54 protein-coding genes and 1 pseudogene are annotated in these 57465 nt (G+C 51.2%); 13 read left to right on the forward strand and 42 right to left on the reverse strand.

The window, feature by feature from the left end:
* The coding region (locus ACGG90_RS01380; RefSeq protein WP_390404897.1) for a hypothetical protein at positions 1 to 197 on the forward strand (197 nt) is incomplete at its 5' end.
* A 248-nt stretch (positions 198 to 445) separates the two neighbouring features.
* On the opposite strand, the gene ACGG90_RS01385 is transcribed toward ACGG90_RS01380, so the two are convergent.
* Together ACGG90_RS01385 and ACGG90_RS01390 are read right to left on the reverse strand one after the other, a co-directional pair.
* Entirely contained in the window at positions 446 to 823 is a 378-nt protein-coding gene (locus ACGG90_RS01385) for a CvfD/Ygs/GSP13 family RNA-binding post-transcriptional regulator (protein ID WP_390404899.1), read from the reverse strand.
* A 15-nt stretch (positions 824 to 838) separates the two neighbouring features.
* Positions 839 to 1429, reverse strand: coding sequence for a peptidylprolyl isomerase (locus ACGG90_RS01390; RefSeq protein WP_390405424.1), 591 nt, complete (start codon positions 1427 to 1429; stop codon positions 839 to 841).
* A 126-nt stretch (positions 1430 to 1555) separates the two neighbouring features.
* Here ACGG90_RS01390 and ACGG90_RS01395 point away from each other — a divergent pair, with 126 nt between their 5' ends.
* The 3 genes from ACGG90_RS01395 to ACGG90_RS01405 all read left to right on the forward strand — a co-directional run bounded on the left by ACGG90_RS01395 (position 1556) and on the right by ACGG90_RS01405 (position 3775).
* Entirely contained in the window at positions 1556 to 2536 is a 981-nt protein-coding gene (locus ACGG90_RS01395) for an NAD(P)/FAD-dependent oxidoreductase (protein WP_390404900.1), read from the forward strand.
* An 11-nt stretch (positions 2537 to 2547) separates the two neighbouring features.
* Complete coding sequence (locus ACGG90_RS01400; protein ID WP_390404903.1) at positions 2548 to 3051, forward strand: phosphatidylglycerophosphatase A family protein; 504 nt, start codon at positions 2548 to 2550, stop codon at positions 3049 to 3051.
* Between the two features lie 73 nt (positions 3052 to 3124).
* Positions 3125 to 3775, forward strand: a complete 651-nt coding sequence (locus ACGG90_RS01405) for a VTT domain-containing protein (protein ID WP_390404905.1) — start codon at positions 3125 to 3127, stop codon at positions 3773 to 3775.
* A 46-nt stretch (positions 3776 to 3821) separates the two neighbouring features.
* Here ACGG90_RS01405 and ACGG90_RS01410 read toward each other — a convergent pair whose 3' ends face one another.
* The 8 genes from ACGG90_RS01410 to ACGG90_RS01445 all read right to left on the reverse strand — a co-directional run bounded on the left by ACGG90_RS01410 (position 3822) and on the right by ACGG90_RS01445 (position 8965).
* Entirely contained in the window at positions 3822 to 4442 is a 621-nt protein-coding gene (locus tag ACGG90_RS01410; RefSeq protein ID WP_390404906.1) for a TIGR01906 family membrane protein, read from the reverse strand.
* A 1-nt stretch (position 4443) separates the two neighbouring features.
* Complete coding sequence (locus tag ACGG90_RS01415) at positions 4444 to 5220, reverse strand: TIGR01457 family HAD-type hydrolase (RefSeq protein ID WP_390404908.1); 777 nt, start codon at positions 5218 to 5220, stop codon at positions 4444 to 4446.
* A 19-nt stretch (positions 5221 to 5239) separates the two neighbouring features.
* Positions 5240 to 5779 carry a YutD family protein gene (locus ACGG90_RS01420; RefSeq protein WP_390404910.1) on the reverse strand — a complete coding sequence of 180 codons (540 nt, stop codon included), beginning with the start codon at positions 5777 to 5779 and terminating at the stop codon, positions 5240 to 5242.
* A gap of 170 nt (positions 5780 to 5949) precedes the next feature.
* Complete coding sequence (locus ACGG90_RS01425) at positions 5950 to 6186, reverse strand: hypothetical protein (protein WP_390404913.1); 237 nt, start codon at positions 6184 to 6186, stop codon at positions 5950 to 5952.
* Between the two features lie 65 nt (positions 6187 to 6251).
* The gene (locus tag ACGG90_RS01430; RefSeq protein ID WP_390404915.1) at positions 6252 to 6851 is read right to left on the reverse strand and encodes a metallophosphoesterase; all 600 of its coding nucleotides are present in this window, start codon (positions 6849 to 6851) and stop codon (positions 6252 to 6254) included.
* Positions 6848 to 7585 (reverse strand): YibE/F family protein, encoded by a 738-nt coding sequence (locus ACGG90_RS01435; RefSeq protein WP_390404918.1) that lies wholly within the window; start codon positions 7583 to 7585, stop codon positions 6848 to 6850. Before ACGG90_RS01435 ends, ACGG90_RS01430 begins: the two co-directional genes overlap by 4 nt.
* A complete protein-coding gene (locus ACGG90_RS01440) occupies positions 7582 to 8682 on the reverse strand; it encodes a YibE/F family protein (protein ID WP_390404921.1) in 1101 nt (366 codons plus the stop codon). The genes ACGG90_RS01435 and ACGG90_RS01440 overlap by 4 nt, the downstream gene beginning before the upstream one ends.
* Positions 8651 to 8965 carry a hypothetical protein gene (locus tag ACGG90_RS01445; protein ID WP_390404924.1) on the reverse strand — a complete coding sequence of 105 codons (315 nt, stop codon included), beginning with the start codon at positions 8963 to 8965 and terminating at the stop codon, positions 8651 to 8653. Before ACGG90_RS01445 ends, ACGG90_RS01440 begins: the two co-directional genes overlap by 32 nt.
* Before the next feature lie 51 nt (positions 8966 to 9016).
* Here ACGG90_RS01445 and ACGG90_RS01450 point away from each other — a divergent pair, with 51 nt between their 5' ends.
* Positions 9017 to 10357 carry a glycerophosphodiester phosphodiesterase family protein gene (locus ACGG90_RS01450; RefSeq protein ID WP_390404926.1) on the forward strand — a complete coding sequence of 447 codons (1341 nt, stop codon included), beginning with the start codon at positions 9017 to 9019 and terminating at the stop codon, positions 10355 to 10357.
* Positions 10358 to 10399: 42 nt separating this feature from the next.
* The gene (gene pepV / locus ACGG90_RS01455) at positions 10400 to 11782 is read left to right on the forward strand and encodes a dipeptidase PepV (protein WP_390404929.1); all 1383 of its coding nucleotides are present in this window, start codon (positions 10400 to 10402) and stop codon (positions 11780 to 11782) included.
* Positions 11783 to 11868: 86 nt separating this feature from the next.
* Here the strand turns inward: pepV and ACGG90_RS01460 are convergent, their stop codons facing one another.
* Positions 11869 to 12552 carry a YjjG family noncanonical pyrimidine nucleotidase gene (locus ACGG90_RS01460; RefSeq protein ID WP_390404931.1) on the reverse strand — a complete coding sequence of 228 codons (684 nt, stop codon included), beginning with the start codon at positions 12550 to 12552 and terminating at the stop codon, positions 11869 to 11871.
* 168 nt (positions 12553 to 12720) lie between these two features.
* Between ACGG90_RS01460 and ACGG90_RS01465 the strand changes: the two are divergent.
* Positions 12721 to 15162: pseudogene (locus ACGG90_RS01465) on the forward strand (transglycosylase domain-containing protein); the annotation flags it as partial.
* Positions 15163 to 15238: 76 nt separating this feature from the next.
* Here ACGG90_RS01465 and ccpA read toward each other — a convergent pair.
* Entirely contained in the window at positions 15239 to 16240 is a 1002-nt protein-coding gene (gene ccpA / locus ACGG90_RS01470; RefSeq protein WP_390404933.1) for a catabolite control protein A, read from the reverse strand.
* A gap of 202 nt (positions 16241 to 16442) precedes the next feature.
* On the opposite strand from ccpA, the gene ACGG90_RS01475 reads away from it, so the two are divergent.
* The gene (locus tag ACGG90_RS01475) at positions 16443 to 17546 is read left to right on the forward strand and encodes a M24 family metallopeptidase (RefSeq protein WP_390404936.1); all 1104 of its coding nucleotides are present in this window, start codon (positions 16443 to 16445) and stop codon (positions 17544 to 17546) included.
* 268 nt (positions 17547 to 17814) lie between these two features.
* Here the strand turns inward: ACGG90_RS01475 and ACGG90_RS01480 are convergent, their stop codons facing one another.
* Both ACGG90_RS01480 and ACGG90_RS01485 read right to left on the reverse strand, forming a co-directional pair.
* Positions 17815 to 18315, reverse strand: coding sequence for a YtxH domain-containing protein (locus ACGG90_RS01480; RefSeq protein ID WP_390404939.1), 501 nt, complete (start codon positions 18313 to 18315; stop codon positions 17815 to 17817).
* A 12-nt stretch (positions 18316 to 18327) separates the two neighbouring features.
* Entirely contained in the window at positions 18328 to 18744 is a 417-nt protein-coding gene (locus ACGG90_RS01485; RefSeq protein WP_390404942.1) for a DUF948 domain-containing protein, read from the reverse strand.
* Positions 18745 to 18901: 157 nt separating this feature from the next.
* Here ACGG90_RS01485 and ACGG90_RS01490 point away from each other — a divergent pair, with 157 nt between their 5' ends.
* Positions 18902 to 19777 (forward strand): mechanosensitive ion channel family protein, encoded by an 876-nt coding sequence (locus ACGG90_RS01490; protein WP_390404945.1) that lies wholly within the window; start codon positions 18902 to 18904, stop codon positions 19775 to 19777.
* A 176-nt stretch (positions 19778 to 19953) separates the two neighbouring features.
* Here the strand turns inward: ACGG90_RS01490 and cbpB are convergent, their stop codons facing one another.
* A complete protein-coding gene (gene cbpB, locus ACGG90_RS01495; RefSeq protein WP_390404948.1) occupies positions 19954 to 20451 on the reverse strand; it encodes a cyclic-di-AMP-binding protein CbpB in 498 nt (165 codons plus the stop codon).
* Positions 20452 to 20619: 168 nt separating this feature from the next.
* Here cbpB and ACGG90_RS01500 point away from each other — a divergent pair, with 168 nt between their 5' ends.
* Positions 20620 to 21351, forward strand: a complete 732-nt coding sequence (locus ACGG90_RS01500; RefSeq protein WP_390404950.1) for an MIP/aquaporin family protein — start codon at positions 20620 to 20622, stop codon at positions 21349 to 21351.
* A gap of 65 nt (positions 21352 to 21416) precedes the next feature.
* On the opposite strand, the gene ACGG90_RS01505 is transcribed toward ACGG90_RS01500, so the two are convergent.
* From ACGG90_RS01505 to racE, 3 genes are all read right to left on the reverse strand, one after another.
* Positions 21417 to 23327, reverse strand: a complete 1911-nt coding sequence (locus ACGG90_RS01505) for a heavy metal translocating P-type ATPase (protein WP_390404952.1) — start codon at positions 23325 to 23327, stop codon at positions 21417 to 21419.
* 144 nt (positions 23328 to 23471) lie between these two features.
* Complete coding sequence (locus ACGG90_RS01510) at positions 23472 to 23987, reverse strand: YfcE family phosphodiesterase (RefSeq protein WP_390404955.1); 516 nt, start codon at positions 23985 to 23987, stop codon at positions 23472 to 23474.
* Positions 23987 to 25438: a glutamate racemase gene (gene racE, locus ACGG90_RS01515; RefSeq protein ID WP_390404958.1), complete on the reverse strand. Its 1452-nt coding sequence runs from the start codon at positions 25436 to 25438 to the stop codon at positions 23987 to 23989. Before racE ends, ACGG90_RS01510 begins: the two co-directional genes overlap by 1 nt.
* Positions 25439 to 25545: 107 nt before the next feature.
* Between racE and ACGG90_RS01520 the strand changes: the two genes are divergently transcribed.
* Positions 25546 to 26019 (forward strand): DUF2507 domain-containing protein, encoded by a 474-nt coding sequence (locus ACGG90_RS01520; protein ID WP_390404960.1) that lies wholly within the window; start codon positions 25546 to 25548, stop codon positions 26017 to 26019.
* 76 nt (positions 26020 to 26095) lie between these two features.
* Here ACGG90_RS01520 and trxA read toward each other — a convergent pair whose 3' ends face one another.
* The 8 genes from trxA to alaS all read right to left on the reverse strand — a co-directional run bounded on the left by trxA (position 26096) and on the right by alaS (position 33926).
* Complete coding sequence (gene trxA, locus ACGG90_RS01525) at positions 26096 to 26410, reverse strand: thioredoxin (protein WP_390404963.1); 315 nt, start codon at positions 26408 to 26410, stop codon at positions 26096 to 26098.
* Between the two features lie 396 nt (positions 26411 to 26806).
* Complete coding sequence (locus tag ACGG90_RS01530; protein ID WP_390404964.1) at positions 26807 to 29161, reverse strand: endonuclease MutS2; 2355 nt, start codon at positions 29159 to 29161, stop codon at positions 26807 to 26809.
* 54 nt (positions 29162 to 29215) lie between these two features.
* On the reverse strand, positions 29216 to 29755 hold the full coding sequence (locus tag ACGG90_RS01535) for a CvpA family protein (RefSeq protein ID WP_390404967.1): 540 nt from the start codon (positions 29753 to 29755) through the stop codon (positions 29216 to 29218).
* Positions 29755 to 30000, reverse strand: a complete 246-nt coding sequence (locus ACGG90_RS01540; RefSeq protein WP_390404969.1) for a cell division protein ZapA — start codon at positions 29998 to 30000, stop codon at positions 29755 to 29757. Before ACGG90_RS01540 ends, ACGG90_RS01535 begins: the two co-directional genes overlap by 1 nt.
* A 101-nt stretch (positions 30001 to 30101) precedes the next feature.
* Entirely contained in the window at positions 30102 to 30419 is a 318-nt protein-coding gene (locus ACGG90_RS01545) for a DUF1292 domain-containing protein (RefSeq protein ID WP_390404971.1), read from the reverse strand.
* 10 nt (positions 30420 to 30429) lie between these two features.
* A complete protein-coding gene (gene ruvX / locus ACGG90_RS01550) occupies positions 30430 to 30864 on the reverse strand; it encodes a Holliday junction resolvase RuvX (RefSeq protein WP_390404974.1) in 435 nt (144 codons plus the stop codon).
* On the reverse strand, positions 30864 to 31124 hold the full coding sequence (locus ACGG90_RS01555) for an IreB family regulatory phosphoprotein (RefSeq protein WP_390404977.1): 261 nt from the start codon (positions 31122 to 31124) through the stop codon (positions 30864 to 30866). The genes ruvX and ACGG90_RS01555 overlap by 1 nt, the downstream gene beginning before the upstream one ends.
* Positions 31125 to 31283: 159 nt before the next feature.
* The gene (gene alaS, locus ACGG90_RS01560; protein WP_390404979.1) at positions 31284 to 33926 is read right to left on the reverse strand and encodes an alanine--tRNA ligase; all 2643 of its coding nucleotides are present in this window, start codon (positions 33924 to 33926) and stop codon (positions 31284 to 31286) included.
* Between the two features lie 494 nt (positions 33927 to 34420).
* Here alaS and ACGG90_RS01565 point away from each other — a divergent pair, with 494 nt between their 5' ends.
* Positions 34421 to 35398, forward strand: coding sequence for an aldo/keto reductase (locus ACGG90_RS01565; protein WP_390404982.1), 978 nt, complete (start codon positions 34421 to 34423; stop codon positions 35396 to 35398).
* A 210-nt stretch (positions 35399 to 35608) separates the two neighbouring features.
* Here the strand turns inward: ACGG90_RS01565 and ACGG90_RS01570 are convergent, their stop codons facing one another.
* The 13 genes from ACGG90_RS01570 to ruvA all read right to left on the reverse strand — a co-directional run bounded on the left by ACGG90_RS01570 (position 35609) and on the right by ruvA (position 51500).
* Positions 35609 to 36502 carry a hypothetical protein gene (locus ACGG90_RS01570; protein WP_390404984.1) on the reverse strand — a complete coding sequence of 298 codons (894 nt, stop codon included), beginning with the start codon at positions 36500 to 36502 and terminating at the stop codon, positions 35609 to 35611.
* 268 nt (positions 36503 to 36770) lie between these two features.
* Complete coding sequence (locus ACGG90_RS01575; protein ID WP_390404987.1) at positions 36771 to 38111, reverse strand: DEAD/DEAH box helicase; 1341 nt, start codon at positions 38109 to 38111, stop codon at positions 36771 to 36773.
* 8 nt (positions 38112 to 38119) lie between these two features.
* Complete coding sequence (locus ACGG90_RS01580) at positions 38120 to 39067, reverse strand: DHH family phosphoesterase (protein ID WP_390404989.1); 948 nt, start codon at positions 39065 to 39067, stop codon at positions 38120 to 38122.
* A 17-nt stretch (positions 39068 to 39084) separates the two neighbouring features.
* Positions 39085 to 40404: a DRTGG domain-containing protein gene (locus tag ACGG90_RS01585; protein WP_390404992.1), complete on the reverse strand. Its 1320-nt coding sequence runs from the start codon at positions 40402 to 40404 to the stop codon at positions 39085 to 39087.
* Between the two features lie 88 nt (positions 40405 to 40492).
* Entirely contained in the window at positions 40493 to 41599 is a 1107-nt protein-coding gene (gene dinB / locus ACGG90_RS01590) for a DNA polymerase IV (protein ID WP_390404994.1), read from the reverse strand.
* Positions 41600 to 41675: 76 nt separating this feature from the next.
* Positions 41676 to 43160, reverse strand: a complete 1485-nt coding sequence (gene zwf / locus ACGG90_RS01595) for a glucose-6-phosphate dehydrogenase (protein WP_390404996.1) — start codon at positions 43158 to 43160, stop codon at positions 41676 to 41678.
* Positions 43161 to 43314: 154 nt separating this feature from the next.
* On the reverse strand, positions 43315 to 43977 hold the full coding sequence (locus tag ACGG90_RS01600) for a metal-dependent transcriptional regulator (RefSeq protein ID WP_390404998.1): 663 nt from the start codon (positions 43975 to 43977) through the stop codon (positions 43315 to 43317).
* Positions 43978 to 44085: 108 nt separating this feature from the next.
* Positions 44086 to 46704: a bifunctional acetaldehyde-CoA/alcohol dehydrogenase gene (adhE, locus tag ACGG90_RS01605; RefSeq protein ID WP_390405001.1), complete on the reverse strand. Its 2619-nt coding sequence runs from the start codon at positions 46702 to 46704 to the stop codon at positions 44086 to 44088.
* A gap of 487 nt (positions 46705 to 47191) precedes the next feature.
* Positions 47192 to 47578 (reverse strand): preprotein translocase subunit YajC, encoded by a 387-nt coding sequence (gene yajC, locus ACGG90_RS01610; protein WP_390405427.1) that lies wholly within the window; start codon positions 47576 to 47578, stop codon positions 47192 to 47194.
* A gap of 84 nt (positions 47579 to 47662) precedes the next feature.
* Positions 47663 to 48805: a tRNA guanosine(34) transglycosylase Tgt gene (tgt, locus tag ACGG90_RS01615; protein ID WP_390405004.1), complete on the reverse strand. Its 1143-nt coding sequence runs from the start codon at positions 48803 to 48805 to the stop codon at positions 47663 to 47665.
* An 18-nt stretch (positions 48806 to 48823) separates the two neighbouring features.
* Positions 48824 to 49858: a tRNA preQ1(34) S-adenosylmethionine ribosyltransferase-isomerase QueA gene (gene queA / locus ACGG90_RS01620; protein ID WP_390405007.1), complete on the reverse strand. Its 1035-nt coding sequence runs from the start codon at positions 49856 to 49858 to the stop codon at positions 48824 to 48826.
* 15 nt (positions 49859 to 49873) lie between these two features.
* The gene (gene ruvB, locus ACGG90_RS01625) at positions 49874 to 50881 is read right to left on the reverse strand and encodes a Holliday junction branch migration DNA helicase RuvB (protein ID WP_390405010.1); all 1008 of its coding nucleotides are present in this window, start codon (positions 50879 to 50881) and stop codon (positions 49874 to 49876) included.
* Positions 50882 to 50915: 34 nt separating this feature from the next.
* Complete coding sequence (ruvA, locus tag ACGG90_RS01630) at positions 50916 to 51500, reverse strand: Holliday junction branch migration protein RuvA (RefSeq protein WP_390405013.1); 585 nt, start codon at positions 51498 to 51500, stop codon at positions 50916 to 50918.
* A gap of 184 nt (positions 51501 to 51684) precedes the next feature.
* Here ruvA and ACGG90_RS01635 point away from each other — a divergent pair, with 184 nt between their 5' ends.
* Positions 51685 to 52278, forward strand: a complete 594-nt coding sequence (locus ACGG90_RS01635) for a TVP38/TMEM64 family protein (RefSeq protein WP_390405016.1) — start codon at positions 51685 to 51687, stop codon at positions 52276 to 52278.
* Between the two features lie 58 nt (positions 52279 to 52336).
* Here the strand turns inward: ACGG90_RS01635 and ACGG90_RS01640 are convergent, their stop codons facing one another.
* Genes ACGG90_RS01640 through mutS form a run of 3 tightly spaced genes read right to left on the reverse strand, consistent with a single transcriptional unit; the run spans position 52337 to position 57371 of the window.
* A complete protein-coding gene (locus tag ACGG90_RS01640; RefSeq protein ID WP_390405018.1) occupies positions 52337 to 52888 on the reverse strand; it encodes a Maf family protein in 552 nt (183 codons plus the stop codon).
* Complete coding sequence (gene mutL, locus ACGG90_RS01645) at positions 52889 to 54790, reverse strand: DNA mismatch repair endonuclease MutL (protein WP_390405021.1); 1902 nt, start codon at positions 54788 to 54790, stop codon at positions 52889 to 52891.
* Between the two features lie 4 nt (positions 54791 to 54794).
* Positions 54795 to 57371, reverse strand: a complete 2577-nt coding sequence (mutS, locus tag ACGG90_RS01650; protein ID WP_390405024.1) for a DNA mismatch repair protein MutS — start codon at positions 57369 to 57371, stop codon at positions 54795 to 54797.
* Positions 57372 to 57465 lie beyond the last annotated feature (94 nt).

Genomic DNA, 57465 nt, shown 5'->3' on the forward strand with positions numbered 1-57465 from the left:
TCACTAAAGCCGAAGCTTTAGATCCGAGATTTACTAGCGAATTGACTTCGCTCATGTTTAATTCTTTTCATTTAAGAAAAGCCCTATCACATTTACGAAACTTTGTTCAGTTTTCAAAGGACTACCTTGTTGATAAGACACAACCAACGTGTTTAAGTTTATCATATCTCATCGTGCGTTGTCAAGAACTTTTTTGAAGTGCTCATTTGGTGAAGCGCTTCATAACTGCTCGCGACAACTTTTAAATCATACCAAGCTTTTCTGAAACTGTCAACAAGTTTTTTGCTGACGCTTTGGAAACGCCGGTGTTATCTAAAAGACAACTTTGATATCATACCAACTATCGCCGATATCGTCAACTGAAAATCTGAGAATATTTTTAGTTTTCATTTTTCCCGAACAAGTACATTCAATTCACCATGATCGTTAATAAAAAACCGCCACATTAGCGTGACGGCTTGCCCATACGGTGCAAATATTCGGCTACCCAACTATCTAAATGGGCAGCGATTGGGGCAAAGCCCGTGTGGACTTTGCGCGTGGTCCAATAATGCTTGCGTCGTCGATAGCTGGATTGCTCCGGAGCCGGCATCAACGCCCGCAACGACAAGCTGATCTTCTTGGAGTATTCATCGATATCCAAAATCACCACTTGCAGCTCTTGGCCGATGTGAAAATGTTCATTGAGTGCTTTGACAAAGCCATGCTGGCATTCAGAGATATGCACCAAGCCTTGGGTGTGGTCATCCAGCAGCACAAACACGCCATAAGGCTGAATCCCAGTTACTTTACCTGTGAGAATGTCACCTATCCGATAATTCATGATGCCACTTCGTTTCTATTGGGCGTCGATCACATCTACAGATTGAATCAAGATGTCGTTAACCGGCTTGTCACCAGGCAGCGTCTTGGTCTTGGAGATCTTGTCAACGACGTCTTGGCCGGCTAATACGTGACCAAATACGGTATGACGATGATCTAACCAAGGCGTGCCGCCTTGCTTATAAGCGTCAATGATGGCTTGCGGGTAACCCGCAGCTGGCATTTGGGCCAACATGTCTTGGTTGATGTGCTCATTAGAGACAATGAAGAACTGGCTGCCGTTGGTGTTAGGACCAGCGTTGGCCATAGACAAGGCCCCTTTAAGGTTAAAGACTTCATTGGAGAATTCATCTTCAAACGCGTGACCAAAGAAGCTTTCACCACCGGCACCGGTGCCAGTAGGATCGCCGCCTTGGATCATGAAGTCGGCGATTACACGGTGGAAAGAAACGCCATCATAATAGCCTTGCTTGGCTAAACCGATGAAGTTCTCGACGGTTTTAGGCGCTTGGTCTGCAAACAAAGCAAAAGTGATGTCACCAACGTTGGTGTGCATCACGGCTTTAGGACCGGTAAATGAATCAAGGTTTAATTGTGGGTACATAATTGCCTCCTGTAAGTTTAATCTTTCCTATTGTACCTGAATCACGGCAACAATGCGACGCAACATAGTGCTCTTGGTCAAAATATGTTAAGGTTACGCTGTAGTTTGAATTAAAGTGAGGATAAATCATTGACGACACATACCTATGAAATTACCGTGATCGGTGGCGGCCCAGTCGGCATGTTTGCCGCGTTCTATGCCGGACTGCACAACGCCGACGTTTTATTATTGGAAAGTTTGGCCAGCTTAGGCGGCCAACCTGGCAACTTGTATCCCGCCAAGATCTTATATGATATTGGCGGCTACCCCCATGTCTCTGGACAAGCCTTGATTGAAGCACTTCAGGAACAAGCGGAACACTTTCACCCGAATATCCAAACCGCGACCAATGTCCAAGCCATCACACAAACACCTGAAGGCTTCACCTTGGCTACTACCAATGGTGAGTTCCATACCAAAGCTGTGGTGATTGCCACTGGCGGCGGCGCCTTCACCCCGCGCAAACTTGCGGTGGATTACGATCCGGCATTAGACGATCATCAAATCAACTACTTCGTGCGCGATCTCAACAGCGTCAAAGGTCTGGACATCGCCATTGCCGGCGGCGGCGATTCAGCAATCGATTGGGCCTTAGCCATGGCCCCGATTGCCAAAAGTGTCCACTTGATCCACCGGCGCAATCAATTCCGCGGATTGGAATCAAGTGTTGAACAGCTTAAAGCCTCCACGGTTGAATGCCTGACGCCGTATTTGATCGATGGCGTCAAAGCGCAAGACGAACGCTTGGATATTTCATTGAAAGAAGTGCGCGGCGACACCACCAAAGTGCTGAACGTGGACAAGCTCTTGGTCAATTACGGCTTCATGAGTGAAAACAAGCAGCTGCGCCAATGGGGTGTGGCCCTTGAACACAATGCTGTCGTAGTTGACACCAAGATGCAAACCAGCGTGCCTGGGATCTACGCCATTGGCGATGCAGTGACCTACCCTGGCAAAGTCAAACTGATTGCCAACGGCTTTGGCGAAGCACCAATCGCCATTAATGAAGCATTGTCTTATTTGTATCCGGATCGGCGCCAAGCCACGCACAGTACCCAACTTTATCACTAAGAAGGTCAGTTATGACAAATGAAGAACGGTTGTATCAACATACTTTAGACTTATTGAAAGAACGCGGTGTCTCCCCAGAAGCAATCGGTGAGCTGGTGATGTTCTTGCAAGAGAAATACATCCCCAATTTGACGCTTGAAACCGCCGTGGAGAATGTCTTGATCGTCTTGCGCAAACGCGAAGTACAAAATGCAGTGATGACTGGCGTCCAATTGGACAAGCTCGCTGAAGCTGGTCAACTTGAAGCACCGCTGCAAAGCATTATCGCCGAAGACGAAGGCTTATATGGCATCGACGAGATTTTGGCGTTTGCCATTGTCAACGTCTATGGTTCCATTGGCTTTACCAATTACGGGTATATCGACCGGGTAAAACCTGGGATCCTGGCGAAGCTCAACGCCCATGAACCTGGGATCATCCACACATTCTTAGACGATTTAGTCGGCGCCATTGCCGCAGCGGCAGCCAGCCGCTTGGCACACGCTCACCCAGAGCTTGAAGACGATAATTACTGATCTTAACCGATTCTTCACCTCTACCCGCGCCAAAACCCGTATAATGTAATTAATTTGAAAAAGGAGCCTGGGCATGCAACTGATCGATTTTATCTTACACATCGACACACACCTCATCACCATCGTTAACAGCTTCGGGAATTGGACTTACTTGATCTTGTTTGTGATGGTGTTTATCGAAACTGGCGTCGTGATCTTCCCGTTTCTGCCAGGCGACTCGCTGCTATTTGCAGCTTGCGCCTTGGCCGCCAATTCAGCTTACAACCTCAATGTCTGGCTGTTTTACGGGCTGTTCTTGCTCGCAGCAGTGGCCGGCGACACCGTCAATTACGAAATTGGCAAACACTTGGGACTGGCTGCATCTAACAATGGTTTCTTCTCCAGGTTGATCAATCGCGACAAGCTGGCCTCAGCTGAAGCGTTCTTCAACAAACATGGGGGCAAAACCATTGCCATTGCCCGCTTCATCCCCTTGATCCGCACCTTTGCCCCATTCGTCGCTGGCGGATCCAACATGCATTACGGCAAATTTATCCATTTCAACTTCCTAGGCGGTTTCTTGTGGGTATCGATGTGTTGCATCGCCGGCTTCTTCTTCGGCAATGTGCCTTTTGTCAAAGCCCACTTTTCCGCGGTGGTATTGGGCATCATCGCTATTTCCTTGATTCCTGTATTGATCGGCGCCTTGCGTTCGCGCAAAACAGCGCAACCGACTAAAGACTAAGCCAAAAAAGTCACCGGCTTCCAAATTTGGAAGCCGGTGACTTTTTTTACTTCAAGCGGGCGTCTTGGCGGCCGCGCCAAATGCCATAAGCCATTACCAGCTCAAAAAGCACTAAGAACAACGCGAAGCAGGCCATAAAGAAGTCTTCGGGCAAAACATTGATGATTGGATCTTTGGCCGGATCAAACAACCAATCGTCGTTGCGAAACAACACTTGATGAAAGCGAACAAACACTGCATCGAAATTCATCGCCATTAACGCACCTAATACCAAAGGTAAGATGGCACCAACTTGAAAACTGGCCACCAAATGCCAACGCCGCTTGGTGCGCCGCAAGTGCAGCCAGCTGTTGATGGCCGGCCAAGCCGTCAACAGGCAGACCACAATTGCCAAGATGAACAGCTTGCGCACATCGGCAAAGTGCTGAGCGCCTGATGGGGAACTCCCAAAATCACTCATGTGCAGCTGGCTCAGCCATGGCAATTGCAAATACGCCAGCAACTGCAAGTAGTTGTGATACAAGCGGCCAAACGCCAAGCCGCACACTTGCGGCAAACCATCTTTAAGCATAAACACTGGATACAAGCCATACGTCAACAAAATCGTCGCCCACACACAGGCGCTGATAATAAATAACCATAAACACAGCCAACGCCACCACCGCATCTTATACCTCCCAGTCCGCCAGGCTTTCCACTTGATGCGTCGGTTGGATCGCTTGAGCGGCAACAAATTCATGCGTCGAGATCCCGGTATAAACCAGCAATTGATCGATACCCGCATTGATCCCGGCTTGTATATCCGTTTTGTAATTATCCCCGACCATCACGACTGAACCGCGCTTGAGTCCCATACGCTTCAAACCTTGAGTCATGATGATGGCTTCAGGCTTGCCGATGTAGAAGGCTTTTTGTTGCGTCGAACATTCCACCAAAGCAATCACCGAACCGGCACCTGGCACATGGCCGCGTTCATTGGGCAGATTCGTGTCAGCATTGGTACCAATGAACTTGGCACCGCGTTGGATCGCCAATGTGGCCAGCTCGAACTTGTGGTAGGTGACGTCATAGTCCAAGCCAACAACGACATAGTCCGGATCGAATTCATTGAAAGTCAAGCCCACATCAAGCATCGCCTGCTTCAAGCCGATTTCACCGATCACATACACGCTATGGCCATGCGCATCACCACCGCAATCTTCTTGGATCCAAGCGGCAGTGGCCAAACTCGGCGTGTATACTTGCTCAGGCGTGACGTGAATGTCGTGGTTTTGGGCAAGATTCTTGCACACGGCTTCCGGCGACTTGGTCGTGTTGTTGGTCAAAAATAAAAACGGGATCTGCTTGCGCTGCAGCCGCTTAATGAAATCCCGTGCTTCAGGGATGCGCTCGCGTCCGCGGTAAACCGTCCCGTCTAAATCGATCATGTATCCTTTATAACTCAAGAAAAAATACTCCTAACTTCTATTTAGAATCTTGTTGGCGAATCGTGAAATGCCGCTTGTTGGGCTTGTCACGACTGGCTGTGGTGGCATGCCCGCTAGGCTTAGCCGCCACAGTACTGGTTTTTTCGACGTATGGTTTATTACCGCCGCGATGGCCGCGCCGGCGCCGGTTGCTCGGCTTAGCCGGCCGGCGCTTAGGTTTGGCCACCGGCGCATCCAAGCGCTGCAAAACAAAGTACGCACAGCCGAAATTACAATATTCATTCAGGTAATCTTGCAACGTCGTAATGGTTTGGCCTTTGGTCGCCCGCCGATTATCCGGCGCGTAGAATCCCTTCAGCCGCAATTGCTCATAACCCCAGTCGCCGACGATATAATCGTACTTGTCTAGGATATCCGTGTAGCGCAACGCAAAAGCCGCCCGATCAAAAGGCTGCTTGTGCACCAACACAATTTGATAACGGCGCTTATCCACTGTCACCATGTCTTCTGCCACCTGCACCACATCTACTAACGGTTGAGGCGTCGGTTTAGTGACGGCTTCAGCTTGTTTGTGCATCACGATCGCTCCTTTCAGCCAATGTCTAAGTATAACACACGCTGATAAGCGAACAAACGCGTGTGCCTCAAGCTGGCTGCTAAATCCAGGACTTTCTTGAACGACGCAAAACGCCTCTACCCCGCGATTTATTCATCGCAGCATAGAGACGCATTACCTAAACGCCAGCATCAAGTTTGGACCAAAGCCGCAAAGCGCGTGGCCAGTTGTGTGGTCGCGGCGGGTTGTAACCATGGCGCAAGCTGCGGCCAGAAGCTAAATTGAAAATATGCCGCGGTGAAGCCGTGTGCTTCTAATTTACGAAAGCCTAACGTGATCAAGCCATTCACTTGTGCCAATGCGCCTGGCTCGGTACTGGCCAAGACGTCACGGCGCAAGGCTTGCAAAGCATCCACATCTACTGCCATGATGACACCCCCGGATCGTGTATAATGACAGTTTATCGAGAATTACATTAAAAATCAATGTGAATTTACTTATTTTTTAATATTTTTTGTTTAGCGGCGAAGAGTTGATGAATCTCATCGGCGCGCAAAGGACTGCCCCAAGGCACTTGCGCGTCCAGCCATGCCCGTTCTGGGGCATCAACGCCAACGTTGATATTTTCAGCGATTGGCACCATGTTGTGATGAATATGCCCATGCAAGTTCAGCGTCTGCTTGGTGATCCCCAGCAGCAGCGGATAATGCGTCATGATAAATTGCGTATGATCATCTTTGATGATCGTCCCAACCGCATGAAAGCTGAATTTAGGCTGGCCATGCAAACCGGGGTCATTGTTGCGCAAATATTTGAACAGGCTTTGGTAATCGTGATTGCCCTTGATAAACGCAATGCGGCCATGCAGCTGCAGCAAGATCGAAAGCACCGCCGCATCACTGGGCACCGCTTCTGGGTTCATGGCGATGTCACCGAGGTGATACACCACATCGTTATCGTCCACGCGCGCATTCCACGCGGCGATCATGGCTTGATCCATCGCGTCCACTGAATCAAACAGGCGCGGCGCGAAGTCATTGGCGCCTAACAAGTCGCGATGGAAAAAATGTGTGTCTGCAATAAAGAAATTCATGAATGTGCCCCCAATTTCTGGCGTCGGCGCACCACCCACATGGTCACCGGCACGGTTAGCGCCACGGCAATCACGGAAAACAGCACCTGGATCAGCTCGCCAACAAAGATCTGATTATTGATCACCTCACTAAACGGGTACTTCAGCTGCGCAAACCAGATAAATAACGCTGAAAAACCCCCGAAGAAACCGAAGAACAAGGTGTTCAACGCCGTACCGATGATCGTTGTTTGGATTTCGCGCAAACCGCCGCTAGTCGCGTCATCAGCCAACTCGATCACCCCTGCTGCCACGGCACAAGCCGCCTCAGCAATCGCCCCTAATGTCCCTAACAAACCAGTAGCGATCAACACTTTGGCAAACGACACCCCGATGTACACCGAAAAGCCTTCCAATTCCTCTGAATCTTCCGGGCCAAAGCCTGCCGTAGCGCTGAGCTGGACACCGACTAACACCACTGCCAACACCGCGACCATCACCATTAATGACGCCACAAACGCCGGGCCGGCCACAGCTGTGTTACTGGTACTCATGAAAATCGTCACCGCCAGCACCAACAAGCCGATCACCGCAGCCACCACCACAGGATCAAACCCACCAGCCATCAACACCACTGCGGTGATCATCAATCCGGTATTAAACAACAACGCCAAGAAATTGCTGACGCCTTGCCTGCCGCCGACTAAGACCATCAACCCCAACAAGACCAAACCCAACACTAGGATCGTGTTCATGCCGCACGCCTCCTTGTATCTTGCCACCATGCTGCAGCCGCAGCCAAACCGCTGGTTAATGGCACTGCCAACACAATGCCAAACGCCGAGATCAAAGACTGCGCAAAGCCCAGCCCCATCACCCAGCTAACAGTGGTGCTGATCGCATTGCCATTGCGCAACCATAATACCGCTTCGGCAAAGGTTTCTGCGATGAAGATCATAAACAATACTGTGATCAGCGGCCCCATGACATTGCGTCCAATCGCCATACCAGCTTGAAAGCGGGCTTTGGCGCCTGATTCAAGCTGCAAGATCGCCACGGCAATGTCAGAGCATTCATCCAGTACCGCGCCAAGCGAACCAATAATGATTTGTACGAAAAACAACAACTCCGGCGCTTGCGTCACGTATTTCACGGTTTCTAAATGCAAACTTTGATAGCCGCACACCGTAAACACCGCATAGCCAAGCGCCACCCCCAAGCCGGTTGCTAAGATCGTCCCGCCTGCCACCACTGCCGCAAGCGGCTTGAATCCCACCACAAACAAGGTGCATATCACAGCAAACACCACCGTCACCGCAGCAAATAAGGCAAAAGCATGCACCCCATGGCTCAGCAATTCACCACGCACCGCCGCAGCAAACACCACCGCATTGGCAATGATCGATGCCATGGTCAACCAGAAGCGTTTCGTTAAGATCTGTGCCAATAACACTAAAGTCGCCGCACCTAATGCGGCAACGATCGCATCACGCTTGATGTTGGTGATCGTGTAATGACCAGCAGCGTTGGTGGCTAAGAAAACTTGCGCCCCAACACCCAGCGGTGCGTCTTCGGCCCCGCTTTGGGAATAAGTATTGCGCAGCACCAACTGCTGATGCCGCTTTTCGGTGTTCAGCAAGACCGCCTGCAAGCGCTGATGCACCAAGCGATCATGGTTATTGAAATTATCCACCGGCCGCTCAACACTGGTCGTTTGCACAGCTGTGATGCGCGCAATGGGTTGATGATATAACGGGGCAGAATATTGCATCCCCCACCACACCAAGCCAAACACCACCACCGGCCACAGCCAATGCAGCTTAGCCGATATGATTCTGGCGTAAGATCTCATCATAAGCCTCTTTAACTGGGCCTTCTGGTTTGGCCCATTCTTCCCACTCGTCTAAATCAAACGGCGGGACTTTGTAATGCGCATTGATGTATGCTTCATACTTGCGCACGGCTGTTGAATGCGGAATATTCAATTGCATGATCCGCACGTGCCGGATCAACCCTTTGATGGCGGCTTTTTCCGCGCGCCCGTTCATTAAGATGTTGCCCAGTTCGTAATAACGTGTCTTATCATTTCTGGTAATTTCTTGAATCAAGTCAAATGTTTGCTCGTTATCTTCCATGGTGTACCTCCTATTAAAATCGTGTTAAGGTCATAGGCAAAGGAGAAACTCATGCCTAAAATTGTCAATATTTGCGCTTGGCTTGCGGTGTATTGCGCCTTGTGCGGGTTTGTGGTCGTCGGCCACCGCGGTGACCCGCTGAAGTACCCTGAAGAGACTTTCCAAAGCGACAATGCCGCATTCAACGCCGGCGCTGATTATGTGGAGCTGGATGTGCAAGAATCCAAAGACGGCATCTTGGTGATCCAACACGACCCTACGCTGTTGCGCACAACCGGCCAAGACGTCACCATCGCCAGCTCAAATTATGATCAGATCCAGCAATATCATACCAAAAATGGCGAACCGATTCACAGCGTTGCAGAACTCTTTGCACATTATCAACATTCCAATCGCCGCTTCTTGATCGAAACCAAAATCAAAAAAAAGGTCCCTCATCCGCAGCTGGAACAGAAACTTGCCGCGCTGGTAGTGAAATACCACATGCAGCGCCGCGTGATGTTTCATTCGTTCTCGCTAGGCTCCTTGAAACGGCTGCAAAAACTGCTGCCCAGCGTCCCGCGCATTTTTATTGTCGGATCGTTGAAACGCATCACATTCGCGGTGTTCCCTTATGTCAGCGGCATCAACATGTCCAGCACCTTGGTGACCCCGAAGCTGGTTTCTGATCTGCATCACATCGGCCAGCGAGTCTATGTTTGGGACGAAATGAACGAATCGCGCAAGAAGTGGCATTGGCTGGTGAACATTCCCATTGATGGCATCGTCACCAACTATCCTGGCTTGGCCCATGAATATCAAAGTCTGACCAAAGATGCCCAAAGCCACCCGATCGACGCACTGGCCACCAACACCAGCACGCGCAGCCTGCCGATTTACACCAACCCTTACAAACCCACGATACGGCGCAAACAACTTGCCGCCGGCGCCACGTTTACTGTGATCAAAGCCGTTTCCTTGCAACAAGCAACTTATTATCAAATCGGTGATAATCAATTTGTCCAAGCGACGACATTGAACTTGGCGCCGCAGGCTGGCTGGGCCCAGCTGTTGGTCAACCAACTTGCCGAAAGTCGGCCAACACGCGGCTTTCACGTCGCCATGCGGGCTGCACCCAGCAAGGCTTCAGCTGTGGTGGATCAATTTCTGATCGGCAAGCGCCAGCGTATTGTTGCCGTTAAGATCAACGGACATCAAGTCTGGTGCCAATTGGCCAGCGGCTGGGTACCTGCCAGCGATTTAATGGTGCAGCCGGATCTGAGCAAAGCGCCCAACTGGCTGTTGCGTTTCAATGCCGATCACGCCTTGCAGCGGCCCAAACTGGGGTTGGGTCAAACGAACAACGGCAGCCTGTTGAATGCGGCGGCATTAAACATGACAATGCGGCCTTGATCTGATACGCTGGTGCTATCAATTATGTAAAGGCGGGATCATATGTCCATCGATTGGCAAACTGAGGCGAACAAATATCGCCAAGCCTTGTTAGCAGACCTCACGACACTCATTAATATTCCAAGCGTGCGCGACACCGCCCACGCCACCGACGATGCCCCACTAGGGCCAGGCCCAGCCCAAGCGCTGCTTGCGATGCTTGATATCGCCAAACGCGACGGCTTTGCCACCCATAACATCGAGAATGTAGCCGGCCGCATCGAATACGGCAGCGGCGCCACCACCCTTGGCATTCTCGGCCATATGGATGTGGTCCCTGCAGGCGATGGCTGGCAGCATGCGCCTTTTGTTGCAACAATTGAAGGCAATCGCATCTACGGTCGCGGCAGCGCCGATGATAAAGGCCCAGCGCTTGCTGCATATTATGCGTTGCGCCTGTTGAAAGAACACGGCATAGTGTTGCAGCAACAAGTTCACTTCATCCTAGGCTCTGATGAAGAATCCAACTGGTATGGCATGGACCGTTACCAAGCAACTAATCCAATGCCTGATTACGGCTTCTCTCCTGATGCCGAATTTCCCATCATCAATGGTGAAAAAGGTATCGCCAGCTTAACGCTGCATTATCCCAAATTAACGCATCAAGCACCGCTCAAGTTGACCGCTTTTGAAGCTGGGGTGCGCGTGAACATGGTGCCAGGCAAAGCCGTTGCCACCATTCAAGGGGCGCTGCCAACTGATTGGCAAGCGCAACTGGACCACTATGCTGCAACCCATCCGGTGCAAGTACAAGGCGACTTATCTGCTCAAGGGCTAACAATCACGGTCTTAGGCAAAGGCGCCCATGCCTTAGATCCAGCTGCTGGGATCAATGCCGCCACGCATTTGGCGACGTTGATCGACCCTTGGCTAAGCGATGAATTGTTCACATCCACTATCGCCAAACAGCTGCATGAAGATCCTACCGGTGCCAAGCTTGGTATTGCCTTTCGTGATGCGGTGATGGGTGAGTTGACTTGCAGTGCCGATTTGTTTGATTATCAAGCCGGCACCATCAGCTTGAATGTCCGCTACCCGCAAGGCATCACCTTGGTGCAGATCCAAGCGCGCATTCAACACGCCTTGCCAAAAGGCGTGCAAGTGGCCATTACCGATGCGGGCCACACGCCGCATTACGTGCCAGAAAATGATCCTTTGGTGCAAACACTGCTGGCCGTTTATCACGACCATACCGGCTTGCTTGGCACGCAAAAAGTCATCGGCGGCGGCACTTATGGTCGCTTATTCAAACGCGGCGTTGCCTTTGGCGCCATGATGCCAGGACGCGAGAACGTCATGCACCAAGCTGACGAATACATGGTGATCGATGACTTGCTGCAAGCCGTGGCAATTTATGCCGATGCGATTTATCGCCTGACACGATAAGCAATATCCAACATTGCCCACATAAACAGCGCTGCTTCTCAATTCAAATTGTGAAGCAGCGCTGTTTGCATGATGGTTCGATCTGCTCAGTGGGCGTTGACGATCTTGGTCAAGTCGCTGAAGTCGCTTAAGGTGTAAGTGGGCTTTTGCAAACCGCGATTAGGCAGATACCGCGGGTTGAACCATACCGTGTCCATATGCGCGTTAAGCCCGCCTTGGATATCAGAGGTCAAAGAATCGCCGATGATCAAACTCGTGGCAGGATCATAATGCGGCGTTTTCTTGGCAACGTAATCAAAGAAGGCCACGGTGGGCTTTGGCGCCCCAATGGTATCAGAAACGAAGATGTTGTCGAAATAATCGATCAAGCCGCTTTTGGTCAAGCGGGCGATTTGGGTGGCTTCGATACCGTTGGATACCACATACAAATGATAATCGCGCAAAGCCGTTAACGTTTCTGCTGCCCGCGGAATCAAGATAGCTTGTTGATCCAAGGCTTTACGGTAATCTTTCTCGGCTTGCAGCGGATCGGCTGCGATGTGCAATTGCTTAAACAATTCGCGCATGCGGCTGGTGAAGATCTGCGCACGTGCCAGCGTCCCTGCTTCATACTGGCGCCATAGCCCTGCATTGATCTGCAAATAGGCAGCTTCAAGGCGCGGGGTGTAGGCGATGGCTTGTTTGCTCATAGTCAAGCGCAGGCTTTTGAGTTCACCAGCTTCGAAATCCAACAGTGTATCATCAACATCAAAAAACAGGTTCTGGTACATGGCAGGGCCCCCTTTACAATATGCCTTAACGCTAGCAGACCAAGCTTGGGTTGTACACCCCTGGAATGTAAAGTGACTGTAACCAGTTGGTGTTGCGCCTTTAATGGCGTTTGGCCGCGTCTAATGATAAAATATTCCATATTGCGCTAAATCAAAGGTGGGAAAAATTTGAAGACGCTTATCACGTGGTGGCACAACTTGCTTGCCAAACTGGCCGGCCACGCCCGCGCCAGTGCGACTGAAAACCCGGCATTACCGCCTCTTTCAGCTAAGACCTGGCCACTTTATCTCGATATCATTTTACAATCGTTCAAAACCATCGTGTACTACGCCGCGGCAGTCATTGCCATTGGCGGCGTCTTCGGCATTGGCTTGTTAGGCGGCTATTTTGCCGCGATCGTCAACGAAACTGCTGTGCCCAGCCGCACGGCGATGCAAAAGACCTTATCAAATGTTGAACAATCAACGAATCTGTATTTTGCCAATAATATTGAACTCGCCCATGTTAAAAGCGACCTCATTCGCGACACCGCCAACTTATCGGAGATTTCGCCTTGGGTGCAAAAAGCGATCATCGCCACGGAAGACTCAGACTTCTACACCAATTCTGGGGTTTCGCCTAAAGCGGTGGTGCGCGCAGTGTTTAGTGAATTCTCCGGAGTCGGCAGCCAAACTGGCGGCTCCACGCTGACCCAACAAGTGGTGAAATTGCAGTTTCTCAATTCTGAAACGACCTTCAAGCGTAAAGTCACCGAGATCATGTACGCCTTGCGCTTGAACCACTTCTTCTCCAAGAAGAATATCTTAGAAGCTTACTTGAACATTGCCACATTCGGCCGCAACAACAAAGGTCAAAACATTGCCGGGGTGCAAACTGCCGCCCAAGGGTTATTCGGCAAGAATGCCAAAGACTTGAACCTGCCGGAATCAGCGTTTATCGCCGGTTTACCGCAAAGTCCCAGTGTTTACACGCCTTATACAGCCTCTGGGGCCTTGAAAAAAGACCTCAGTGCCGGCATCACCCGCCAGCATACCGTGTTGTTTCGGATGTACCGCGACGGCGCAATTACGCACAAGCAATACATAGCAGCCAAGCAATTTGATTTGCGGTCCGATTTTGCCGGGCATGATACCGCACAAGACGACAGCACCACCAAATACGCTTATGTTTACAACATGATCCAAAGTGAAGCCAAATCCATTCTCGCCTTGCAACTGGCCAAAGATGACGGCCACACTCAAGCTGACTTGGATAAAGACAACGCCTTGGACAATCAATACCTGACGCAAGCACAAACGTTGCTGACCACCAAAGGTTACCAAGTACATTCCACGATCAACAAGCAAGTTTATGACAGCATGCAAACGGTGGTCAAAGACAATGCCTACACCTTCGGCACCACTTACACCACCAGCGAAATTGATCCGGAAACCGGCGAATACGTCACTGATAAAGAACCGGTGCAAAACGGCTCAGTATTGTTGAATAACCAAACTGGGGCGGTGATCGGCTTTGTCGGCGGCGTTTCTGGAGAACTGAACCACATTTATACCACCCGTTCACCAGGTTCTTCGATCAAACCATTAGCCGTCTATGGTCCAGCAGTGGAGAATCAATTGATTGGCTCACAATCGATGTTGGCGGATTTCAAAACCAACTTTCCTAACTATTCCGTCACCGACTATGGCGGCCAGATCCAAAACAAGTTCATTTCTGCCACCGATGCTTTGGCCCAATCCTATAACATCCCGGCAGTCAACTTGTATAACCAAGTGCGCAAACAAGTTAATGTGAAGTCGTATCTGACCAAAATGGGCATTCACTCGCTGACTGCCAACGACTATTCGCAACTGGGGCTCGCCTTAGGGGGAACGGATTACGGCATCAGCGTGGAAGATCAAGCCAGCGCCTACACCACTTTTGAAAACGGCGGCAATCACACTGACGCTTATGTCATCGACAAGATCGTTGATCCAGGCGGCAATGTGATCTACCACCACAAAACCAACAACACCAAAGTCTTCTCTGATGCCACCACCTACATCATGCAGAAAATGATGCACAACGTTATCACCAAAGGGACCGCTGCCAGCTTAACGTATCAGTTGAGCTTTAACACCGATAACTTGATCGGTAAAACCGGGACGTCAAACGATTACAAGGATATCTGGTTTGTCGGTGCCACCCCTGGGGTCACCTTGGCCAGTTGGATCGGTTATGATAACGCCAACGGCACACAATACAACTTGAACAGCTCAGCCAGCTCGACAAATCTCGCCTACTGGGCTAAGCTGGCCAACGCCGCTTACCGCGTCATTCCAGACACCTTCAAAGCCAACCAGACAATGACTGCCCCTGAGGCAGTCAAGAAAGTCTCCGTCAACAAATTGACCGGCTTGAAAGACGGCGATGTCACCTATGACGGTACCACTTACAAAGTGACCGGTGACCAAGTCGAAAGCCTATGGAACAACACGACACCAGGTGTTTCTAAAGCCGAGTTTGGCATCGGCGGCACCAGTGAGAATTACAAAGACTTCTGGGATTATGCCGGGGGCAAATCTGGTAACGGGTACGGTAAAGTCACTACCACGACAGCTTCTAATACCAATCAATAACCAAGCTTGAAACAACTACAAAAAGTGGGCCGCTCAATTGAGTGCGGCCCACTTTTTCAGCTGGTGATTATTTAGTACTCTTGCGCTTAGTGATATCAAAGCCTAAGCGGATCGTCTTGGCTTCGATTTCTTCTTTGTTCATCATCTTGGTCAATAACCGCATGGCCACGGCACCGATATCATACAGCGGCTGGTCGATAGAGGTCATTTGCGGACGGGCCATTTCGGTGAGCTTGGTGTTGTTTGAAGTGATCACTTCAAAGTCTTCCGGCACCTTAACGCCAGCATCCAATGCGCCATCTAAGACCCCGTAAGCCAATTCATCATCACCGACTAACGCAGCCGTAGCGCCGGCTTTCTGCAATTGCTTGAAAACCGCCAAGCCGGCATGATAGCTGGCTTCTGCTTCAAAGACCAAAGATTCGTCATAAGCCAAGCCAGCCTTAGACAAAGCTTGCTTGTAGCCTTTCAGGCGGTATTGGCCGTTGATTGGCTGGCTCAAGGGCCCAGTAACTAAGGCCACTTGCTTGTTGCCGTTTTCGATCAATTGCGTGGTGGCAGCTTCCACTGCAGCAACGTAATCGATGTTGACGGAACCGACTTGTTCGTCAGGATCAACGGAGCCGGCCAAAACGATTGGGGTCTTGGAGCGGGAGAATTCTTGGCGAATGGCTTCGGAAATATCATGGCCCATGTAGATCAAGCCGTCAACTTGCTTGGCCAATAAAGTGTTAAGCACTTGGACTTCCTTTTGGGAGTTCTCATCTGAGTTGGCTAAGATGATGTTGTACTTGTACATCGTGGCCACATCGTCGATGCCGCGAGCGAGGCTGGAGAAGAACATGTTGGTGACATCTGGGATGATAACACCAACCGTGGTCGTCTTCTTAGAAGCCAAGCCACGCGCCACGGCGTTTGGTCGATAGTCAAGTTTATCGATGACTTCCAGCACCTTCTTGCGAGTCGCCGGCTTAACGTTAGGGTTGCCGTTTACGACCCGTGAAACTGTAGCCATAGAGACGTTGGCTTCGCGCGCAACGTCATAGATCGTGATTGTTTGTTTTTCCATTAGTTGTTGCTCCTTATTCTAGAACGGTACAAATTATCTTCGTTAATTTACAATACACTCTAGCAGAAGCAGTCAACGATTGCAAGCGTTTTACTGAATTTTTCAGTGAAATTTTCAGAGCATTTTTCAGAAAGGCGTCAACCACGCGGATATGCTATACTTAAAAGGCCAAAATGTTGCATCATCGAAGGAGTAAATCTGTATGAATCAACAACTTAATCAACTACAAACTTGGGTCCAAGAACAAGGCCTCGATGTGGCTTACATTTCTAATTTCACCAACATCAATTACTTCACCAACTTCTTCCAAGATCCAGAAGAACGCGTCACCGCCTTGTTGGTGTTCCCAGATCACGAACCGTTCTTATTCACCCCGGCCTTGTCAATCGAAGCCGTGCACAAAGCCGGCTGGCAATATCCGGTGTTTGGCTATCTCGATCATGAAGATCCTTTTGCCTTGATCGCCGAACATATTCGTGAAGTCAACCCAAACCCCTTGAAGTGGGGGATTGAGAAACTCGACTTGGCCGTGGCGAAGTTCGAAGCGATCATGCATGAATTTCCACAAGCCACCTTTCCTGCTGACGCCAGTCTTAAGATCCAACAACTGCAATTGATCAAGACGCCGCAAGAATTAGCACTCATGCAAGAAGCAGGGCGTCAAGCCGACGCCGCTTTTGCCGCCGGGTTTGCCGCCTTGCAAGCCGGCCGCTCAGAACAAGCCGTCGTGGCCGAAATCGAATACACCATGCAGAAAATGGGCGTGATGCATATGTCCTTTGACACCATCGTCCAAGCTGGCGTCGATGCTGCCGACCCGCATGGCGGACCTGAAGCCACCAAGATCCAGCCAGGCGAATTGATCTTGTTTGATCTTGGAACCAATAATCATGGCTACATGTCAGACGCCACGCGTACTGTGGCCTTCGGCGGCGAAGTTTCCGCTAAAGCCAAAGAGATCTTTGACGTCTGCTTAGAAGCCCAACTCACTGCCCAAGCTGCCGTGCGGCCTGGTATCACCGCAGCAGCTTTAGACAAAATCGCCCGCGATGTGATCGATAAAGCCGGTTATGGCGAATACTTCAACCATCGCTTAGGCCATGGCATCGGTATGTCAACGCATGAATTTCCTTCGATCATGGCCGGCAATGACATGACCTTGGTCCCTGGAATGTGCTTCTCCATTGAACCTGGCATTTACATCCCAGGCGTCGCCGGCGTGCGCATCGAAGACTGCGTGCATGTCACCGAAACCGGCTGCGAGCCATTCACCCACACGCCTAAAGAATTCCAAATCATTCAATAAATGCCTTGCGCCGCTGTCTAACAGCGGCGTTTTATTATGCTTTGCATCGCAAATGCGGTTAATCGCTTATTTGCCTGATACCCATGCTTCAATGAATTGATTTCTCTCCTTTGGCGCAGGCGGCAATGGACACCTTTGTTCGTCTATTGCGTGACCTCAACGTTTTGTCGATCACGCGCGACACTCGTCTGATTCAAGTACAGTACGCAGGTGTGCACCACACCGTTTGCACAAAAAAACGCCTCGCAACTGCGAGGCATTTGATCGATTATTCAGCATCTGGCGTGGTTGGACCGCTAGCCGCTTCATCACTTGCTGCAGGATCAGCGGCTGGTGCTTCCGCCGCCGCTGCTGTCGGTTCCGCAGGCGCATCGGTGTCAGCATCAGCAGAGTCTTTGGCTTGAGCAAAAGCCGACTTGCCATCTAAGACGATATCGTCAAAGTCAGAATCAGTCGCCACTTCCGGTGCTTGGGTTAATTCATCTTTGAGCGCTTGCGTATCGGCATCGTAGCTGGCCAAGTCAGCAGATGCTGGACGCACCTTCTCTTTGAGATTTTCGACCAAGTCGCCGGCAGATTCACGCCAATCAGCCGTCGCGTCTTTGGCATAATCATAATAATCCGCCGCACGATCAGCTAAGTCGTCTTTTTTCGCAGAGAATTTGCGCCGCAGCTCATCGCTGGTTTGCGGCGTCAATAGGTACGTAGTTGCCAAGGCGCTGGTTGCGCCTAAGATGAAACCTAAGAAAAAGTGCCCTTTGTTAGCCATAAAATGTGCCTCCTAGTCTTTCTTCTTCAACATATTCATCGCAGCTTTACCCACGCGCGTCGCCACTGTTACTTTTGCAGAATTGGCAGCAACACCACTGACTTTAGTCGCCAAGTGGCGCGTGGTGGTATTCAGATCCGAAACGCTTTGCCCAAGTTCACCGATCGCATCAAACACCGGATCGATCGTGGCAACTTTCCCATTCACATCTTCTAATAGTGTGTTAGACTTCGTGAGCAGTGCTTCGACTTCATGGGTCAAGCTCCCTAATTCTCCGTTAACGACGCCTAACGTGGTGTTAACGGCCACGACTGTTTGCCGGACTTCTTTGGTCACCCCAGCAAGCTTGATGCCAATCGTGAACAGTGCCAATGCGATAATCAACAATGCGATTGCCGCAATTAAGCCGGCAATTCCTCCTAACGTCATTCAACGACCTCCTAATCCGCAGCGTACTGCCTCGTTGCGTACAAAAACGCATACACAACGTCGTACCCTAAGAATATCATCATTTATAACGGCGTTCAAATCATAGTTGCCTTTTGGTAGAATAGTCATAATGACTCCATTGCAGAAAGGACCCCTTATGTTTCTCGCTGAAACCAAAAACTTGCAACAACAAACCAATCTCCTGCTGCGTTATCTTGACCAAATCGACTGGGATGCGGTGTTTAACCGCTTGATCACCGTTGTCGGAGAAATCGTCCTGTTCACCATCTTGTTCATGGTAATTCGCTCGGTAGGCAAGCGCTTGATCACCCGCGCGTTCTTATCTTATAAGAACCGCAGCCGTCTGTCTGGCACCCGTGTGGATACCATGCGGACCTTGATCACCAATATCTATTCTTACACCGTAATCTTCTTTTATTTCTACGCCGTCTTGTCGGTGCTCGGTGTGCCTGTGGGGACTTTGATTGCTGGCGCCGGTGTCGTTGGCATCGCCTTGGGCTTAGGGGCGCAAGGCTTCGTGTCTGACGTGGTCACTGGGATCTTCATTATCTTAGAAGGTCAATTCGATGTCGGTGACGCCGTGCGCTTAGGGGCGATTTCCGGTACTGTCACCTCAGTGGGCTTGCGCACCACTATCGTTAAATCCGCCGATGGTACGGTCAACTTCATCCCCAACCGCAACATTGCCATTGTTTCCAACTTATCGCGCAGCCAAATGCAGGTGTTGATCAACTTGCCAGTTGCCCCTGATGTTGATCTGGAAACCTTGCGCGCCGTGTTAAAGAATGTCAACAAGACCTTGGTGCCGCAAACCCCAGCGATCGTCGACGGCCCAGATTTATTGGGCATGAGCAGCGATGCGGCAGGCAACTTCTCTTATCAAGTGATGATGCATGTCAAAAACGGCGAGCAATTGCCGGTGCAGCGCAAATTCCTTGCCGCATACCTCAAAGCCTTGCACGCCGCTGGCATCACAGTTGCCGCGCCCAAGCTCGTCTTACCGCAGAAATGACAATTAACAACAACGTGGTCAGGACATCAGTCACCTAGTCGCGTTCCATAAAGCAACGCCAAGTCACACAAGCGGCTCTGCATCGCGATTCAAAGTACGAATCGTGGTGCAGAGCCGCTTGTGTGATTGGCTAAAACCGCTTTATATCTCAGCCTCGTTGGCTTGCCATGTGGGCCTTAATGGTGGCTGACTGCTTCTGGTTGATTGGCATCGATCGGCGTCATCTTGTAATAGCGATCAAGGTTATGGCCAATGTAATTGATGCCTTTCATGACTTCGCGGCGCGTGACGATCCCAGTGAAAGTGCCATCTTCTTGCACAACTGGCAGAAACGGATTATCAACAAGCAGATGTAAAACATTCTCGATATCATATGGATTCTGAATCGTCACAACGTCGGTTTGCATCACGTCTTTGACGCACATATCGTCTAAAATCGCCAAATCCAAATCGTCCAGGCCAAGCATTTTGTCGGTGATCATGGCCAAGGACAAAAGGCCTTTGAAGTGGTCTTGGTTGTCTAGAACAGGAATCTTCGCGTAACGCATCTTAGTCAGCACCAAGAACGCATGGCGCAAAGCATTGTCGCAGTTGACGCTGGCAACCATCTCTGAGGGAATCATGAAGTGGTTGCGATTTTCTATCATCATGTGGTCGATTGCTGGATTTAACATTGCACTTCTCCTTCTTGTTCCTTCTATATTCTACCGCATTTGTCGATGTGAGCGCATCCATCAGCAAAAAACTTTACTTGGGCTTAATCGGCATTTACTATGGAGCTATAAATTGGTACCATGGTCATCGTATGCTAACTTTTGAAAACTTTCATTTGGAGGAAACACATGACTTACGATCTTGGCGTGCGACTGGCGGCCGAATTTATTGGCACTGCCATCATGGTTGCACTAGGCAACGGCTCCGTTGCCAATGTTGATTTAAAAGGGACTAAAGGAAATGGTTCAGACTGGATGTTGATCGCCGTCGGTTACGGGGCCGGCGTGATGATCCCAGCCATGATCATCGGCGGAATTTCAGGAAACCACATCAACCCAGCCTTCACGCTGGGTTTGGCGGTATCCGGGATGTTCCCTTGGTCAGAAGTTCTGCCTTATCTCTTAGTACAATTTGCCGGCGCAATGTTTGGCCAGCTGATGGTGGTTGCCGCATACAAACCTCACTACGACCTCACCACCAACCCGCAGCACATCCTCGGCACGTTCAGCACGATCAACGCGACCAAGAGTCAACTCAATGGCTTCATCAACGAATTTATTGGTTCATTCATTCTTTTCTTTGGTGCCTTGGGGATCACGAAAGCCCCCTTCTTTGCCAATAACTTAGGCACCGCCCATATGTCGTTAGGCTTTCTGGTCGGCACCTTGGTTGCCAGCTTCGGCGGCCCCACCGGCCCAGCGCTGAACCCAGCGCGTGACCTTGGGCCGCGCTTGATCCACCAATTCTTGCCGCTAAAACATAAAGGCAGCTCCGATTGGGGTTACGCTTGGGTACCAGTCGTGGCGCCAATCTTAGCCGGGATCTCGGCCATCGCCTTATACAAGAACTTATTCATGTAAAATTCAACTGAAAGCGGCACCGTTGCGATGGCAACGGTGCCGCTTTTTTGCCGATTAACGGCAGATCAATTTGTTTGCACAGGTTTGGCTGCTTGCGCGGTTTGTTGCAGATCATGCTTGCCATAGTTGATCAAGCGCATTGCGTTGAAGATCACAACTAAGATACTGATTTCGTGAACGAACATGCCGCTGGCCATGTAGATGAAGCCGGCAATCAAACCAAGCAGCAAGAAAGCGACGACCCCGATGGCGATCACAATGTTTTCCCGGGTGTTCAACACAGTCTTCTTGGCTAACTTGAAAGCGTGGACCAACGCTTCAAAACTCGATTGCATCAAGACAATGTCTGAAGTTTCAATGGCCACATCAGTCCCGGAACCCATCGCAATGCCGATATCAGCTGTGGCCAAAGACGGGCTGTCATTGATCCCATCACCGACAAAAGCGACCTTGCGCCCTTGTTCTTTGAACGCCTTAACAAACTTGACCTTCTCATCCGGCAATAAATCGGCATGGACTTCATCAATGCCCAGCTTTTGGGCCACATAATTTGCGGTTTGGGCATTGTCGCCGGTCAACATCACCAGGTGCTTGGCACCAGCTTGCTTTAACGCAGCCAGATTCTCCTTCAAATCAGTCCGGATCACATCGGCAACGCCGATAATAGCTGCCACTTGACTGTCGCGGGCGATGATCACAACGGAGCTGCCGCTGGCTTGTAAGTGACTGAGGTCAGCTTGTTGTTGGTCACTTAAAGCAACCTTGTGGCTGGCTAACAACTTGGCGTTGCCCGCGCACAGCTTGTGGCCATCAACTGTTGCACTGATACCTTGGCCCTTGATGGTTTGACTGTTTTCAAGCTTTGTTTGCTTGTAATCAAAGCCTTGTTCATCGGCATAAGCGATGATCGCTCGGCCCAAAGGATGATCAGAAACTGCTTCAACCGCCGCTGCCGCAGTGAGGGCTGCCGCTTTGTCTTGGGTGTAGGTCAAGACTTTGGTAACCGCGGTTTTGCCTTCAGTCAGCGTACCGGTTTTGTCAAAGACGAAGGTGTCGATTTTGGAGAACGTATCCATTGCTTCGCCGCCTTTAACCAAGATCCCGCGCTTGGCGCCGTTGCCGATCCCAGCCACGTTGGAAACTGGCGCGCCGATCACCAATGCCCCAGGGCAGCCTAGAACTAACACCGTGATGGCTAACTTAAAGTCGCGGGAGAAAATGAAGACCAACAACGCGATGACTAAAACCGCGGGTGTGTAGTATTGGGAGAAGCGATCGATGAACTTCTCGGCGTGAGACTTCGTGTCTTGCGCGTCTTCAACCAGTTCCACGATCTTGGCAAACGTGGTATCATCACCGACTTTAGTGGCTTTGATCTGCACATAACCGTTACTTAGCAATGAGCCGGAATACACCTGATCGCCGGCAGCTTTGCTGATTTCCTTGGATTCGCCGGTGATGGCAGATTCGTTGGTGTAGCCTTGGCCGTCAACCACCACGCCGTCTACGGGAATCGAGCCGCCGGTTTTGACCAGCACGATGTCGCCTTCATCCACGTCGTCAACGTCAACGTCTTCAGTCGTCCCGTCTGGCTGCACCACCGCTGCAGTCGTCGGCGCCATTTCGGTCAAGGACTTGATCGACTCGCGCGTCTTTGACAGCGTCTTTTGTTCCAAGAAGTTCCCAAACAAGAACAAGAATGTGACAATGGCGGATTCGTTGTACTCGCCGATAATAAACGCCCCGACCACTGCAATAGTGACCAGCAGTTCAATCGAAATCACCTTGACCTTCAAGGCCTGAACCGCATGCAAGGCGATCGGCAACACGGCAATGATTGACGCGATGATCAACGCCGCGTTATACACCAAGGTGTTCTGCGCCAGATATTTGCTGGCGTAACCGATCACGATCAACACCGCAACGATTGCTGTTAAATGATTTGTATGCTTTTGGAGCCATAATTGAAACTTCATATTGACACCCCATCTCTTTGATTTACAAGTACAGCTTAACCCGGCGCGCATCAAACAAACTTGACGCAGATCAAGTTTGGCAATTTTATCAAGATTTGGGTAAAAAAAAGCGGTCCTGCGCCGAAACGCAAAACCGTTGCCATATTAGCGGGAAAACCGTCGCGTCAACTTTGCCACCGTCTGCCCGTCGCGGGTGTGGTACGTCACCGTAAATGCTGTCGGCGTGATATCGATCAGCGCATAAGTGCCATGCAAGTTGGCAAACTCACCGCGCGGCTGGGCAATGCTGCCAGGGTTAAGCACCAAGATACCGTCATGCATCTCGACGCCGAGTTGATGGGTATGGCCAAATAACGCGATATCCGCTTTAGCCGCTTGGGCCGCGGCAATCAGCGGATCCAGCGTGAAATTAACGTTGAAGCGGTGGCCATGGGTCATAAACACCGTCACTGAAGCCAACACCTCGGTATCCGTCAGCGGATAGTCACTGTCAAAATCCATGTTGCCAGCGACAACGTGATAAGTTTGCCACAACGGATCGCTTGCGGGAAGCTCTGAATCGCCGCAATAGAAATAAGCCGCAGCTTCTGGTGCATAAGTTAAGATCTGCTCGAGAATTGTGCGATCACCATGGGTGTCGCTAACGACAACAATTTGCATCACAGCTTCTTTCTGCCGGCCGCCCCGGCAAACCAACCATCCCACTGCGCTTCAAGTGCGCGCAAAGCGTTGCCGCGGTGGCTGATGGCATTCTTCTCATCGGCAGTTAACTCCGCCAAGGTTTTATTGAGCTTAGGCACGAAGAAATACGGATCGTATCCGAAGCCGTTGTCTCCTTGCGGCAAGCCCACAATGCGCCCGTCGATTTGCCCAGACACTACCAGATCATCTTTTGGCTGGTTGGGTTTGGCCAAAGCCAACACGCTGACAAAATGCGCCGTGCGTTCTTCTGGCGGTACCCCGGCAAGCTCGGCAATCAGTTTGGCGTTGTTGGCCGCATCGTTGTGCCCTTTGCCGGCATAACGCGCTGAAAACACCCCTGGCTGGCCGCCTAAGGCATCAACTTGCAAGCCGGAGTCATCGGCTAGCACCGGCAGTTCCAGCATCTGAGCGTAGCCGTCAGCCTTCAAGCGCGCATTCTCTTCAAACGTCGTGCCGGTTTCTTGCACCGTCGGCATTTCTGGAAAATCACTCAGGCTCTTCACTGCCACGCCAAGCTTGGCAAACATCGCCGCGATTTCTTTGACCTTGCCGGCATTCTTAGACGCCACCACCACCGTCGTTGGCAAACTCGTCACCACATCTTGGGGTTGATCATCAATGGTCACGCGCTTAGCATGCACCGGTACTTGCAGCCATTCTGAGGCGATCGTCTCAAACATCGCCGCTGAACCAGTGGTGTAATATTCTCGCGTGGCCGGTTGCGAATCGGTGTTGGCTAAATCAAAATAATCAAGCAGCATCGACACATCGCTAACGGTTTCTGCCCCAGAGTCGATCAAGCGCACATGCGGCCCCATCACGTTCTGGATCAAAGGCCGCAACAATGGATAATGCGTGCACCCCATCACCAAGGTGTCGATATCTGTGCCGACCAAAGGCTGCAAGGTTTCAGCAACGACTTTCTTGGCCACTGCCGACTTTGTTTCGTTAGACTCTACAACAGAAACAAACTTCGGTGCCGCCAAGCTGGTGACTTTAGCTCGCGCATCTTTGCCTTTGATGGCTTTGGCATAAGCATCTGAACGCACTGTGCCGATCGTAGCGATCACGCCAATATGACCGGTGTGGGTGTTGCGCAGCGCAGCGCGGCTGCCAGGTAAAATCACTCCAATCACTGGAATGGAAAGTTTAGCGCGTAAATCATCAAGTGCAGCAGCAGTAGCGGTGTTACAAGCCACCACCAACATTTTGATGTGTTTGTGCAGCAAGAAATTCACCATTTGCCAGGTGAACGCCCGCACTTGCTCAGCAGGCCGCGGACCATAAGGCAACCGTGCTTGGTCACCTAGAAAAACGAAATTTTCATTAGGCAGTTGCCGCAGTGCCGCTTTGACCACGGTCAACCCCCCAACGCCAGAATCAATAAAGCCAATTGGCTGAGTATTCATAAGTTGCCCCTTTCTTCTGAACTTTCATTGTCGCCGCTTTTGGCCAAAATTTCAAGTCGCATGCAACCAAGGACATGAGTATAATGGGATAGAATAGGAGGATCCTCATGGCGAATAGTTTTCCTGAACTCTTAAACCTACCAGCAACCGGGCCGTTGTTTGGCCAACTGATGTTGCGCGATTTATTGCTGCCGGATCTGCTCGGCAAAGAAACAGAGGCCATCACATATTGGGCCGGGCGCAGCTTAGCGCGGCGCCTGCCAGTCAATGAAGATGACCTGCCGGAATTGTTTACCCGCGTGGGCTTTGGCACCTTAACGCCTTCAGCCAGCAAGAAACACCAGCGGGTTTATACCCTCAGCGGCACCACGGTAGCCACGCGCATGGCGAATTTCGCTGAGCCTGACTTCCGACTTGAAGCCGGCTTCTTGGCCCAAAGCCTCCAACAAGAATTCGGTTGTGTCGTTGAAGCGTCTCCCACAACTGATCAGCACAAGCATGTGGTCACTTTAACCGCAGTACTTGATACCAAGACCCCGCAACCCAAAACCGAGACTCACATCACTTTACAAGCTTTGTAACGCGCTCAAAAAAGCGCTTCTGCAGCCAACGGCTATTCAGCCATGGCGATGCAGAAGCGCTTTTTGCGTGATGCGATTATTGTGCGGTGTATTTGTCGAGGATCTCGTTAAGTTGATCTTTGGTGTGATAACCCACGATCTTCTCCACAACATTGCCGTCTTTCTTCACCAACAAGGTCGGAATGGCCATGATGCCAAAAGACTGAGGCGTGTTCGGGTTTGCGTCGACATCCATCTTCACAAACTTCACGTCGCTGCGGCTATCAGCCAAAGACTCAACGACAGGGCTTTGCATGCGGCAAGGACCGCACCAAGTTGCCCAGAAATCAGTCAAAGTCACGCCGGTACCAGTTTCGGTTTCAAAATTCTGATCGGTAACTGCTTGAACCATTATGCTGCCTCCTCTTACTTTTCGTAACTATATCATACCACGATGCGTCAACAATTGCCAATAGATTGTTTACAATGCAGTTGTGGCGCCGAACTTCGCACAGATTCAAGATGCGCCGTTACAGTCATCACCCAGCACGCCGAGTTCGCCCGTGACGCATCACCATCACTTCACGATGGTTTGATTGGGCGTGTTGTTATTGATTGATGACTACACTTGACCGAGACCACAACTGATAATGACGATTTACCCATGAGGGCTATCGCCAACTCATATCGGTGACGTCACGTTTATCAAGTCGTTCAATATCCAGATTTAAATTGTGCAGCTGCGCAAAGCAACGCGGCGTGATATCAGTCGTGACGCCGCTAAACCCGCTTTGCTCCGCCCTCGGGATTACTTGAACTGGACAATCGTAGCCCCTGAACCCCCAGCATTTTGCGGGGCGAAGCCGAACTTCTTGACTTGGCGATTGCGCTTGAGGTATTGGGTAACCCCATTTCTTATCGCACCGGTGCCTAAGCCGTGGACGATCGTCACTTGTGCATACCCGGCTAATAACGCCGCATCGATATATTGATCGAGATTCGTCATTGCTTCTTCATAGCGCTGGCCGCGCAAGTCTAATTTGGTGCTTGGCCCAGTGGCGCCTTTGACTACCGTCACGCGGCGCTTAGGCTCACTGGCCTTTTCGGGCTTTACCTTCTCCAAATCAGCAGTTGGCAGCTTCATGCGAATGATCCCCATTTGCACTTCCCAATGCTTCTCATCAACTTGCTTAAGCAATTCGCCAGTTTGATCATATGACAACACCCGCACGCTGTCGCCGCGATGCAAGGCTTGTTTGTTCTTGGCTTGGCGCAAGATGCGATTCTTCGGCTGCGCTTTATCTTGATGCAAGTTCTTGAGCTCAGTGGAGGCTTCAATCAGTTTGTTTTCTTTGACGTTGCCGCTGTTTTCCATTTGCATCTGGCGCAGATTCTTGATGATCTTATCAGCTTTGGTTTGCGCTTTATCAACAATGGCATTAGCTTGGTCTTTGGCCTTGTCCAATTGACGCTCGCGTTCAGTGAAGAATTCCTCATACGCAGACTTTAATTGGTCATGCAGCTGCTGGGCTTCTTCAAGCTGGTGGCGTGTTTCTAAATACTCGGTTTCAGCAGCTTTGCGTTGGGATTCCAAGTCGGAGATCATATTGTTGAGCTCATGAGAGTCATCAGCAATCAACCCTTTGGCCGCTGCCACAATCGCCGGATCAAGCCCCAAGCGCTGCGAAATATCAAAGGCATTCGAGCGCCCAGGCACCCCGATCAACAACCGATACGTGGGCTGCAGCGTCGCCGAATCAAACTCCATTGAGGCGTTGATGGTCCCTGGGGTATTGTAGCCGTACAACTTCAATTCCGGATAATGCGTGGTCGCTACCACGCTGGCCCCGGCTGCACCAACGGCATCCAAAATCGCGATCGCTAACGCCGCGCCTTCTTGCGGGTCAGTCCCAGCGCCTAATTCATCAAACAACACCAACGCGCGCGGATCCATTTGATCCAAGATCCCGACAATGGTTTTCATATGCGACGAGAACGTCGACAAACTTTGTTCGATCGACTGTTCATCCCCAATGTCCGCAAAGACGTTAGAGTACACCCCGATCGTTGATTCGGCTTCTGCCGGGATAAACAAACCAGATTGGCCCATCAGCTGCAACAAGCCTAAGGTCTTCAGCGTGATCGTTTTGCCACCAGTGTTGGGGCCGGTGACAACGATGGCTTGATAGTCAGCGCCTAACGTGATGGTGTTGGCCACGACTTTGTGGCGATCGATCAGCGGATGCCGCGCTTGGATCAAGTCGACATGATTCTCGGCTGACACCAACGGTTCTGTCGCATGGATCTGCTTGGCATATTTGGCCTTGGCATTGATGAAGTCAAAATGCCCCAGCACCTGCTCATTGGCCGCTAACTCCTTGGTATAAGGGGCAACAGCTTCAGACAGCTCAGCCAAGATCCGCTCAATTTCAGCTTGTTCTTGCAATTGGGCTTCACGCAAGCGGTTGTTCATATCGACAATGGCTTGCGGTTCAATGAACAGCGTTTGACCACTGGCAGATTGGTCATGCACCACGCCGCCAAATTGACCGCGATATTCGGCTTTGACCGGGATCACATACCGGTCGTCGCGAATAGTGATGATCGGATCAGACAAGTATTTTGCCGAACTGCCATGGGTGTAATTCTCCATGCGCCCACGGATTTCTCCTTCTAAGCGGCGGATCGCCTGGCGAATGCCGTGCAATTCCGGGCTGGCTTCATCGGTAACGCTGCCGTCTTCATCTATGGCGATCGTCAAGCGCCGCTCCAAAGCCGGCAAACTGGTGAGTTGTTGTTGCAAGTCATACACGCGCCGCAATTCCAAGCGGTCTTGTAAGTCGTTTAAGAATTTATCAACGGCGCTGACGGTTTTCAACACGCGGCCTAACCCAGCAAGTTCACGACCGTTTAACACCGCACCAATATCCACGCGGCGCAACGCCGGATGGCTGTTTTCCAGTTGCGGCACCGGAATCCCACCGGCTAAGCGTAAGATCGACGCGCCATCTGCAGTTTCATCCAGCGCTTGTTGAACTTGTGTTGCGTCACTTGACGGCGCCAGTTTGGCCACCAATTCACTACCAGCAGCGGTATTGACCAACCCTTGCAAAACGGCGCGGATCTTGCCATATTCCAATGTTGTCAAGATTTTAGTATTCATAATTCCTCCATATTACAAAACGACGGCCCCACCGATCGGTGAGTGCCGTCGTTTCTATGCTGCAAGCCATAAGTTCGTGAACAGTTGCGTCAACCATGGCGTATAACGCACAATGGCCCCACCAACTGCGGAGTTCGCCAACATGTCTTGAATGCCCGCCACTGGAATCAGCGCCAGCAAATACAACAACATGAAAACAAACAAGTAGCCCATCAAAAAGTTCATGACGCCGCCAGACACGTTGCTTAACATGCGGTCGCCGGTTTTGTATGTTAAGTCGTGAAACCACAACGCCACAAAGCGCGTCACCAGCCACCCGATCATCAACATAAACACAAAAGCGACGCCGTTATAAAACCCATGATCTAGCGTCAGTCCCACTTGATGGGTAAAGAATACGAACTTGCTTTGTTCTGTTGCGCTAGGATATGGGACCCATTGCGTGAACACGCCTGCTAACGGCAGATAACAGGCTTTGGCCAACAAGAGACTCAACAGGTAGCCGATGACATGCACCAGCTGCAGCCACATCCCCCGTCGCGCACCAGAATAGAAAAAATACGCCAATACGGCGATGACGATCAACGATAACATTACTTGTCCTCTTGCGCTTGATTTGCTTCACTAGCAGCTTCTTTGACCCGATCTGATACAGCGTTGAAGGCCAATAGCACAGCGGCGTCTTGCAAGCTCAACTCCGGCGCAAGGGCTTTGATCTGTTCGAGTTGCTGATTGAGTAACGCCGTTGTCGCTTTGAAATGCTCCGGCGTCCCTGGACCGATGATCGTGTATGTTTTGCCTGCGATCTCGGCTTTAAACCGCCGCTTCTGTGTGGCCATGACCATACCCCCTACTCGCACAAATGCGTGCGCACTGGAATCATTTTACCATGAATGACGCCATTAAAAAAGCCGCGCAACAGTGCGCGGCTCATTGACGGCTAGTCGTCTTGTTGATCTTCGTCGTCTAAGAAGGTATTTAGGACTTCTTCGACCATTGCCCATTCGTCGTCGTCTTCAATCGGATACAAATCGCCTTGGCTGGCATCACCGTTGGCGTCCGGGGTGAAGGAGAAAGCTTGGATCTCAACTTCTTCATCGTCTGAGGCGCTTTGTGGGTAAAGTAAAACATAACTCTTGCCGTAGTCTTCAGAATCGAAGGTGAACAGGACTTGGTACAATTCTTCATTGCCCTTGTCATCGATCAAGGTGATCAATTGTTCGTCTTCACCTGGGTGGAGATTTTCTTGTTCTGCCATATATTTCCTCCTAGCCTTTGGTTAGGCGTCCGTGTGCATCGAGATAGTTCTGTAAGATCATCTGAGCCGCCAGCTTATCGATCACTTGCTTTTGCTTCTTGCGGCTGGCATCGGCTTCTTCGATCAGCATGCGACTGGCTTCAACGGTTGTCAAACGCTCGTCGGTGAAGTCCACCGGCAAGTGGAAGCGTTCTTCAAGCATCGCCCCATACTCACGCGCTTTTTGCGCCCGCGGGCCTTGGGTGTTGTTCATATTCTTCGGCAAGCCGCAGACAAAGCCGGTTACATCATATTGCTTGGCGATTTCTGCCACGCGATCCAGTCCGAACTCACCTTTGTCTTCGTTGATGCGGATGATCTCCAAGCCTTGGGCCGTCCAGCCCAGCGGATCACTCAGCGCAATGCCGACGGTCCGCGAGCCGACGTCTAAACCCATCAAACGCATTAATCTTTCTCCTTGCCGAGATAGTTACGAACGAGCTCTTCTATGATCTCGTCACGCTCGTGTTTGCGAATTAAATTACGGGCATCGTTATACCGCGGGATATACGCCGGATCGCCGGAGATCAGATAGCCGACAATCTGGTTGATCGGGTTGTACCCTTTTTCTTCCAGTGAATTATAGACGGTTTCTAATGTTTCATGAACATTCTTGGGATCGTTGTCGCGAAAATCAAAGTGGACGGTTTGATCTAATGTGCTCATTCTTAACACCTCTATTCTGTCCATTTACACCCTTATTCTACTTGAAACCATGCGAAATAACAATCGTACCACGCGCTTTTAGGCGACGTTGTCAGGCCCGTCAACACGATTTGTGCACTATGCCGAAACGTTTGGTTTCAAGAATATCTCGCGCTTTGATCACTTCGCAGCTAAGACAGTTTTGGCTTCTGCCAAAGCATCGGCGATCCCGGATGGGTTCTTACCGCCGGCTTGGGCCAAGTCTGGTCGGCCGCCGCCGCCGCCTTGGACCTTAGGCGCAATGGCTTTGATCATGTCGCCGGCTTTGACGCCTTGTTTAATGGCATCGGCACTGGCAGCCACTAACAAGTTCGCCTTACCATTAACGGCTGTGGCCAAAACCAACACATCAGAAGCGTGCTTAGCTTTCCATTGATCAGCCAATTGCCGCAGTTCGTTCATCCCTGCGACTTTTAATTCCGCAGCAATCAATGAGAACTTACCGGCAGGCTGGGCACTGTCAAACAATCCGCTGGCTTGTTGCGCCGCCAATTTCGCCTGCAAAGCATCAACCGCCTTTTGTGAGGCCTTGAGTTCTTGTTGCAGGCTTTGGACCTTAGCCGGCACGGCGTCAAGTTGTTCGCTCTTAACGGCTTGGGCGACTTCATTCAATAAAGCCTCTTTGTGGTTCAGGTATTCGAAGGCTTCTTTAGACGTTACGGCTTCGATCCGGCGGGTACCGGCACCGATGCCTGATTCGCTGGTGATCTTGAACAACCCTAAAGCGCTGGTGTTGTCAGGATGAGTGCCGCCGTCAAATTCCTTATTGAAATCGCCGATGGTCACCACGCGCACGGTGTCGCCGTACTTGTCGCCAAACATCGCAATGGCGCCTTCTTTCTTGGCGTCTTCCAGCGGCATTTCTTTCCAAGTGATCGGCAAAGCACGCCAGATCTGAGTGTTAACAATTTGTTCGATTTGTTGCAGCTGCGCGTCGGTCACTTGACCAAAGTTAGTGAAGTCAAAGCGCAAGTAATCTGGCTCCACCAGCGAACCCGCTTGATGGGTGTGATCGCCTAGCACCATGCGCAAGGCAGTGTCCAGCAAGTGAGTGGCGGTGTGGTTCATCGACACCTTCTTGCGGCGTTCTAAGGCGACTTGCAGCGTATAAGTGGCGCCTTTCTTCAAGGTGCCTTCGACGTCAACGGTATGCAGGTTCTGGCCATTAGGGGCATGTTGCACATCTGTGACTTTGGCTACCACCGCGCCGTCTTCGTCGATGATTTCCCCATGGTCAGCCACTTGGCCACCCATTTCAGCATAGAATGGCGTCTTGTCAAAAATCAGCTGGGCCACCCCAGCAGTGGCTTGATCAACCAAGGTGTCATCAACGATCAAATCTTCCAAGACAGCTTGATCTTTGGTATCCGTCCAGCCAGTGAACTGACTTGGCGTTTGAATGCTCATCAGCAACTTGTCTTGGCTGCCCATGGATTGCGCATCGCCGCGCGCTGCTCGGGCGCGGGCACGTTGGGCTTCCATGTTGGCTTTATAGCCATCCATATCAACGGATAAGCCTTCATCTTCAGCCAGCTCTTGGGTCATTTCCACTGGGAAGCCGAAGGTATCAAACAACTTGAAGGCCGTAGCGCCAGGCACCACAGTTTCCCCTGCTTGCTTCAAGTCGGCAATGGTTTGGTTCAGCAAAGCCACGCCGGCATCCAAGGTTTCGCGGAAGCGCGCTTCTTCAGAGCGGATAACCTTCTCGATGAAATCTTTGTTCTTTAAAACTTCAGGGTAATAGCTTTGCATGATCTGGCCAACGACTGGAACCAATTGATACAAGAAGTCATTATCGATGCCCAGCTTCTTGCCGTTTAATACCGCGCGGCGAATCAAGCGCCGCAACACATAACCGCGCCCTTCATTAGATGGCAAGGCGCCGTCGCCGATGGCAAAAGTCACTGTCCGCGCGTGGTCGGCAATGATCTTAAAGGAAACATCATCTTTGGCGTTAGCATTGTACTTCTTGCCTGCCGACATTGCTTCTGTCTGCTTGATGATTGGCATAAACAAGTCAGTTTCAAAGTTGGTACGGGTGCCTTGGATCACTGATACCAAGCGTTCCAAGCCCATCCCGGTATCAATGTTCTTGTGCGGCTGTTCAACATAGCGGCCGTCTGGTAAGTGGTTGAATTCAGAGAACACCAGGTTCCAAATTTCTTCATAGCGTTCGTTCTCGCCGCCAGGATAGTTTTCTGGGTCGTCTTCCGGAATATCATTGAAGCTTTGGCCGCGATCAAAGAAAATCTCTGAGTCCGGGCCACAAGGGCCTTCACCGATATCCCAGAAGTTGTCTTCAACTTCAAAGATACGGTTTTTGGCTAAGCCCACCTTCTCGTGCCAAATGCGCTTAGCATCTTCATCTTTGGGATAAACGGTGACATACAACTTGTCTTTATCCAAGCCCAGCCACTGATCAGAAGTCAGAAACTCCCAAGCCCATGGGATCACTTCTTCTTTGAAGTAATCGCCAACTGAGAAGTTGCCCATCATTTCAAAGAACGTCAAATGACGCGCAGTCTTGCCAACGTTTTCGATATCGTTGGTCCGAATCGATTTCTGCGCGTTAGTGATCCGCGGGTTCTTCGGCACCACAGAGCCATCAAAGTATTTCTTCAAAGTGGCCACCCCAGAGTTGATCCACAATAAAGTAGGATCATCCACTGGAATCAAGCTGGCAGATGGTTCAATATCGTGCCCTTTGGATTTAAAGAAGTCGAGAAACATTTGCCGGATCTCGGCACTGCTAAGTTGTTTCATAATTTCCTCCTAGGAAAAAAAGTATGGATACTGACGATTGATGAAGTGATCTTCGTCCAGCTGCACAAGGCAGCGCGATTGCGTGTCGGCTGTCCCGAGTTTATGGCAGAAAACGCCCTTAGCTCAGCCCATCTCACACACATTGCTAAAAACCGCCTTGGAAAATAAAAACACCGCTGCAATCCAAGGACGCTTGCGCGCGGTACCACCTTGTTTGCAACGATGTTGATCGTTAACCACTTCATTAATCGTGTTCAATTGTCTATCAGGGAGCACCAGTCGACCCGGACCGCGGCGCTCTCAATCTTGCGCCACTTCCTGTATGGTCAGCCGCATCGCTGGCATATCCTAACGCTAGCAATTATATGAAACCACACGCGTGAAGTCAACGGCAACTGGTATTGCAAAGCTGCGTTTTCTGCACTTGATCAGACTTTCTTTTGCCAGCCCACTCGTCTACACTAGAAAGCAGAACTGGAGGGATGAGCGTGTCAATGAAATATCGTACATTAGGAAAAACCGGTTTTAAGATCAGTGAAGTGTCGCTGGGCACCTGGCAACTTGGCGGCAAGTGGGGAGCGCCGTTCGACCAAGAAGACGCCGACGCCACCTTGGCTGAAGCGTATGCCCAAGGGGTCAACTTCTTTGATACTGCAGACGGTTATCAAGGCGGTGCCTCTGAGCATACCGTGGGCAATTTTGTCCGCAGTCACCCAGATGTTCACTTCACCACCAAGATTGGCCGCAAGCAATCGCCGCTAAGCCTTGAACATTTTGACCCAGCACACTTAGACCGCTATGTTGATGAGTCATTAAAGAACATGCAACTGGACGCCTTGGATATGGTGTTGTTGCATTGCCCACCGATGATGACTTATTATGATCCTGAGGTGTTCTGGCATTTGGATCAGCTTAAGCAAGCCGGCAAGATCCGCAATTACGGCGTGTCTGTGGAACGCGTTGAAGAAGCACTCAAAGCCTTGCAATATGATATCAGCGCCGTTGAGATCATCTTCAACATGTTCCGCTTGCGCCCAGCAGCACACTTCTTCAAAGCGGCCCAAGCCGCCAACGTCGGGATCTTGGCGCGGGTGCCGCTAGCTTCTGGCTTGTTATCTGGCAAATACACCGCAGACACGAAGTTTGCCCCTGCTGATCACCGCAGCAACAACCGCCACGGTGAACACTTCGACAAAGGCGAAACCTTCTCCGGCGTGGACTATCTTACCGGCATCAAAGCAGCCAATGAATTGAAACACCGCCTGGGCACTGATGATTTAGCCGGCATGGCACTGCAATATATCCTGACTTACGATGCAGTTTCTGCCGTGATCCCCGGCGCCAGCAACCCCACTCAGATCCAGCGCAACACGCGCGCATCAGAGCTGCCGGCTTTTACTAGCAAGCAAATGGCGATCGTCCAAGACGTCTACAACCAATACATCAAGAAGCCAGTCGATTATCTGTGGTAAACACGCCAGAAAAATTAAACCGTGCGGCCAACACGTTGGTGCATATTCATGACGAAGCCTAGTGACCGCAACTTCAGGCAATTACAGTTGCATCGGGCCGCTGGCAAGCGCTATTTGTAGGACTTGTCAACTTCTTGAAGCATTCAAAAACGCCACAGCAAATTTCTGCTGTGGCGTTTTTTGTCCTGCAATCAAGCATTCACATTTGGTCTAGTCCAAGCTAATCACTGCCAGCTTGCGATAAACATGCGCACCAAAGGCGGCTTGCTTAGGTGCTTGATAAAACGGCGACCAGCTCAACGGATTATCATCGCGCTTGTCGACGCCGCCTTTGATCAACTCTGGAGTATAATCGGCAGTTTTCACTGTCAAACCAAAGCGATTCGGCAGGTATGGCGGCAGGTGCTTAATCAATTGATTGCCCCACGGGAAAAGCTGGGCCAAGCCGCCGCCTTGCAAGTACTCATATTGATCTTCATCTGGCAAGGTGAAGCCAAAACCGCCCAGTGCCTTTTGCAAGGCTTGGGCATCCCAATCATGACGCAAGCGGACTTGGTAATGATGCGTCGAGGATTGGCGCAACACCACATGGCCTGATGTCAACGTCGCAGGCCAAGTCGGCTGCGCGGCAGGATCAACACTATCCAGTTGCGGCCGCAGCAGCGACAACACCGTCGGCTTATACGGCACATAGGCAAAGTGATTACCCTTGAACACTTGCGTTAACAAGTTGATCTGGCCAATCACTTCTTCTTGCACCGGCACACTTTGCCGCGCCACCAGCATTGGTGAAATCGCCACAGTCCGCGGCGCACTCAACTGCCCAGCCGGCAGCTTGGCAAGTAACGGGGCAATGAGCGGATCTGCCGGATCAATGCCTAAATCTGCAGCAGAAACCCCGGGCACGAAGCGCAGCCACTCTCCGCCAATCAACGCATCAAAGGTGTTTAAAGTCTGGCCGAAATAATCAACCGTGACTGGCTCCAATGCATCCACTGCCAATAAGGGGCTAAGGAAATACCGCGCCAATTGCTCGACAATGAAGCGGCGGCGATCAGCAGCCAGCTTCGTCCATTCCGGTAACAATAATTCAGTGTTTGCCATATCGCACTCTCCTCAACAGTTCAAGCCGAGATAATGATGGGCTCGCAATAAAGGCCAATACAATGACGCAACCGCAGTACGCTGAAAAACGCTGTATGCTGAGTGCTGACGCACGACCCAGACACCTGATTGGATTGCCTGTCCGGAATTTTACATACTGTAGCCTTAACCGAGTTGCGCAAAGCATTGCGCCATAAGCTGCGACGCTTCCCGCATTTGTGTCATCATATCGGATAGCCGCCGCTAACAACGCTTTGCGCCGCTTTGATTAGTTGCTCTTTTTCGCTTTTCTTGCAGCCCGCAACTGTTCGCGTTTCTTCACGCGATTGTTAAACCAGCGTTCTTTGTCTTCGGCTTTCTTGATCTTCTTCTTGTAGCCCGGCATATGTTTCTTGGCTTCTTTAGCCGCCAAGCCACGGATCTTCAAGCTCCGCGGATCTTCTTTGGCCTTGCGCGTTACCCGGCGGTTGCGATCGTAAGAATCAACGATTTCGCCATTCTTGATGGCTTTAGGCGTGAAGTGGATCCCCATGTGTTCCAGTTCAGCAATCTTATCTTCTTGCCCTGGCGAATACAATGTAATGGCGGTACCGTGCATGCCATTGCGCCCGGTCCGGCCCACGCGGTGAATGAAGAACTCATCATCGCTTGGGATCTCGGCGTTGATCACATGCGAAACCCCTTTGATATCAATGCCGCGCGCCGCCAAGTCGGTGGCAACGACATATTGATACTTCAAGTTGGCAACTTCTTTCATCACGCGGTTGCGTTCCCGCGGCTGGATGCCGCCATGAATTTTGGCGACAGTCAGGCCTTGATCCGTCAGATATTGATGGATGTGGTCAACGCTGGTTTTAGTATTGGCAAAAATCAGCACCAAAAACGGCTGGCCGATGGTCAATAATTGATAGATCAACTGATTCTTATCTCGGCCTTTAGCCGCGATCAGCCAGTTGTCGACAGTATCAGCGATGACACTTTGCGGCTTGATCTCATACACCGTCGGGTTGGCCATGTACTTCTTCAAGAACGGCTGCAGCTTCTGCGGGATCGTCGCAGAAAACACCAGCATCTGTAAATCCTTAGGAAAAGTTGAAGCGATCGCATCAACTGCTGACAAGAAGCCCATATCCAAGGTCATATCCGCTTCATCGACAACGAAGGTCTTGGCTGTGTATGTGGCCAAGGCGTCAGAACGAATCAAGTCCAAGATGCGCCCAGGGGTGCCGATAACGATGTGCGGCTGTTGGTTCTTGAGTTTTTCGATTTGTTTGTTTTTATCTGTGCCGCCAACATAGCGGTGGATGCGGACATCCGGCATGTTGGCAGTCAAAGTCGTCGCCACCGTGTATAACTGAGTGGCCAATTCGCGACTCGGCGCGGTGATCACCGCTTGGACTTGATCCAAGCTTGTATCGATGCGATCAATGATCGGCACCAAGAAAGCATGTGTCTTACCAGAGCCGGTTTGGCTTTGGCCGATCACACTTTCACCACGCAATACCGCCGGGATCACGGCTTCTTGGATCGGGGTCGGTTCTGTGATGTGCATCGCTTCTAATCCAGCGATCACCTTGGCGCTTAATGCATATTGTTTAAAGGTCGTCATGAATTCTCCTATTTCGTGTAATCGGCGACAAGTGTAGCAAGTTCTGCGGCAATAGCTTGGCATTCGGCCTCATCTTCAGCTTTGGCGCCACTGGCCAACGGATGACCGCCGCCATGATGGGCCTTGGCCAGTTCATTGATCACTGGCCCTTTAGAGCGCAAGTTGACGCGATAAGGGGCGTCTTTTTGCTCAACGAAAATGACCCAGCTGATGACTTCACCTAAGCGTCCCGGTGTGCCAACAGCGGCATGCACCTGGTCTTTGGTCAAGCCTAATTCTTCAGTGACGGCCAGCGGGATCATCACGCTGGCTGCGCCGGCTTCGGTGATGTGCAAGTGGTTGAACACGTAACTTTGCAGCTTGGCTTGAGCAAACGTGATCTGATTCATGCGGTTGTTCAATGCCGTTGGGTCAAAATCTTCTTGGATCAACGCTGCGGCAACGTTCAAGGTATGCGCGCTGGTATTATTAAACAAGAAGCGTCCAGTATCACCAACGATCCCGGCATACAACAAGCGGGCAACGGCGGCATTCATGGTCAATGAGCCTGCAGCATGTTGGATCAGATCATAAATTAATTCTGAAGTTGAAGACGCTTCTGGTACCACCCACAACAGATCCCCATAAGCGTCATCGTTAGGATGATGGTCGATCTTGATCAGATAATCACCTGTGGCATAGCGCTGATCTGAAACCCGTGGTGTGTCGGCAGTATCCACCGTGATCACCAAGGCCCCTTGGTAATCGGCATCTGCCACGTCATCCATCGTGTTCAGCCATGCTAAATTACCTACTTCACCACCGGCTAACAATACCCGCTTCTCGGGAAAAGTTCCGCGGATCGCTTCTGCCAAGCCGCCTTGTGAACCCAGCGCGTCTGGGTCTGGGTTGACGTGGCGATGAATGATGATGGTGTCATAGGCCTTGATCTTGGCCATAATGTCGTCTAGTATCATATTTCCTCCGTGATCGATCAGTTCCGCTCCAACAACTGGCAAGTTAAGATCGCCTTGGCCACAGGCAAGCCGTCAGTTTGTAGTTCAATATCTAAAGTTGCTTCATGGCGCGTCATTTCCAGTGGCCGCACGTGGATATTCACCGTGGTTTCCAACTGGATCGGCCGAAACGTGTTCAATGACTGATGACCGACCAAGACGTTGCGTCGCCCAGCGCGGTTCAAGAATCCGGTAGCAGCGGCGTTAACCGCTTCATTCAACACCCCAAAAGACAAGGTGCCTAATTGGTTTGTCATCATGGGCGTGGTGTGCAGCTTATAGTCAGCTTCATCAACCTTGGTGGATTCCACCAGCGTCATTTGACCGGCGACTTGATCGGCAAAAGTCGCTGCGGTGTCGCGGTTGTGATTGAGATCTGCCATGCTGGCAAAAACACTGTGGCGCGTCACGATACCCAGCAATTGCCACGAATCATCAACAACAGGCAAGACTTTCAAGCCGTTACCTTGCATGGTATGACCAACGCTGGTCACCGACAGATAAGGTTTCACGGTCAATGGATCTTTGATCATCACGCGCTCCAGCGGCGTGGTCGTTTTCTTACCGCGCACGGAAGAATCGCTGACCATCCCCACCAACCGGCCAGTCGCCGTCACCACTGGCAAAGAGAAGTCGCTGCGCTCTGCACGCAGGCGCAAGAAATCTGCCACAGTATCATCTGGCAGCGCGGTTTGCACTTTGTTAAGCGGCGAATAAATCGCGGCTACAGTGAGAATGTCTTGTTTGATTGCTTGATCTGACAATGCGCGGTTGATCATGGTTGCCACGGTGAATGTATCGTAGCTGGTTTGCATTACCGGCAAACTGGCGGTGTTGGCCTTGGCAATCACTGCATCACTGGTCATAAAGCCCCCAGTGATCAAAACCGCGGCACCGTTTTCCAACGCCAATTTCTGGGCGTCTTCACGGTTGCCGATGATCATCAAAGAATTCGGGGTGATGTAGCGGATCATTTCATCCGGTGTCATCGCACCGATTACAAATTTGTCCAGCTGCTTGGACAAGCCAGCAGAACCGCCGAGCACCTTGCCGTCGATCAGCTTCAAAAGTGCCTTGAACGTCACAGAATCAATGTTGTTGATCGGCTTTTGTTCGATCCGGATCGTGCCGACGCGTTCGATAGTCGACACCAAGCCGGTGTTTTCAGCTTCTTTGATGGCGCGATACGCCGTGCCTTCGGAAACTTGTTGTTGCTTGGCAATCGTGCGCACCGAGATCTTGGTGCCAACGGCTAGGTTTGCAATAAATTGGAGGATCTGTTCGTGTTTCGTCGCCATAATATACCTCACGTCGAGTATTTGCGCCTTGTGCGCTGCGCGCTGTGTGTGTTTGACCTCAGTATAACACAAACTGACGCTGTACCAATCACAGAGGTAAGGTCAGATTCTCAAATTGTTGCGGCTCCAGTCCGGTAACGGTAATCCCCAGCAGGCGAATCGCCAGTTCTTGCGGCCGCACCGCTTCCCACAGTTGCCAAGCAATGGCAAACAGTTCTGCTTGATCTTGCACGAAATTCGGTAGGCTGCGTCTTTTGGTCAAGGTATTGAAATCTTTATCCCGCACTTTCAACACTACCACCTTGCCATGGCGCTGCTTGCGCTTCAGCGTCTCCGCCACCATTTGTGCCAAGGCCTGTAATTCGGTTTCCACTTGCGCATCTGTGGTGCGAATCTGCCGATAGGTGCGCTCTTTGCCAATGGACTTGGCATCGCGCACTTGTACCGGCCGATTGTCAATGCCGCGCACATGCTGATAAAGCCCCAGGCCCATTTTGCCAAAATGCGCCACGAGGTCGGCTTGGCTAAAGGCCAATAGGTCCGCGCCAGTATGCACGCCTAACGCTTCAAGCTTCGGCAAGGTCTTAGCGCCCACCCCGCGAAACGCCGCGATATCCAAGCGGGCCAGAAACAATTGCGCTTGTTCAGGCAAGATCACGGTGCGGCCGTTGGGTTTGTTGTACTCAGAGGCTTCTTTGGCCAGAAACTTGTTGTACGATAGGCCAAATGAGCTGGTCAGCTGCGTGGTTTCGCGAATCTTGGCTTGCAGCCACAAGGCCAAGTCGATGCTGGTGGCAAACTCTTGATTGGCCGTGACATCCAAATACGCTTCATCCAAAGCCACTGGTTCGATCAAGTCGGTGACTTGATGAAACAATTCGTGGATCGACTGTGACACCGTGCGATACTTGGTGAAATCCGGTGCCTTGAAGGTCAACAAGTGCTTAGGCACCAAATGCAGCGCTTCTTGCGCCGACATGGCCGAATGCACCCCATATTGGCGTGCGACATAATTGGCGGTGGTGACCACGCCTTTGCCGCCGGTGGTGCGCGGATCATACGCAATCACCAACGCACGCTTGCGCAAACTCGGGTCATCGCGCTGCTCGATGGACGCATAGAATGCGTCCATATCAATGTGTAAGATGCGCCGCGATGTGTCGTTGATCTGCGGCAGCGTCAACCATTCCGCCATTTGAGCCCCTCCTTTCAAGCCCCGTTCAGACAACAAAACACGCACGGTTACGATAGTCGCAAGCGTGCGTGTTGCCTTAATCTGCCAATTGAACGCGAGTCGGCTGCCAGATCCATTCGTTGCCGTCTTGCGCCAATAAGTCAAAGGCTTCTTTTGGCCCCATGGAACCGGCTGGATAAGTCGGCATCGTTGAATCATGTTGCCATGCAGCCAAAATCGTGTCGGTAAATTGCCAAGTCTTAGCCAATTCCGTCCAACGCGTGAAGTTGGTTTGATCACCATGCAAGGCGTCTTGGATCAACCGCTCATAGGCTTCTGGCGCCGTTTTGGCGGCGCGTTCGTCATGGCGATAGCGCAATTCTTCAGGCATCAAGTCATTGGATTGGCCTAAGACTTTACCGTTAAGTGTCAAGCTGAAGCCTTCGCTCGGTTCCACATAAATGGTCAAAACGTCTGGCTGCGCCGCTTGGCCAAACAAGTCATCAGCGACTGGCTTAAACACCACCGAGATCTGCGTCGACTTGCGCGTCATCCGCTTGCCGGTACGCACATAAATCGGTACCCCGGCAAAATCAGGCGTGTCGACAAACACTTTGCCGGCCACAAACGTGTCAGTTAGCGAATCCTTCGCCACACCAGTTTCCTCGCGATATCCTGCCACAGTCAGTTTGTCGATCACCGCACTGGCATATTGTCCGCGCACAAAATTCGCCGCCGCTTCTTCTTTGGTGTATTGATGCAAATGGTCAAACACGTCGCCTTTAACGGCATGCACCGCATCAGACGTCAAACTCGCCGGCTTGGCCATGGTCAAATACGCCAGCAGCTGCATCACATGGTTTTGCACCATGTCGCGAATAGCCCCGGAATGGTCATAATAGCCGGCGCGTTCTTCAACGCCAACAGCTTCAGCCAAGGTGATTTGGATGTTTTGGATATAATTTTTATTCCACACCGCCGCAAACATCGGATTGGCAAACCGCAGCGCCATGATGGCTTGAGTCATTTCCTTGCCTAAATAATGATCGATACGGTAGATTTGATCTTCATCAAACGTTGCCGTGATCGAATCATTCAGCGCTTGTGCCGACGCCAGATCATGGCCGAAAGGCTTCTCAATGACCAAGCGGTTGAAGCCGTTGTCGGTCAACAACGCTTCAGACTTCAAGTGTTCTGCGATCGTTGCAAAAAAGTCTGGCGCCATGGCCATGTAGTACAAGCGATTGCCGCCAACCTGGTATTGGTCGTCGAGCTTGGCGGCCAAATCCTTTAACGTGATGTAGTGATCCGCGTCAGTCACATCATGCGACTGATAATAGAAATGCGTGGCAAAAGCTTCTGCAGCTTCTACTGTCGCACCTGGTTCATCTTTAACCGCGTTAACGACGATATCGCGGTAGTAATCATCTGACCATGGCCGCCGTGCCGTGCCAATCACGGCAAAGCGCTTCGCCAAATAGCCACGCTGGTACAAGCCAAACATGGCCGGGTATAATTTCCGCCGCGCCAAGTCGCCAGACCCGCCAAATAGAATGATCACTGCTGCTTGTTCTTCTGCCATAAGCTTCTCCTCAAACCTACTTCTGTATTCATCATTTGCCGTGTAGCTGTACCAACGTGATTGTGCGCAAAGCGTGACGCCACCTGGGCACAAAACCGCCCATCTGTCGTCTTGCCTTATAGCCACCGCTAAATGCGCTTTGCTCCGCTCTGGTTTAAATGTTATCCGCCAATGCTGGGTCCACGAAGATATGCGCGGCACGGACTTTTTCAACACTCACTGACTGATCTGTTCGCGTCAGATGCAAGGTAACGGCTTGCGGGGTGACAGCAACGACGGTGAAATGGTCGTTGATACGTAAATCGATTTCATGGATATAATCGATCACGTTGATTTCATCTACCACCCGTTCAATGTGGCCCTTCTGCCCGACTTGCAAGGTAGCAAGCGGCACCCGCGATTGATCAAAATAATGACCATCGGCGTCTGGGATCACACCGCCGTGGGGGCAATACTGCGGGTTGCCTAACAGATCCGACAAGCGATCTGCCATCATTTGCGTGGTCGCATGTTCCAGCTGTTCAGCTTCTTGATGGATTCCATCCACCGGATAGTGCAACGATTGCACCAGAAATACTTCCCACAAGCGATGGTTGCGCACTAATAAAGCAGCACGCTTTTGGCCAGTAGCGGTGAGTTTGATGCCTTGATATGGCGTGTGTGTTACATATTCTTGCTCGACTAATTTTGTGATCATCTCACTGACCGAAGCCGCGGAAACATCCAGGCCGACGACGATCTGCTTATTGGAAATCAACTGGGTATCGCCGCCCAGTTCAAAAATCATTTTAAGATAATCTTCTTTATTAGGTGTCATAACTCATCCTTACTTTTAGTGGCAATTGTCTTAATCTATTATGGCATGAAACCACCAAAAAAAGAAGTCACACAACGTGGCTTCTTTCCTTAATATCAAATGCTCAAATTACGGGCGAACCGATGGGCTAGAAGCGGTGCCTTCATACTCATCCAACAAGATCTGCTTCATGTCAGCGATCAGTGGTTCGACTGGGTTAGTCACCGTGCAGTTGTCTTCATAAGCGAGTTCGGCAATGCGATCTGCATTGGCTAAGACTTCCTCTTTGCTGATGCCTTGATCCTTCAGGCTCATCTTGACACCGACGCGGCCGGCTAAGTCAATGTAAGCTTGCACGAAAGCTTCAACCAATTCTGCGGTGGTGTTGCCCTTCAAGCCCAAGTACCGCGCGATTTGGGCATAGTCTTCATCGGCCTTGAAGTAGTTATACTTCGCCCATACAGCCCGTTTCGTTGGGGTCTTGGCGTTATAGCGCACCACGTGTGGGAAAGTGATCGCGATGCAACGGCCATGAGGCAGATGGTAAGTCTGACCCAGCTTGTGGGCGATACTGTGGTTGATCCCCAACAAAGCGTTAGCAAACGCCATGCCGGCAATCGTTGAAGCATCGTGCATCTTCGCTTTGGCTTCCAAGTCGCCATTATAAGAAGCTTCCAAGTTGTCAAAAGCCAGTTTCAAGGCCTCAAGTGAAAGCCCGCGAGTGTATGAACTTGCCATAGTCGAAACAAAACTTTCAGTGGCGTGGCAAATGACATCCAACCCGGTATCAGCAACGACCTTTGGCGGAACCGTTTCGATGAACTGCGGATCAACTAAGGCCACATCAGGCGTCAAAGCATAATCAGCCAATGGGTACTTGATACCGGTATCAGAATCCGTGATAACCGCAAATGGGGTCACTTCAGAACCGGTACCAGAAGTCGTTGGAATGCAGACTAACTTAGACTTGGTTGGCTTCGGGAACTTGTACGTACGCTTGCGGATATCCAAGAACTTCTGCTTGGCGCCGAAGAAGTCGCCATCACCATCATAGAACAACCAAATGCCTTTAGCCGCATCCATGACAGACCCGCCGCCGATGGCCACAATGGCATCCGGCTTGAAGTCTTTGGCAATTGCCGTACCTTTGTAAACCGTGTTGCTGGAAGGATCTGGTTCAACATCCAAGAAGGTTTGCACATCGACATTGTTGGTGCGGTTCTTCAACACATCTTCAACGATGCGGACATAGCCTAACTTCTCCATGCCCCGGTCGCCAACGATCAAGACGCGATCAAGCCCGTCCATCTTCTCCAAGTAGCGTACCGAGTTGCGTTCGAAGTAGATCTTCGGTGGCAGCTTGACCCACTGCATGTTATTGCGACGCTTAGTCAATGTCTTAATGTTCAACAAGTCGATCGTCCCCACATTATGCGAAATTGAGTTACCACCGTATGAGCCGCAGCCCAGCGTCAACGACGGGATCATGTTGTTGTACAGATCCCCGATGCCGCCCATTGTGGATGGGGTATTGACCAAGATACGGCAGGCTTGCATCCGATCGGCGTATTCAACCGCGAGATCCTGATCTTGGGTATGGATGACCGCAGTATGGCCCAACCCACCGATATCAAGCATCTTTTCTGCCTTGGCAAAACCATCTTCGTGGTCAGTTGCTTTGAACATGGCCAGCACTGGGCTGAGCTTTTCGTGAGACAGCGGGTACTTGTCGCCTGGTTCTGGTAATTCAGCGATGATCAGTTGCGTGTCTTTAGGAATGTCGATCCCGGCCCAATTGGCGATTTGCCAAGCACTTTGGCCGACGATCCGCGGGTTAACAGCCATCTTCTCGGTGTTGATCACCGTTTCGGTGAACTTCTGCAGATCCTTCTTGGCCACGAAATAAGCACCTTGGGCTAAGAATTCTTGCTTGACCTTGTCATAAATCGGCGCATCAACGATCATGCCTTGTTCAGATGCACAAACCATCCCATGGTCGAAGCTCTTGGACAACATGATATCGTTAACGGCTTGCTTAATGTCGGCAGTGGCTTCGATGTAAGCAGGCGCGTTACCAGCACCAACCCCTAAGGCTGGCTTGCCGGAAGAATAAGCGGACTTGACCATGCCAGGGCCGCCAGTGGCTAAGATCGTGGCAATCCCAGGATGATGCATCAAGGCTTGGCAAGCTTCGATGCTTGGCACTGGAATGAATTGCAATGCCCCTTCTGGCAAACCGGCTTTAACCGCTTCGTCACGAATGACTTCCAGTGCCCGAGCAGATGACTTCTGCGCCCCTGGGTGGAAAGAGAAAATAATCGGGTTACGGGTCTTGATCGAGATTTCCGACTTAAACATTACCGTGGAGGTCGGGTTGGTTACCGGCGTTACCCCGGCAATCACGCCGATTGGTTCAGCAATGGAGATGATATGCTTTTGTTTGTCTTCGCTGATCACGCCGACAGTTTTGTCGTCTTTGATCGAGTGCCAAATTTCTTCAGTGGCAAACATGTTCTTAATGGCTTTATCTTCATAGACCCCGCGGCCAGTTTCTTCAACAGCCAGCTTAGCCAGTTCCATATGGTGATCCAACCCGGCGATGGCCATCCGGTGGACAATATGATCGACTTTGGCTTGATCGAAGCCCTTCATGATCTTCAACGCTTCTTGTGCTTTGGCCACAAGTTCATCGATCATCTTGTCGACGTCAACTTGCTTGGTCTCTTTTGGTTCAGTAGATTTAAGCATTCTGCATTTCCTCCACGGATAAAAGTTTTCGTTAACCATTTCACAAGAACACTATAACCGATGGTTGTGAATTTGTAAACAGGTTAAGTGAACTTTTTCACGGTTTTTTTTGAAATGCCGGTTTGGCGCGCTTTATATTTAAATATACGATTGTGTGCGATGTGATTATGTGAGCTTTACTAGTCTGTGACTGTTCATTTTAATACTCAAAACTGTTTCAATCCTGTTCACTAGTACACGAATTCTTCAGATCATCAATCTTCATCAAGACCGCACAGTCTGTTTTGCCCGCTCATCCGCCAAGCGTGCATCACTGCTGCTTGCACTTGCAGGCATGCACAATTGCCGCCATGTGCCCATACTCGCTGATCATAAGACTTCCCCGGGGGTGGCCATCCTGATTGGAACACAGAAGGTCAGGTGCGTGGGGCCTGCACCCTGTTTTCGAACACAAAAAAAAGTCCCCCACCAGGGAGACTTCGCAATATTAATCTTTCTTTTCAGTATCATCGTCAGAAGACGGTTCAGAGTACGGCTTATCCGTGCTGGCTTCAGCTTTATCTGAGTCGGCTTCGGACTTGGCTTCAACTTTGGCCGCTGGCTTTGCAGCAGCTGGAGCAGTTGGTTCGTTCACGGTGCGGATCGCCGTTAAATTGAAAGTCAGGTAAATGCCGTCCAGATCCAAATCGACCGTGCCATTGGCTTTATCGATCGAATCAATGACGCCATGCAAGCCGCCAATGGTGACGACTTTTTGGCCCTTCTTCATGCTGTTAAGCATCTCTTGCCGCTTCTGTTGTTGCTTCTTTTGCGGACGCATCATCCCGAAGTACATGAAGGCCCCCAAGATGACGACCATGATGATCATAGACATATTTTGCAAAATGCGCACCTCGTTTATTTTTTCTAATCAATACTGTACCAGATTATGGCACGGTATGCCAATCAGACTTAAGCACTAGAAACTCTTAGCGCCTGGTTTGTTGTAGCCGTATTGCTCAAAGAACGCTTCGCGGAAGTCCAATAACGCATCATTGGCAATGGCTTCGCGGACTTGTTGCATCAGGTGTAACAGGAAGTACAAATTGTGATAACTGGTCAACCGGATCCCGAAGGCTTCGTCGGTATGAATCAAATGACGAATATAGGCCCGGGTATAATTGCGGCAGGTGTAGCAATCACAATTTGGGTCAAGCGGCGTGAAGTCTCGTGCATATTTGGCATTTTTGATCACAACACGGCCATTGCTGGTCATGGTGGTGCCATTTCTGGCAATGCGCGTCGGCAAGACACAATCGAACATGTCGATGCCGCGCATCGCCCCGTCGATCAAGGCATCAGGCGAGCCGACCCCCATCAAATACCGCGGCTTGTTTTCTGGCAGCAGCGGCGTGGTGAAGTCCAAGACATGGTTCATTTCTTCTTTGGACTCACCAACCGACAAGCCGCCAATCGAATAGCCTGGAAAATCCAATGAAACCAAATCACGAGCACTTTGTTGGCGCAGATCCTTGAAGCCGGCGCCTTGGACAATGCCAAACAGCGCTTGCCAATCCGGATTCTGATGCGCCTTTAAGCCGCGCTCGGCCCAGCGGGTGGTCCGAGCAACAGATTTCTTGACATAGTCATAACTTTCAAAAAACGGCGGGCATTCATCAAAGCTCATCATGATGTCAGGACCTAAAGCATTCTGGATGCCGATCGCCTTTTCTGGAGATAAGAACATTTTGGAGCCGTCCAGATGGTTCTTGAAATGCACGCCTTCTTCTTGAATGTCGCGCAATTCGGCCAGTGAGAACACCTGAAAACCGCCGGAATCCGTTAAGATCCCCTTGTGCCAGTTCATGAACTTGTGCAAGCCGCCTGCTTCTTCAACAATATCTTCGCCAGGCCGCAGCCAAAGGTGATAGGTATTGGCCAAGATGATGCCTGCGCCCATGGCATCAAGTTCTTCTGGCGCCATAGTCTTGACTGAAGCTAACGTGCCCACAGGCATGAACATCGGCGTGGGAAACGTGCCATGCGGCGTAATCAACTCGCCAAGCCGCGCACCGGTGTGTTTGTCAACGTGTTTGAGCCGGTACTTTACTGCTGGTTCCATTGGACCTCCTTGAATGAATCACTTATGAATAAACATTGCATCGCCAAAGCTGAAGAAACGGTAACGTTCTTGAATCGCATGCTGATACGCATTCAAGATATTCTCACGCCCAGTGAATGACGCCACCAGCATCACCAAAGTCGACTTTGGCAAGTGGAAGTTGGTAATGAACGCATCCACCACGCGCCATTGATAGCCAGGCTTAATGAAGATATCTGTCCAGCCGCTGGAAGCTTTGATCTCACCGTTAAACTTCGTGCCGACAGTTTCCAGCGTGCGGATCGAAGTGGTCCCGGTGGCGATGATGCGGCCGCCATTCTTGCGCACCTCGTTAAGCGTGTCTGCGGCCTCTTGAGAGAAGCGGTAGAATTCGCTGTGCATCTTGTGATCTTCGATGTTGTCGACTGTCACTGGCCGGAAAGTCCCCAAGCCGACATGCAAGGTCAAATAAACCAGCTTAGCGCCTTTATCTTGGGCCTTTTGCAACAGTTCTTCAGTCCAATGCAACCCGGCAGTTGGGGCCGCAGCGGAGCCAACTTCTTTGGCATATACGGTTTGATACATTTCAGGATCGTCAAGCTTGGCTTTGATGTAAGGCGGCAGCGGGGTTTCGCCGAGTTTGTCTAAGATCTCCATGAAGATGCCATCATAATGGAATTCAATGATCCGGCCGCCATGATCCAATTCTTCAGTGACGGTGGCTTTAAGCAGCCCGTCGCCAAAATCGATTTCAGCTCCTACTGGCGCCTTGCGCGCCGGCTTCATCAAAGTTTCCCACTTGTCGCCTTCCGTGTTGTGCAACAGCAAGACTTCCATATGGGCGCCAGTATCAGGCTTGACGCCATACAACCGCGCCGGCATCACGCGCGTATCGTTCATCACGATCGCATCGCCTGGTTGGATATAGTCCAAGATGTCATAGAAGTGCTTGTCTTCCATGGCCCCAGTTTCGGCGTTGAGCACAAGCATCCGGCTGGCGTCGCGTTCTTTCAGCGGGGTTTGGGCGATCAATTCATGAGGCAGGTCATAGTCAAAATCTTCAGTGGTTAGCAATGTTTATCCTTCCAATCATTTCTTTATTTGATAAGGCATGTGCATGTGGTTAAAGCCGGCTTCAGTCACCATCCGCCCACGCGGCGTGCGCTTGAGGTAACCGATTTGAAGCAAGTAAGGTTCATACATTTCTTCGATGGTGGCTGTTTCTTCGCCGATATTAGCGGCGATGGTCGATAGACCCACCGGTCCGCCATCATAGTTGCGGATCATCATCATCAATAGCTTGCGATCAACTGGATCTAAGCCTTGTTCATCAACCGCCAGTTGATCTAAGGCATCATCGACAAGCGCCGGGGCAATGGTTTGCACATCTGCCACCGCCGCAAAGTCGCGAATGCGCTTCAACAAGCGATTGGCGATCCGCGGCGTACCGCGCGAACGCGACGCTAAGGCATGGGCGCTTTCAACTGGCAATTGCATGTTGAAGATCGCCGCCGAACGCAACACGATCTCAGAAAGCTCTGCTTTAGTATAATACGCCATATGCAAGCTGATGCCAAAGCGATCCCGCAACGGCGCAGACAGCATCCCTGCGCGCGTTGTGGCTCCGATCAAGGTAAATGGCGGCAAAGGAAAATGCACGGGATGCGCAGTTGGCCCTTGACCTACCACGATATCAATATAGAAGTCTTCCATCGCTGAGTACAGCATTTCTTCAACAATTTTCGGCAGCCGGTGGATCTCGTCGATAAACAAGACATCCCCTGGCTGCAGCTCGTTTAATAATGCCACCAAGTCGCCAGGCTTTTCAATCGCCGGGCCGCTGGTGGTGCGAATGTTGACATGCAATTCATTGGCAATCACTAAAGCCAAGGTGGTTTTGCCTAAACCAGGCGGACCGTATAACAGCACATGATCCATCGCTTCTTCGCGAATCAGTGAGGCTTTGATCGCCACTGCCAATTGATTCTTCACCTGACTTTGGCCGATATAGCTGGCCAAGCGCTGTGGGCGCAAGCTGCGTTCGATGGGATCTTCTTGCGGATCAGCTCCGCTATCCACGATACGTTCTTCTGCCATCTGCGGCCCTCCTTCTTGCGTGATTTCAACCAAACTACTTGGCAAGCAGCGTCAACCCCAAGCGCATATACGCGTCAGTGGTTTTATTGGCACTGGCTTGCAGCTTGGGTATCAACTTGTCGACGACTTTTTGCGGATACCCCAGCGCCACTAACGCCGCCACAGCATCAGCCAGTTGCGGGTCATCAGCAGTTGCTGGCATTGCTTCTTGAAACAGCGGCCCGACAGTGTCGATCTTGCCTTTGAGATCCAAGATGATCTGTTGGGCAGTTTTCTTGCCGATGCCAGGAAACTTGGTCAAGAAATGGACATCATCTTGGGCGATGGCGTTGGCCAAGCCGTCAGTGTTGGCGTTGGCCAAGATCGCCAAAGCAGACTTGGGCCCAATGCCGGTGACAGTCAGCAACTGATTGAACGTCTGCTTGTCTTGAGCCGTGGCAAAACCGTACAAGGCCTGGTCATTGTCGCGAATGATCAGCTGCACATAAACCGTTAAGTCGCTGCCTTCTTCATATTGGTATGGATTGGCCACCAACAGCCGATAGCCAATGCCATTAACGTTGATCACGATGTAGCTGGGGGTGATGGTACTCACTCGCCCTTGCATAAATTCGTACATGGGATTCCTTTCTAAAAACACGTGTTCGCACCATTTTACCATAACAGCAGGTGAAGTTCACACCACCGCATCGCCTCAGGTGACAAAACTGTCACCTCATAACTGCCAAAATCAGACTTGCGGCGCATGACTGGCCATGACTTGGCGACTAAACTTAAGTTATTCCGATCAAGGTGGTGATGACATGGAGGCGCGGACCTCGCACAAGTTGATCAACTGGACCACCGTAGCCGTATTAGGCGGCTGCGTGGCCTTGTGCATCTATTGGTGGCACCTCGGGGTCTTTCACGACTTGGCAACGCTGCAGCAGTACCTCGCCGCTAGCGGAATGCTGGGCCCGCTGATCTTCATCGCCATTCAAATCATCCAAGTGGTGATCCCAGTCATTCCTGGCGGCTTGTCCACCGCAGCCGGCGTGTTGTTGTTCGGGCCATGGGCCGGTTTTGCCTATAATTACATCGGTATTGTGATCGGCTCGATCCTAAACTTCTGGCTGGCACGGCATTATGGCCTGGCGTTCATTGAACATGTGGTGCCAACGCGCACCTGCCGCAAATATTTGGCCTGCACCAAGAATCAAACCAAGTTCGACTGGTTCTTTGCTTTAGCCATCATCGCGCCAGTGGCGCCAGATGATGTGTTGTGTTTAATGGCTGGTTTGACCAAAATGTCGTTCAAGCGTTTCTTGTTGATCATCATCTTCGGCAAGCCTGTCACCATTGCGGTGTACTCCTACGCCTTGATCACCGGCGCCACTTGGCTAACGCATTTTTTCTAAAATCACACCAAAGACCTGTGAAACACGGTTGGGGGTTTTTACAGGTCTTTTAATCTGCTTAGTGACGTCGCAGCATGCGATAAAGCGTGCTGATTGGTAAGCCCATCACATTGTAATAGTCGCCGACAATACCTTTGATCAACAGTGCGCCTTGGCCTTGGATCCCGTAAGCGCCGGCTTTATCAGTATATTCGCCTTGATCTAAATACCGCTGAATCAAGCCGTCGCCCAGCGGCCAGAATTCAACCGCTGTCGTCACGGTGGTTTGTTGTTCAAAGCCGTCTGCCCAATGCACCACCACGCCGGTGTGAACATGATGTACCTGCCCGCTTAATTGGGTCAACATGGCTTGGGCCGCTAAACGATCAGCAGGCTTGCCTAACAGCCGCCCTTCATAAGCGACCATTGTGTCTGCGGCGATCACCGTAGCATCAGGGTAAACTTGCGCCACGGCTTGCGCTTTGGCCTGCGCTAAGCTTTGCACATAATCGGCTGGGGCAAGCAGCGGCAAGGCCCGCTCGTCGATATCGGCTTTGTGAGTGGTGAAATCTTTGGTGATGCGCGCCAGTAATTCTTGGCGGCGCGGAGACTGGCTGGCTAAGACAAGCATCTAGAAATCCTCCGTGGTGTGACTGTCTTGGATCCGCTTGAACATTTTCTCCAAATCGGTGTTGCTAAAATGCACCAGCACCGGCCGACCGTGAGGACAGTTAAAGGGATTCTCACATGCCGCTAAATGTTGCAGCAGCGCTTGGGCTTGTTGGTCATCGAGATGATGGTTGGCTTTGATCGCACGCTTGCAAGACATCATGATCGCCGTTTTCTCGCGGAACTGCGCCACTGTGATGTGCCCGTCGCGCAACACCCAATCGATCATTTCGCGCAAAGTGTCTTCTTCTTGGCCGGCTTTGAACCAAGTCGGGTGCTGATGGACGATGTAAGTGTTTTGCCCAAATTCTTCCAAATGCAGCCCCACGCTTTGTAAGACCGCTTGATGCGCTTGGATCACCAACGCGTCGCTAGCCGGATAATCCAACACGATCGGCACCAACAAGCGCTGTTGCGCCGCTGAAACTTCGCCGATCTTTTGGCGATAATACTCGTAATTGACGCGCTCTTGGGCGGCGTGTTGATCCAGCAAATAAAAGCCATCTGGATCTTCCGCCAACAAATACGTGCCATGCAATTGGCCCAAATACGTTAACTCCGGAAAGCGTGCAGCAGGCTCTGGCCGTGAAAGATCCACTGGCGCTTCTGCTGGCGCAGCGGCTTGCGCTGTCGGCCCGTATTTGGCATCCCACGCCATCAAATGCTTAGGATCATCAAAAATCGGAGTGCCAGCCAATTCCGCCAGCGACTTGCCGTAATCTGCCGCTGGCGCTTGCGGTTGTACAGGTGCGGCTGGCGCTTGCGGCGCAGGTTCTTGTACTTGCGCCGGGTGGCTGGCGACATTGAGGGTTTCAGCGAGCTGTTGCATATCGACGGGCTGGCGCTGGCGCAAGTTGTGCAGCGCTTCTGGGATCAAGTTCTCGCTAGCCAAGCGTTCGCGAATGCTGTCGCTTAGCAATTGCGCCAGTTGGCTTTCTTTGCTTAAGCGCACTTCTTGTTTGGTGGGGTGAACGTTGACATCAACCAACAGCGGATCCATGGCGATATCGATCACCGCAATGGGATAGCGCCCCACCATCAGCTTTGAGCCGTACCCAGCGATGATTGCCTTGGTCAGTTGATAGTTCTTGATGTAGCGGCCATTGATCATCAAACTCATATAATTGCGCGACGCTCTGGTGGTGTCAGGCAGGCTGAAGAAGCCGCTGACGCGAAAATCCGCGTCTTCGCCGCTGAGATCCAGCATGCTTTTGGCTGTTGCTACCCCATAGATCCCCGCCAAGGTCTGCTGCAAGTCGCCATGGCCAGCCGTCTTTAACACCATCTTGTCATCATGCCGCAAGGTGAAGGCGATTTCTGGATGGGCCAAGGCCAAGCGGTTGACAATATCAACGATCTTGCCGAGTTCGGTGGCTTGGGATTTCACATACTTCAAGCGTGCCGGCGTGTTGAAGAATAAATCATCAACGGTGATGGTGGTCCCGCGCCGCGTACCGATCGTGGCAACCGATTGCATCACGCCGCCTTTGATGTGCGCGCGGGTGCCTAAACCAGCATCGGTGGCAGTTTCCAGCGTGACATCAGCCACTGCGGCAATCGACGCCAGCGCTTCGCCGCGAAAGCCCAAGCTATGCACATTAAATAAATCGCGCACCGTCAAGATCTTGCTGGTGGCGTGGCGCAGAAACGCCGTGGGGACATCTTCTTGATCAATGCCGATGCCGTTGTCGATCACTTGGATGCGCTGCACCCCGGCGGCTTGGACATTGATATCAATTTGGGTGGCAGTGGCATCGATGCTGTTTTCAACCAGCTCTTTGACTACACTGGCGGGACGTTCTACCACTTCCCCGGCGGAAATCTGGTTGCTTAACGTCTGCGATAGTTGATGGATCTTCGGCATAATCTCACTTCTTCTTTAATTGCTTCTGCAGGTCATATAATAAATTCATCGCATCCATCGGCGTGGCATTCATCAAGTCAAAACGCTCAAGTTTGCGCAACACTGGGGATGTCTTCGGGGCTGGTACCGTTTCTGGTTCAAACAAGCTCAACTGTGCTTCAGGCTCGGCAACTTTAGCCGCAGGTGCCGGCACTTGCTTGACACCGCTGTCTTCCAGTGACGCCAAGATCGTATCAGCGCGATTCAGCAAGCTTTGCGGCAAGCCCGCCAGCTTGGCCACATGGATCCCGTAGGACTTGTCTGCCGGGCCTGGCAGCATTTTGTGCAAGAACACCAAGGTGCCTTTTTCTTCAACTGCGCCAACGTGAACGTTCTGCAATTTATCCAATGAATCTGCCAAACTGGTCAATTCATGATAATGAGTAGAAAAAAGCGTCTTGGCGTGCACATGATCATGCAAATATTCAATGATTGCCTGGGCCAATGCCATGCCGTCATAAGTCGCGGTACCGCGGCCGATTTCGTCAAACAAGATCAAGGAACTGGCTGTGGCATGGCTTAAGGCGGCGTTGGCTTCCATCATTTCGACCATGAACGTCGATTGGCCTTGCGCCAGGTTGTCTGCGGCGCCGATACGGGTGAAGATCTGGTCAAACACCGGCAAATCGGCAGTGTCAGCCGGCACAAAACAGCCGGCTTGAGCCATGATCACAATCAAGGCCAATTGCCGCATGTAAGTCGACTTCCCAGACATGTTAGGCCCGGTGATCAGTAAGATATCACGAGCTTCATCCATCACGACATCGTTTGGAATGTAAGCTTGTTGGCCTAATACATGCTCCACCACCGGATGTCTGCCCCCATGAATGGCCACGTTATGGCTGTTGGCGTGCATCACCGGGCGTACATAGTGATTATTCTCGCTGACTACCGCAAAGCTTTGCAAAATATCAAGTGTTGCCACTTGAGCAGCCAAGTGCTGCAAGCGAGTGATTTGGGCCTTGACTTGTTCACGAATATCTTGGAACAAATCGTACTCCAAGCCTGTTGCAGATTCTTGGGCGGTGAGAATCAACGCTTCTTTAGCCTTCAGCTCTGGCGTCGAGAAACGTTCGGCATTGGTCAAGGTCTGCTTGCGCTCATAACGGCCTTCTGGCACCTTGTCCAAATTACCCTTGGTCACTTCAATATAGTAGCCGGCCACTTTGTTAAAGCGAATCCGCAAATTATGGATACCGGTGGCCTCGCGTTCCTTGGCTTCCAAATCGGCGATCCATTGGGTGGCGTTGGCCATGGCATCGCGATAATCATCGAGCTGTTGGTTGTAGCCTTGTAAGATCAAACCGCCTTCGGTAATGGAAATCGGCGCTTCCGGTTCGATGGCACGGCGGATCAAGTTCGCCACGTCTTGCACCGGATCTAACGCCTTGCGCAATTTGGCAAACGCCCCATCATCCAACTTGCCTAGAATGTCTTGAATTGCCGGGATCTGATCTAACGACGTTTGCAGCTGGATCAAGTCGCGCGCATTCACATTGCCATATGCCACGCGCCCAGCCAAACGCTCTAAATCATAGACTTTAACCAACCGTTCTTGCAGCTCGCTGCGTTCGAAGAACCGCGCCAAGAGATTCTGCACTTGGTCTTGGCGCGCAGTAATGGCTGACAGATCAAGCAGCGGCCGATCCAGCCACTGTTTAAGCAAGCGCCCGCCCATGGCTGTTTTGGTTTGATCAAGCACTGCCAACAAAGTATCGGCTTTGCGGCCGGTGCGAGAGTTCTTCAAAATATCCAAGTTGGCGCGCGCATCAGGATCCATTTCCAAGAATTCCGATGGCTGATACGCCACCGCCTTTTGGATATGGGCCAAGCTGCGCTTTTGCGTAGCCAAAAGGTACTGCATCAACATGACGACCACTTGCTGCTGCAAAGGATCGCTTAAGTCTTGGCTGACATAGCTGGCTTCAGCGCTGGCTTGGGTAGGCACTTGTTTGGATAACAGCCGCCCGGCACTCAACCACTTGGCGTCGGCTTCACTAAGCTCTGGCGGCACCACGACTTCTTTGGTGCTTAAGGCAGCCAATTCATTTTGTACAGCAAAGCGATGGGCCAGTGTGGTGGTTTTCAGCTCACCAGTAGACAAATCGGTGTAAGCAAAGCCATATGCGTCGCCTTGTGGCAGCACCGCCGTCAAGTAGTTATTGGCCTTGGCATCGCCTGGATGCACGTCCATGGTGGTACCTGGCGTGACCAGCTGGATCACTTCGCGCTTGACCATCCCCACGGCTTTCTTGGGATCTTCCATTTGCTCACAAATGGCCACTTTATAGCCTTGATCAACCAAGATATCAATATAGCTTTGCGCGGCGTGATGCGGCACGCCACACATTGGGATCGGATCATCTGCCGATTTATTGCGCGCCGTTAGCGTCAGCTCCAGCAGCTGCGCGCCTTTGATCGCGTCGTCATTGAACAATTCATAGAAATCCCCGATGCGATAGAACAAAAAGGCATCAGGGTATTGGTCCTTGATGGCCTGGTATTGCTGCATCATGGGCGTATCTTGCGTCTTTTGCGGCATCTTCTCACCTATCCTCGAATAATATATCTTGCATTATTGTAGCATTATTCCCAAGCCCCTGCATCGCGCCGCCTCCTATCCACCAGTCAGCTGC

The sequence above is a fragment of the Lacticaseibacillus jixiensis genome, from assembly GCF_042847315.1.
In the GTDB taxonomy this organism is placed as follows: Bacteria; Bacillota; Bacilli; order Lactobacillales; family Lactobacillaceae; genus Lacticaseibacillus; species Lacticaseibacillus jixiensis.

What these genes read in the sequence shown, in the direction of transcription:
- ACGG90_RS01440 (WP_390404921.1), bottom strand. Translation starts at nt 8,682, where the DNA reads ATGAGATCTTACGCCAGAATCATATCGGCTAAGCTGCATTGGCTGTGG.
- ACGG90_RS01520 (WP_390404960.1), top strand. Translation starts at nt 25,546, where the DNA reads ATGGCGAATAGTTTTCCTGAACTCTTAAACCTACCAGCAACCGGGCCG.
- mutS (WP_390405024.1), bottom strand. Translation starts at nt 57,371, where the DNA reads ATGCCGCAAAAGACGCAAGATACGCCCATGATGCAGCAATACCAGGCC.
- ACGG90_RS01485 (WP_390404942.1), bottom strand. Translation starts at nt 18,744, where the DNA reads ATGACGTTAGGAGGAATTGCCGGCTTAATTGCGGCAATCGCATTGTTG.
- ACGG90_RS01635 (WP_390405016.1), top strand. Translation starts at nt 51,685, where the DNA reads ATGGAGGCGCGGACCTCGCACAAGTTGATCAACTGGACCACCGTAGCC.
- ACGG90_RS01420 (WP_390404910.1), bottom strand. Translation starts at nt 5,779, where the DNA reads ATGCACAAACAAGCTGAAGCCGTCACTAAACCGACGCCTCAACCGTTA.
- ACGG90_RS01450 (WP_390404926.1), top strand. Translation starts at nt 9,017, where the DNA reads ATGCCTAAAATTGTCAATATTTGCGCTTGGCTTGCGGTGTATTGCGCC.
- ACGG90_RS01575 (WP_390404987.1), bottom strand. Translation starts at nt 38,111, where the DNA reads ATGACGACCTTTAAACAATATGCATTAAGCGCCAAGGTGATCGCTGGA.
- trxA (WP_390404963.1), bottom strand. Translation starts at nt 26,410, where the DNA reads ATGGTTCAAGCAGTTACCGATCAGAATTTTGAAACCGAAACTGGTACC.
- ACGG90_RS01570 (WP_390404984.1), bottom strand. Translation starts at nt 36,502, where the DNA reads ATGGCAAACACTGAATTATTGTTACCGGAATGGACGAAGCTGGCTGCT.
- adhE (WP_390405001.1), bottom strand. Translation starts at nt 46,704, where the DNA reads ATGCTTAAATCTACTGAACCAAAAGAGACCAAGCAAGTTGACGTCGAC.
- zwf (WP_390404996.1), bottom strand. Translation starts at nt 43,160, where the DNA reads ATGGCAGAAGAACAAGCAGCAGTGATCATTCTATTTGGCGGGTCTGGC.
- yajC (WP_390405427.1), bottom strand. Translation starts at nt 47,578, where the DNA reads ATGTCTATGATCATCATGGTCGTCATCTTGGGGGCCTTCATGTACTTC.
- ACGG90_RS01540 (WP_390404969.1), bottom strand. Translation starts at nt 30,000, where the DNA reads ATGGCCACACAGAAGCGGCGGTTTAAAGCCGAGATCGCAGGCAAAACA.
- ACGG90_RS01385 (WP_390404899.1), bottom strand. Translation starts at nt 823, where the DNA reads ATGAATTATCGGATAGGTGACATTCTCACAGGTAAAGTAACTGGGATT.
- ACGG90_RS01425 (WP_390404913.1), bottom strand. Translation starts at nt 6,186, where the DNA reads ATGGCAGTAGATGTGGATGCTTTGCAAGCCTTGCGCCGTGACGTCTTG.
- ACGG90_RS01585 (WP_390404992.1), bottom strand. Translation starts at nt 40,404, where the DNA reads ATGGCGACGAAACACGAACAGATCCTCCAATTTATTGCAAACCTAGCC.
- ACGG90_RS01410 (WP_390404906.1), bottom strand. Translation starts at nt 4,442, where the DNA reads ATGCGGTGGTGGCGTTGGCTGTGTTTATGGTTATTTATTATCAGCGCC.
- ACGG90_RS01490 (WP_390404945.1), top strand. Translation starts at nt 18,902, where the DNA reads ATGTTTCTCGCTGAAACCAAAAACTTGCAACAACAAACCAATCTCCTG.
- ACGG90_RS01435 (WP_390404918.1), bottom strand. Translation starts at nt 7,585, where the DNA reads ATGAACACGATCCTAGTGTTGGGTTTGGTCTTGTTGGGGTTGATGGTC.
- tgt (WP_390405004.1), bottom strand. Translation starts at nt 48,805, where the DNA reads ATGGAACCAGCAGTAAAGTACCGGCTCAAACACGTTGACAAACACACC.
- racE (WP_390404958.1), bottom strand. Translation starts at nt 25,438, where the DNA reads ATGAATACTCAGCCAATTGGCTTTATTGATTCTGGCGTTGGGGGGTTG.
- ACGG90_RS01460 (WP_390404931.1), bottom strand. Translation starts at nt 12,552, where the DNA reads ATGTACCAGAACCTGTTTTTTGATGTTGATGATACACTGTTGGATTTC.
- mutL (WP_390405021.1), bottom strand. Translation starts at nt 54,790, where the DNA reads ATGCCGAAGATCCATCAACTATCGCAGACGTTAAGCAACCAGATTTCC.
- ACGG90_RS01475 (WP_390404936.1), top strand. Translation starts at nt 16,443, where the DNA reads ATGAATCAACAACTTAATCAACTACAAACTTGGGTCCAAGAACAAGGC.
- ACGG90_RS01555 (WP_390404977.1), bottom strand. Translation starts at nt 31,124, where the DNA reads ATGAGCACATTAGATCAAACCGTCCACTTTGATTTTCGCGACAACGAT.
- ACGG90_RS01430 (WP_390404915.1), bottom strand. Translation starts at nt 6,851, where the DNA reads ATGAATTTCTTTATTGCAGACACACATTTTTTCCATCGCGACTTGTTA.
- dinB (WP_390404994.1), bottom strand. Translation starts at nt 41,599, where the DNA reads ATGGCGGAATGGTTGACGCTGCCGCAGATCAACGACACATCGCGGCGC.
- ACGG90_RS01500 (WP_390404950.1), top strand. Translation starts at nt 20,620, where the DNA reads ATGACTTACGATCTTGGCGTGCGACTGGCGGCCGAATTTATTGGCACT.
- ruvX (WP_390404974.1), bottom strand. Translation starts at nt 30,864, where the DNA reads ATGCGTTTGATGGGTTTAGACGTCGGCTCGCGGACCGTCGGCATTGCG.
- ACGG90_RS01600 (WP_390404998.1), bottom strand. Translation starts at nt 43,977, where the DNA reads ATGACACCTAATAAAGAAGATTATCTTAAAATGATTTTTGAACTGGGC.
- ACGG90_RS01580 (WP_390404989.1), bottom strand. Translation starts at nt 39,067, where the DNA reads ATGATACTAGACGACATTATGGCCAAGATCAAGGCCTATGACACCATC.
- ruvA (WP_390405013.1), bottom strand. Translation starts at nt 51,500, where the DNA reads ATGTACGAATTTATGCAAGGGCGAGTGAGTACCATCACCCCCAGCTAC.
- ACGG90_RS01565 (WP_390404982.1), top strand. Translation starts at nt 34,421, where the DNA reads ATGAAATATCGTACATTAGGAAAAACCGGTTTTAAGATCAGTGAAGTG.
- ACGG90_RS01640 (WP_390405018.1), bottom strand. Translation starts at nt 52,888, where the DNA reads ATGCTTGTCTTAGCCAGCCAGTCTCCGCGCCGCCAAGAATTACTGGCG.
- ACGG90_RS01445 (WP_390404924.1), bottom strand. Translation starts at nt 8,965, where the DNA reads ATGGAAGATAACGAGCAAACATTTGACTTGATTCAAGAAATTACCAGA.
- ruvB (WP_390405010.1), bottom strand. Translation starts at nt 50,881, where the DNA reads ATGGCAGAAGAACGTATCGTGGATAGCGGAGCTGATCCGCAAGAAGAT.
- ACGG90_RS01510 (WP_390404955.1), bottom strand. Translation starts at nt 23,987, where the DNA reads ATGCAAATTGTTGTCGTTAGCGACACCCATGGTGATCGCACAATTCTC.
- ACGG90_RS01505 (WP_390404952.1), bottom strand. Translation starts at nt 23,327, where the DNA reads ATGAAGTTTCAATTATGGCTCCAAAAGCATACAAATCATTTAACAGCA.
- ACGG90_RS01535 (WP_390404967.1), bottom strand. Translation starts at nt 29,755, where the DNA reads ATGTTATCGTTGATCGTCATCGCCGTATTGGCGTATTTTTTCTATTCT.
- ccpA (WP_390404933.1), bottom strand. Translation starts at nt 16,240, where the DNA reads ATGGAAAAACAAACAATCACGATCTATGACGTTGCGCGCGAAGCCAAC.
- cbpB (WP_390404948.1), bottom strand. Translation starts at nt 20,451, where the DNA reads ATGTTAAATCCAGCAATCGACCACATGATGATAGAAAATCGCAACCAC.
- ACGG90_RS01400 (WP_390404903.1), top strand. Translation starts at nt 2,548, where the DNA reads ATGACAAATGAAGAACGGTTGTATCAACATACTTTAGACTTATTGAAA.
- alaS (WP_390404979.1), bottom strand. Translation starts at nt 33,926, where the DNA reads ATGAAACAACTTAGCAGTGCCGAGATCCGGCAAATGTTTCTCGACTTC.
- ACGG90_RS01545 (WP_390404971.1), bottom strand. Translation starts at nt 30,419, where the DNA reads ATGGCAGAACAAGAAAATCTCCACCCAGGTGAAGACGAACAATTGATC.
- ACGG90_RS01480 (WP_390404939.1), bottom strand. Translation starts at nt 18,315, where the DNA reads ATGGCTAACAAAGGGCACTTTTTCTTAGGTTTCATCTTAGGCGCAACC.
- ACGG90_RS01405 (WP_390404905.1), top strand. Translation starts at nt 3,125, where the DNA reads ATGCAACTGATCGATTTTATCTTACACATCGACACACACCTCATCACC.
- ACGG90_RS01530 (WP_390404964.1), bottom strand. Translation starts at nt 29,161, where the DNA reads ATGAATACTAAAATCTTGACAACATTGGAATATGGCAAGATCCGCGCC.
- pepV (WP_390404929.1), top strand. Translation starts at nt 10,400, where the DNA reads ATGTCCATCGATTGGCAAACTGAGGCGAACAAATATCGCCAAGCCTTG.